Origin of the sequence: Streptomyces ureilyticus (genome assembly GCF_011045025.1) — a bacterium.
Lineage (GTDB): Bacteria > Actinomycetota > Actinomycetes > Streptomycetales > Streptomycetaceae > Streptomyces > Streptomyces ureilyticus.
The window spans coordinates 1-56,570 of sequence record NZ_JAAKZX010000039.1 but is presented as its reverse complement, the minus strand read 5'-3'; the positions used below and the strand labels follow the sequence as shown (position 1 = coordinate 56,570).

General features: G+C 69.3%; 52 protein-coding genes and 1 pseudogene (1 of these 53 running past the window's edge). 24 read left to right on the top strand and 29 right to left on the bottom strand.

The genetic code is table 11. From position 1 onward, the window contains the following. Positions 1–1,205: the 3' portion of a PP2C family protein-serine/threonine phosphatase gene (locus G6048_RS15270; protein ID WP_165340073.1), read on the top strand. The gene continues 58 nt to the left of window position 1, outside the view; 1,205 of the gene's 1,263 nt are visible here — the last part of the coding sequence; the start codon falls outside the window, past its left edge; its stop codon occupies positions 1,203–1,205. 42 nt (positions 1,206–1,247) lie between these two features. Here the strand turns inward: G6048_RS15270 and G6048_RS15265 are convergent, their stop codons facing one another. From G6048_RS15265 to ku, 7 genes and pseudogenes are all read right to left on the bottom strand, one after another. Then, positions 1,248–1,880 (bottom strand): potassium-transporting ATPase subunit C, encoded by a 633-nt coding sequence (locus G6048_RS15265; RefSeq protein WP_165340072.1) that lies wholly within the window; start codon positions 1,878–1,880, stop codon positions 1,248–1,250. A gap of 24 nt (positions 1,881–1,904) precedes the next feature. After that, positions 1,905–4,067 carry a potassium-transporting ATPase subunit KdpB gene (kdpB, locus tag G6048_RS15260; protein WP_206341614.1) on the bottom strand — a complete coding sequence of 721 codons (2,163 nt, stop codon included), beginning with the start codon at positions 4,065–4,067 and terminating at the stop codon, positions 1,905–1,907. Further along, the gene (gene kdpA / locus G6048_RS15255) at positions 4,064–5,764 is read right to left on the bottom strand and encodes a potassium-transporting ATPase subunit KdpA (protein ID WP_165340071.1); all 1,701 of its coding nucleotides are present in this window, start codon (positions 5,762–5,764) and stop codon (positions 4,064–4,066) included. Before kdpA ends, kdpB begins: the two co-directional genes overlap by 4 nt. Positions 5,765–5,772: 8 nt before the next feature. Further along, positions 5,773–5,862 (bottom strand): K(+)-transporting ATPase subunit F, encoded by a 90-nt coding sequence (gene kdpF / locus G6048_RS15250; protein WP_165340070.1) that lies wholly within the window; start codon positions 5,860–5,862, stop codon positions 5,773–5,775. 272 nt (positions 5,863–6,134) lie between these two features. Beyond that, entirely contained in the window at positions 6,135–7,415 is a 1,281-nt protein-coding gene (locus G6048_RS15245; RefSeq protein ID WP_165340069.1) for a cytochrome P450 family protein, read from the bottom strand. Positions 7,416–7,647: 232 nt separating this feature from the next. After that, positions 7,648–8,595: pseudogene (locus G6048_RS15240) on the bottom strand (extracellular catalytic domain type 1 short-chain-length polyhydroxyalkanoate depolymerase); the annotation flags it as partial. A gap of 242 nt (positions 8,596–8,837) precedes the next feature. Then, entirely contained in the window at positions 8,838–9,854 is a 1,017-nt protein-coding gene (gene ku, locus G6048_RS15235; RefSeq protein ID WP_408056138.1) for a non-homologous end joining protein Ku, read from the bottom strand. 60 nt (positions 9,855–9,914) lie between these two features. Here ku and ligD point away from each other — a divergent pair, with 60 nt between their 5' ends. Then, complete coding sequence (gene ligD / locus G6048_RS15230; protein WP_165340067.1) at positions 9,915–10,796, top strand: non-homologous end-joining DNA ligase; 882 nt, start codon at positions 9,915–9,917, stop codon at positions 10,794–10,796. Here the strand turns inward: ligD and G6048_RS15225 are convergent. Beyond that, positions 10,793–11,533, bottom strand: coding sequence for a TioE family transcriptional regulator (locus G6048_RS15225; RefSeq protein WP_328826024.1), 741 nt, complete (start codon positions 11,531–11,533; stop codon positions 10,793–10,795). The two genes, ligD and G6048_RS15225, sit on opposite strands and share 4 nt — an antisense overlap. Positions 11,534–11,594: 61 nt before the next feature. Between G6048_RS15225 and G6048_RS15220 the strand changes: the two genes are divergently transcribed. Beyond that, positions 11,595–12,806: an erythromycin esterase family protein gene (locus G6048_RS15220; RefSeq protein ID WP_165340065.1), complete on the top strand. Its 1,212-nt coding sequence runs from the start codon at positions 11,595–11,597 to the stop codon at positions 12,804–12,806. A 22-nt stretch (positions 12,807–12,828) separates the two neighbouring features. Here G6048_RS15220 and G6048_RS15215 read toward each other — a convergent pair whose 3' ends face one another. Beyond that, the gene (locus G6048_RS15215; protein WP_165340064.1) at positions 12,829–13,632 is read right to left on the bottom strand and encodes a nuclease-related domain-containing protein; all 804 of its coding nucleotides are present in this window, start codon (positions 13,630–13,632) and stop codon (positions 12,829–12,831) included. A gap of 89 nt (positions 13,633–13,721) precedes the next feature. On the opposite strand from G6048_RS15215, the gene G6048_RS15210 reads away from it, so the two are divergent. Then, the gene (locus tag G6048_RS15210; RefSeq protein WP_206341613.1) at positions 13,722–14,228 is read left to right on the top strand and encodes a protein-tyrosine phosphatase family protein; all 507 of its coding nucleotides are present in this window, start codon (positions 13,722–13,724) and stop codon (positions 14,226–14,228) included. 118 nt (positions 14,229–14,346) lie between these two features. Here the strand turns inward: G6048_RS15210 and G6048_RS15205 are convergent, their stop codons facing one another. The 3 genes from G6048_RS15205 to G6048_RS15195 form a co-directional block, all read right to left on the bottom strand. After that, positions 14,347–16,308 carry a sensor histidine kinase gene (locus G6048_RS15205; RefSeq protein WP_165340063.1) on the bottom strand — a complete coding sequence of 654 codons (1,962 nt, stop codon included), beginning with the start codon at positions 16,306–16,308 and terminating at the stop codon, positions 14,347–14,349. A 168-nt stretch (positions 16,309–16,476) separates the two neighbouring features. Further along, positions 16,477–17,076 carry a Uma2 family endonuclease gene (locus G6048_RS15200; RefSeq protein ID WP_165340062.1) on the bottom strand — a complete coding sequence of 200 codons (600 nt, stop codon included), beginning with the start codon at positions 17,074–17,076 and terminating at the stop codon, positions 16,477–16,479. A 108-nt stretch (positions 17,077–17,184) separates the two neighbouring features. Then, a complete protein-coding gene (locus G6048_RS15195) occupies positions 17,185–18,291 on the bottom strand; it encodes a ferritin-like domain-containing protein (protein WP_165340061.1) in 1,107 nt (368 codons plus the stop codon). A 143-nt stretch (positions 18,292–18,434) separates the two neighbouring features. Between G6048_RS15195 and G6048_RS15190 the strand changes: the two genes are divergently transcribed. The 4 genes from G6048_RS15190 (at position 18,435) to G6048_RS15175 (ending at position 21,830) form a co-directional block, all read left to right on the top strand. Further along, positions 18,435–19,373, top strand: a complete 939-nt coding sequence (locus tag G6048_RS15190; protein WP_165340060.1) for an AurF N-oxygenase family protein — start codon at positions 18,435–18,437, stop codon at positions 19,371–19,373. 158 nt (positions 19,374–19,531) lie between these two features. Further along, positions 19,532–20,257: a TetR/AcrR family transcriptional regulator gene (locus G6048_RS15185; RefSeq protein ID WP_165340059.1), complete on the top strand. Its 726-nt coding sequence runs from the start codon at positions 19,532–19,534 to the stop codon at positions 20,255–20,257. Further along, positions 20,254–20,568: a hypothetical protein gene (locus G6048_RS15180; protein WP_165340058.1), complete on the top strand. Its 315-nt coding sequence runs from the start codon at positions 20,254–20,256 to the stop codon at positions 20,566–20,568. The genes G6048_RS15185 and G6048_RS15180 overlap by 4 nt, the downstream gene beginning before the upstream one ends. 101 nt (positions 20,569–20,669) lie before the next feature. After that, complete coding sequence (locus tag G6048_RS15175) at positions 20,670–21,830, top strand: C40 family peptidase (protein ID WP_165340057.1); 1,161 nt, start codon at positions 20,670–20,672, stop codon at positions 21,828–21,830. On the opposite strand, the gene G6048_RS15170 is transcribed toward G6048_RS15175, so the two are convergent. From G6048_RS15170 to G6048_RS15150, 5 genes are read right to left on the bottom strand one after another with little or no spacing between them, the layout of a single operon-like run. Beyond that, entirely contained in the window at positions 21,785–23,056 is a 1,272-nt protein-coding gene (locus tag G6048_RS15170) for a styrene monooxygenase/indole monooxygenase family protein (protein ID WP_165340056.1), read from the bottom strand. The genes G6048_RS15175 and G6048_RS15170 overlap by 46 nt on opposite strands. Positions 23,057–23,103: 47 nt before the next feature. Beyond that, positions 23,104–23,742, bottom strand: coding sequence for a GTP-binding protein (locus tag G6048_RS15165; RefSeq protein ID WP_165340055.1), 639 nt, complete (start codon positions 23,740–23,742; stop codon positions 23,104–23,106). Further along, the gene (locus G6048_RS15160; RefSeq protein WP_165340054.1) at positions 23,723–24,136 is read right to left on the bottom strand and encodes a DUF742 domain-containing protein; all 414 of its coding nucleotides are present in this window, start codon (positions 24,134–24,136) and stop codon (positions 23,723–23,725) included. The genes G6048_RS15165 and G6048_RS15160 overlap by 20 nt, the downstream gene beginning before the upstream one ends. Beyond that, entirely contained in the window at positions 24,133–24,639 is a 507-nt protein-coding gene (locus G6048_RS15155) for a roadblock/LC7 domain-containing protein (protein WP_165340053.1), read from the bottom strand. The genes G6048_RS15160 and G6048_RS15155 overlap by 4 nt, the downstream gene beginning before the upstream one ends. Next, positions 24,636–28,052, bottom strand: coding sequence for a nitrate- and nitrite sensing domain-containing protein (locus G6048_RS15150; protein WP_235989862.1), 3,417 nt, complete (start codon positions 28,050–28,052; stop codon positions 24,636–24,638). Before G6048_RS15150 ends, G6048_RS15155 begins: the two co-directional genes overlap by 4 nt. Positions 28,053–28,408: 356 nt before the next feature. On the opposite strand from G6048_RS15150, the gene G6048_RS15145 reads away from it, so the two are divergent. Further along, complete coding sequence (locus G6048_RS15145; protein ID WP_165340051.1) at positions 28,409–29,194, top strand: protein phosphatase 2C domain-containing protein; 786 nt, start codon at positions 28,409–28,411, stop codon at positions 29,192–29,194. A gap of 44 nt (positions 29,195–29,238) precedes the next feature. Here G6048_RS15145 and G6048_RS15140 read toward each other — a convergent pair whose 3' ends face one another. Together G6048_RS15140 and lon are read right to left on the bottom strand one after the other, a co-directional pair. Further along, positions 29,239–29,775, bottom strand: coding sequence for a MarR family winged helix-turn-helix transcriptional regulator (locus tag G6048_RS15140; RefSeq protein WP_165340050.1), 537 nt, complete (start codon positions 29,773–29,775; stop codon positions 29,239–29,241). Between the two features lie 90 nt (positions 29,776–29,865). Beyond that, positions 29,866–32,286 carry an endopeptidase La gene (gene lon, locus G6048_RS15135; protein ID WP_165340049.1) on the bottom strand — a complete coding sequence of 807 codons (2,421 nt, stop codon included), beginning with the start codon at positions 32,284–32,286 and terminating at the stop codon, positions 29,866–29,868. A 159-nt stretch (positions 32,287–32,445) separates the two neighbouring features. Between lon and G6048_RS15130 the strand changes: the two genes are divergently transcribed. Both G6048_RS15130 and G6048_RS15125 read left to right on the top strand, forming a co-directional pair. Then, positions 32,446–33,045: a DinB family protein gene (locus G6048_RS15130; RefSeq protein WP_165340048.1), complete on the top strand. Its 600-nt coding sequence runs from the start codon at positions 32,446–32,448 to the stop codon at positions 33,043–33,045. 58 nt (positions 33,046–33,103) lie between these two features. Then, a complete protein-coding gene (locus tag G6048_RS15125; RefSeq protein ID WP_165340047.1) occupies positions 33,104–33,763 on the top strand; it encodes a M15 family metallopeptidase in 660 nt (219 codons plus the stop codon). Positions 33,764–33,777: 14 nt separating this feature from the next. Here the strand turns inward: G6048_RS15125 and G6048_RS15120 are convergent, their stop codons facing one another. After that, the gene (locus G6048_RS15120) at positions 33,778–34,284 is read right to left on the bottom strand and encodes an HAD domain-containing protein (RefSeq protein WP_165340046.1); all 507 of its coding nucleotides are present in this window, start codon (positions 34,282–34,284) and stop codon (positions 33,778–33,780) included. 29 nt (positions 34,285–34,313) lie between these two features. Between G6048_RS15120 and G6048_RS15115 the strand changes: the two genes are divergently transcribed. The 8 genes from G6048_RS15115 (at position 34,314) to G6048_RS15080 (ending at position 44,338) form a co-directional block, all read left to right on the top strand. Next, on the top strand, positions 34,314–34,769 hold the full coding sequence (locus tag G6048_RS15115; RefSeq protein ID WP_165340045.1) for an ASCH domain-containing protein: 456 nt from the start codon (positions 34,314–34,316) through the stop codon (positions 34,767–34,769). Between the two features lie 208 nt (positions 34,770–34,977). Next, positions 34,978–35,655, top strand: coding sequence for a spermidine synthase family protein (locus G6048_RS15110; RefSeq protein WP_165340044.1), 678 nt, complete (start codon positions 34,978–34,980; stop codon positions 35,653–35,655). Between the two features lie 113 nt (positions 35,656–35,768). Beyond that, entirely contained in the window at positions 35,769–36,506 is a 738-nt protein-coding gene (locus G6048_RS15105; protein WP_165340043.1) for a response regulator transcription factor, read from the top strand. Between the two features lie 36 nt (positions 36,507–36,542). Beyond that, a complete protein-coding gene (locus G6048_RS15100; protein ID WP_235989860.1) occupies positions 36,543–37,787 on the top strand; it encodes a HAMP domain-containing sensor histidine kinase in 1,245 nt (414 codons plus the stop codon). Positions 37,788–37,893: 106 nt separating this feature from the next. Then, positions 37,894–41,745 carry a multifunctional oxoglutarate decarboxylase/oxoglutarate dehydrogenase thiamine pyrophosphate-binding subunit/dihydrolipoyllysine-residue succinyltransferase subunit gene (locus tag G6048_RS15095; RefSeq protein WP_165340042.1) on the top strand — a complete coding sequence of 1,284 codons (3,852 nt, stop codon included), beginning with the start codon at positions 37,894–37,896 and terminating at the stop codon, positions 41,743–41,745. Between the two features lie 155 nt (positions 41,746–41,900). Next, on the top strand, positions 41,901–42,083 hold the full coding sequence (locus G6048_RS51370; RefSeq protein WP_033320086.1) for a DUF6104 family protein: 183 nt from the start codon (positions 41,901–41,903) through the stop codon (positions 42,081–42,083). 268 nt (positions 42,084–42,351) lie between these two features. Beyond that, complete coding sequence (locus tag G6048_RS15085) at positions 42,352–43,275, top strand: DUF4097 family beta strand repeat-containing protein (RefSeq protein WP_165340041.1); 924 nt, start codon at positions 42,352–42,354, stop codon at positions 43,273–43,275. Position 43,276: 1 nt separating this feature from the next. Then, positions 43,277–44,338: a helix-turn-helix transcriptional regulator gene (locus G6048_RS15080; RefSeq protein WP_165340040.1), complete on the top strand. Its 1,062-nt coding sequence runs from the start codon at positions 43,277–43,279 to the stop codon at positions 44,336–44,338. A gap of 67 nt (positions 44,339–44,405) precedes the next feature. On the opposite strand, the gene G6048_RS15075 is transcribed toward G6048_RS15080, so the two are convergent. From G6048_RS15075 to G6048_RS15060, 4 genes are all read right to left on the bottom strand, one after another. Next, positions 44,406–44,993: a Clp protease N-terminal domain-containing protein gene (locus G6048_RS15075; RefSeq protein ID WP_165340039.1), complete on the bottom strand. Its 588-nt coding sequence runs from the start codon at positions 44,991–44,993 to the stop codon at positions 44,406–44,408. Next, positions 44,993–45,202 carry a helix-turn-helix domain-containing protein gene (locus G6048_RS15070; RefSeq protein WP_010984411.1) on the bottom strand — a complete coding sequence of 70 codons (210 nt, stop codon included), beginning with the start codon at positions 45,200–45,202 and terminating at the stop codon, positions 44,993–44,995. The genes G6048_RS15075 and G6048_RS15070 overlap by 1 nt, the downstream gene beginning before the upstream one ends. Before the next feature lie 90 nt (positions 45,203–45,292). After that, positions 45,293–46,258 carry a zinc-binding dehydrogenase gene (locus tag G6048_RS15065; RefSeq protein ID WP_165340038.1) on the bottom strand — a complete coding sequence of 322 codons (966 nt, stop codon included), beginning with the start codon at positions 46,256–46,258 and terminating at the stop codon, positions 45,293–45,295. 224 nt (positions 46,259–46,482) lie between these two features. Then, positions 46,483–47,706, bottom strand: a complete 1,224-nt coding sequence (locus tag G6048_RS15060) for an NAD(P)-dependent malic enzyme (protein ID WP_165340037.1) — start codon at positions 47,704–47,706, stop codon at positions 46,483–46,485. A gap of 551 nt (positions 47,707–48,257) precedes the next feature. On the opposite strand from G6048_RS15060, the gene G6048_RS15055 reads away from it, so the two are divergent. The 3 genes from G6048_RS15055 to G6048_RS15045 are packed head-to-tail and all read left to right on the top strand — an operon-like array spanning position 48,258 to position 50,957. Then, the gene (locus G6048_RS15055) at positions 48,258–49,217 is read left to right on the top strand and encodes an ABC transporter substrate-binding protein (RefSeq protein WP_165340036.1); all 960 of its coding nucleotides are present in this window, start codon (positions 48,258–48,260) and stop codon (positions 49,215–49,217) included. A 34-nt stretch (positions 49,218–49,251) separates the two neighbouring features. Then, positions 49,252–50,199, top strand: a complete 948-nt coding sequence (locus G6048_RS15050) for an amino acid ABC transporter permease (RefSeq protein ID WP_165340035.1) — start codon at positions 49,252–49,254, stop codon at positions 50,197–50,199. Continuing rightward, a complete protein-coding gene (locus G6048_RS15045; RefSeq protein ID WP_165340034.1) occupies positions 50,196–50,957 on the top strand; it encodes an amino acid ABC transporter ATP-binding protein in 762 nt (253 codons plus the stop codon). The genes G6048_RS15050 and G6048_RS15045 overlap by 4 nt, the downstream gene beginning before the upstream one ends. A gap of 75 nt (positions 50,958–51,032) precedes the next feature. Here G6048_RS15045 and G6048_RS15040 read toward each other — a convergent pair whose 3' ends face one another. Beyond that, entirely contained in the window at positions 51,033–51,791 is a 759-nt protein-coding gene (locus tag G6048_RS15040; RefSeq protein ID WP_165340033.1) for a class I SAM-dependent methyltransferase, read from the bottom strand. 95 nt (positions 51,792–51,886) lie between these two features. On the opposite strand from G6048_RS15040, the gene G6048_RS15035 reads away from it, so the two are divergent. Then, entirely contained in the window at positions 51,887–52,516 is a 630-nt protein-coding gene (locus G6048_RS15035) for a CGNR zinc finger domain-containing protein (protein WP_165340032.1), read from the top strand. Here the strand turns inward: G6048_RS15035 and sodX are convergent. Continuing rightward, positions 52,420–52,854 carry a nickel-type superoxide dismutase maturation protease gene (gene sodX, locus G6048_RS15030; protein WP_165340076.1) on the bottom strand — a complete coding sequence of 145 codons (435 nt, stop codon included), beginning with the start codon at positions 52,852–52,854 and terminating at the stop codon, positions 52,420–52,422. The genes G6048_RS15035 and sodX overlap by 97 nt on opposite strands. Positions 52,855–52,999: 145 nt before the next feature. On the opposite strand from sodX, the gene sodN reads away from it, so the two are divergent. Further along, positions 53,000–53,395, top strand: a complete 396-nt coding sequence (gene sodN / locus G6048_RS15025) for a superoxide dismutase, Ni (RefSeq protein ID WP_165340031.1) — start codon at positions 53,000–53,002, stop codon at positions 53,393–53,395. A gap of 137 nt (positions 53,396–53,532) precedes the next feature. Here the strand turns inward: sodN and G6048_RS15020 are convergent, their stop codons facing one another. The 3 genes from G6048_RS15020 to G6048_RS15010 all read right to left on the bottom strand — a co-directional run. Then, entirely contained in the window at positions 53,533–54,336 is an 804-nt protein-coding gene (locus G6048_RS15020) for a phosphatidate cytidylyltransferase (protein ID WP_328826007.1), read from the bottom strand. Then, the gene (locus G6048_RS15015; RefSeq protein WP_165340030.1) at positions 54,333–56,111 is read right to left on the bottom strand and encodes a histidinol-phosphate aminotransferase family protein; all 1,779 of its coding nucleotides are present in this window, start codon (positions 56,109–56,111) and stop codon (positions 54,333–54,335) included. Before G6048_RS15015 ends, G6048_RS15020 begins: the two co-directional genes overlap by 4 nt. A 165-nt stretch (positions 56,112–56,276) precedes the next feature. Continuing rightward, a partial coding sequence (locus G6048_RS15010) for a gas vesicle protein K (RefSeq protein WP_165340029.1) occupies positions 56,277–56,570 on the bottom strand: 294 nt, incomplete at its 5' end.

The window sequence follows — 56,570 nt, the reverse complement described above, 5'->3', positions numbered from 1 at the left end:
GAGTGGGCAGTCCTGGGGCCCGGCTGCGTACCGCCGCGCACGTAGCCGCGAGTACGGCCGTACTGCCCGTACTCGCCGTCTCCGCCATCGTGCTCGTCGACCTCCTCGGCGGGTCGGGAATGATCTGGCTGCCGCTGCTGGCCGTCGGGCCCGCGCTGGCCGCCACGACCAGCGGACCGCTCGGGGTCCTGAGTGTCGGGCTCCTCGCCGTGGGGCTGGGCACCGCACTCGGCATCCGTGACGGTGTGCCGAGCCATGAGCTGGTGGTCGTGCTGTCCGCACTGGCGGCCGTCACCCTGGCCAGCGGCCTGGCCAGCGCGCTGCGCGGGCGCCGGGAGAAGGTGCTCGCCGCCGTCCGTTCCGTGGCGGAGGCCGCGCAGCATGCACTGCTCAAGCCCGTACCGGCGACGGTCGGCCCGTTCCAGACGGCCGTCCGCTACAGCGCCGCGGCGGCGGAGGCCCGTATCGGCGGGGACCTCTACGCGCTGGTGCCGACGCCGTACGGGGTGCGGCTGATCGTCGGCGATGTGCGGGGCAAGGGCCTGCCGGCCGTGGGCACCGCCGCCCTCGTGGTCGGCATCTTCCGCGAGGCCGCCTATGACGAACCCGATCTCCTCGCCGTCGTCGACAGGATCGAGCGGAGCCTGGCCCGTAACCTCGGCAGCGACGACTTCGTCACCGCTGTCGTCGCCGGTTACCCCCGCGAAGGCCGCCTGGAGGTGGTCAACTGCGGCCACGCTCCTCCCCTGCTGGTACGCGACGGCAAGGTCGTCCCGGCCGAGCCCACGCACCCGACGCCGCCCCTGGGCCTGCGCGCCCTCACCGGCGAGGCCCCCACCCTCCAGGTCCTGCCCCTCGCGGACAGCGACCAACTGCTCCTCTACACCGACGGCGTCACGGAGGCCCGGGACCACAACCGCGACTTCTACCCCGTGGCCAAAGGCCTGGAACGGCACCTGACCGACAACCCGGCCCGCACCCTCACCGCCCTTCACGAGGAACTGCTGACCCACGTGGGCGGCCGCCTGCACGACGACGCGGCCCTGCTCCTGCTCCGCAAGCCGACGGCTGCCGAGAAGCCGGCCGAGACGGCGACCGTCCCCGAAACGGCATCGCACACCGCGAGCGTCTCCCGCACCGTCCCGCCGCACGCCCGCTCCTCCACCGAGGGCACGGGTCGCAGCTCCGACCCCGCTACGGCATGACCACCGCCGAAACGTCCGCCTCAGCTCAGCCCGCACCGGGACTCAGCCCTTCGCCACAAGTTCCTCGAGCGCCACGTTGAGTTCGAGGACGTTGAGGCGGGGCTCGCCCATGAAGCCGAGGACGCGGCCTTCGGTGTGCTCGTCGACGAGCTTCTGGACCTGGGCGACGGACAACCTGTTCCGCTCGGCGACGCGGTGGACCTGGAGGTCCGCGTACGACGGGGAGATGTCCGGGTCGAGGCCCGAGCCGGATGAGGTGACCGCGTCGGCGGGCACCTGGGAGGGCCGCACGTTGTAGTCCGCCGTCGAGTTGTCCTTGACGACCTTGGCCTTGGTCTCCCGGACCCACTTGATGAGTTCGGGGTTGTCACCGGCACGGTTGGTCGCGCCGGACAGGATCAGCTTGTACTGGGTGTTGACGCTGTTGGTGCCCAGCCCGTTGGCGGGCCGGGGCTGGAAGTAGTCGAGGCTGTAGCCCTGCTGGCCGATGAGCGAGGAGCCGACGACCTTGCCGTCCACCTTGATCTCCGAGCCGTTCGCCTTGTTGTGGAACAGCGCCTGGGCCACACCGGTGACGGCCAGCGGGTAGAGCACACCGCACACCAGCGTCAGTACGAGCAGCGCCCGCAGCCCCGCCCCCAGCAACCGGGCCGTGTTCGTAACCGAGTTGTTCATTGCCGATCAGCACGCCTTCAGTAGTTACAGCCCGGGGATGAGGGAGATGAGCAGATCGATGATCTTGATGCCGATGAACGGGGCGATCAGCCCGCCGAGGCCGTAGATCCCGAGGTTGCGGCGGAGCATCTTGTCGGCGCTCATCGGCCGGTACCGCACCCCGCGCAGGGCGAGCGGTACGAGCGCGATGATGATCAGCGCGTTGAAGACGACCGCGGAGAGGATCGCGGAGTCCGGCGAGGACAGGCCCATGATGTTGAGCTTGTTCAGGCCCGGGTAGACCGCCGCGAACAGCGCGGGGATGATCGCGAAGTACTTCGCGACGTCGTTGGCGATCGAGAAGGTCGTCAACGCGCCCCGGGTGATGAGGAGTTGCTTGCCGATCTCGACGATCTCGATGAGCTTGGTCGGGTTGGAGTCGAGGTCGACCATGTTGCCGGCCTCCTTGGCTGCCGACGTGCCCGTGTTCATCGCGACACCGACGTCCGCCTGAGCCAGCGCGGGCGCGTCGTTCGTACCGTCACCCGTCATCGCGACCAGCTTGCCGCCGGCCTGCTCGCGCTTGATCAGCGCCATCTTGTCCTCGGGAGTGGCCTCCGCGAGAAAGTCGTCGACGCCCGCCTCGTCCGCGATCGCCTTGGCCGTCAACGGGTTGTCACCCGTGATCATGACGGTCTTGATGCCCATACGGCGCAGCTCCTCGAACCGCTCCCGCATGCCCACCTTGACGACGTCCTTGAGGTGGATCACGCCCAGCACCCGTGCACCATCCGCGTCCTGGACGGCCACGAGCAGCGGCGTACCCCCCGCTTCGGAGATACGGTCCGCGAGCGCGCCGGCGTCATCCGCGACAGTCCCGCCCTGCTCCCGCACCCAGGCGACGACCGACCCCACCGCGCCCTTGCGGACCTTCCTGCCGTCCACGTCCACACCCGACATCCGGGTCTGCGCGGTGAACTCGATCCACTCGGCGCCGACCAGTTCGCCCTGGTGCCGCTCCCGCAGTCCGTACTTCTCCTTCGCCAGTACGACGATGGAGCGGCCCTCGGGCGTCTCGTCGGCCAGCGAGGAGAGCTGGGCGGCATCGGCGACCTCGGCTTCCGGGGTGCCGCTGACCGGCAGGAACTCGGCGGCCTGCCGGTTGCCGAGCGTGATGGTGCCGGTCTTGTCGAGAAGAAGGGTCGACACATCGCCCGCCGCCTCAACTGCCCTTCCCGACATGGCGAGTACGTTCCGCTGCACCAGCCGGTCCATGCCCGCGATGCCGATCGCCGAGAGCAGGGCGCCGATCGTGGTCGGGATCAGGCAGACCAGCAGAGCCACCAGCACAACCATGGTCAGGTGGGTGCCCGCGTAGTCCGCGAGCGGCGGCAGCGTGGCCACCGCGAGCAGGAAGGTGATCGTCAGCGAGGCGAGCAGGATGTTCAGCGCGATCTCGTTGGGCGTCTTCTGCCGGGCCGCGCCCTCGACCAGGTTGATCATGCGGTCGATGAAGGTCTCGCCGGGCTTCGTCGTGATCTTGATGACGATACGGTCGGACAGGACCTTCGTACCGCCCGTGACGGCCGACCGGTCCCCGCCGGACTCGCGGATGACCGGCGCCGACTCCCCCGTGATCGCCGACTCGTCCACGCTCGCGACACCCTCGACGACATCACCGTCACCGGGGATGACGTCGCCCGCCTCGCACACCACCAGATCGCCGATACGCAGCTCGGTGCCGGGCACCTGCTCCTCACGGTCGCCCACGAGCCGCCGGGCGACGGTGTCGGTCTTGGCCTTGCGCAGGGTGTCGGCCTGCGCCTTGCCCCGGCCCTCGGCCACCGCCTCCGCCAGATTGGCGAAGAGCACGGTCAGCCAGAGCCAGGCGCTGATCGTCCAGCCGAACCAGTCGCCGGGGTCCTTGAACGAGAACACGGTCGTCAGCACGGACCCGACCAACACCACGAACATCACGGGTGACTTGACCATCACCCGCGGATCGAGCTTGCGAAAGGCGTCCGGCAGCGACCTGACCAGCTGCTTGGGGTCGAACAGACCCGTGCCGACGCGCCCTTCTGGGGAACCCTTGTGCCCGGTAGGCACATCGCTGTGCGGCGCGCGGGCCGAAGTGGTGGCTGCGGACATCGAGTCCTCTTCTTGCTTGTCTTGCCTCTTGATGTCTTGCTTCTTGATGTCGGTGGTCATGTCGCCAGCCCCTCGGCGAGGGGGCCCAGCGCGAGTGCCGGGAAGTAGGTCAGACCGGTGATGATCAGGATCGCGCCCACCAACAGCCCGGTGAACAGCGGCTTTTCGGTCCGCAGGGTGCCCGCGGTGGCCGGCACCGGCGTCTGCTCGGCGAGCGAGCCCGCCAGCGCCAGCACGAACACCATCGGCAGGAACCGGCCGAGCAGCATCGCGAGCCCGATCGTGGTGTTGAACCACGGCGTGTCCGCGTTCAGACCGGCGAAGGCCGAGCCGTTGTTGTTGGCGCCGGACGTGTAGGCGTAGAGGATCTCGGAGAATCCGTGCGCGCCGGTGTTGGTCATCGAGTTGGCCGGGGTGGGCAGCGCCATCGCGAAGGCGGTGAAGACGAGCACCAGGGCCGGGGTGATCAGGATGTAGCAGGCCGCCAGCTTGATCTCGCGGGTGCCGATCTTCTTGCCGAGGTATTCGGGAGTACGGCCCACCATGAGGCCCGCGATGAACACCGCGATGATCGCCATGATCAGCATGCCGTAGAGACCGGAGCCGACACCGCCGGGCGCGATCTCGCCGAGCTGCATGCCCAGCAGGTTGAGGCCGCCACCGAGGCCGGTGTTGGACGAGTGGAAGGAGTCCACCGCGCCCGTGGAGGTCAGCGTCGTAGAAATCGAGAAGATCGACGAGGCCCCGATGCCGAAGCGCTGTTCCTTGCCCTCCATCGCACCGCCGGCGATCTCGAACGCCGGTCCGTGGTGGGCGAATTCGGTCCACCACATCAGGCAGATGAAGCCGAGCCAGATGGTCGCCATCGTGGCCAGGATCGCGTACCCCTGCTTCAGCGAGCCGACCATCCGGCCGAAGGTCCGCGTCAGCGAGAACGGGATCAGCAGGATCAGGAAGATCTCGAAGAGGTTGGAGAAGGGGTTGGGGTTCTCAAAGGGGTGGGCGGAGTTGGCGTTGAAGTAGCCACCGCCGTTGGTGCCGATCTCCTTGATGGCTTCCTGGGAGGCGACGGCGCCGCCGTTCCACTGCTGCGAGCCGCCCGCGAACTGTCCGGCTTCATGAATCCCGGAGAAGTTCTGGATGGCACCGCATGCGACGAGCACGATGGCGGCGATCACGGAGAGCGGCAGCAGGATGCGTACGACACCGCGCACCATATCGGCCCAGAAGTTGCCGAGTTCACCGGTACGGATGGGGGTCCCCCCGCTCGAGCGAAGCCGAGAGTGGGGGAGTGCGAAGCCTCGTACGAGACCGACCGCCACCGCGATGCCGACGGCCGAGGAGACGAAGTTCTGCACGGCCAGGCCGCCGGTCTGTACGACGTGGCCCATGGCCTGCTCGCCGTAGTACGACTGCCAGTTGGTGTTCGACACGAAGGACGCGGCGGTGTTGAACGCCTGGTCCGGGTCGATCGAGGCGAAGCCCAGCGAGCCGGGCAGGCTGCCCTGGACGCGCTGCAGGACGTACAGGAAGAGCACGCTCACCGCGGAGAAGGCCAGCACGCCGCGCAGGTACGCGGGCCAGCGCATCTCGGTGTTCGGGTTGGCGCCGATGCCCCGGTAGATCCACTTCTCGACACGCAGATGCTTGTCCGAGGAGTAGACCCGGGCCATGTAGTCGCCGAGGGGTCGGTAGGCCAGCGCCAGCGCCGCGATGAGCGCGAGCAGCTGGAGCACACCGGCAAGTTCGGGGCTCATGTCGGCCGTCAGAACCTCTCCGGGAAGATCAGCGCGACGACGAGATAGCCCAGCAGGGCGACGGCCACGACGAGGCCGACGATGGTCTCGGCGGTCACAGCTTCGCCACCCCCTTGGCGATGAGCGCCACCAGCGCGAACACCGCGATCGTGGTGACGACGAAAGCCACGTCGGCCATCGGAGCTCCTGGATGAGGTACGGAATGCGGGATCGAACCTGACGGTTCGAGGAAACCCGCACTCCGACCGAAAGCGACCGCCGTTGACGGCTCCCTTACGCCGACAGATCCACCCTTGACGCCTTTCTTACGACTGCGGGCCCACGACGGGTGGCTGGGCACGGCTGAAGGCCTGGTGGCGCGGGGGAGTGATCAGGCTCCGGCGTCGCGGCGTACGGGGCCGAGACGTGCGGGGAGGGAGTGGTGCCCGTTGGAGATGAAGGACTCCACCGGGCTCAACTCCTCGTCAGCGACGTGGAGTTGAAGGTCCGGGAACCGGTCGAAGAGCGCCGGGAGCGCGATCCGGGCCTCCATCCGGCCCAGCGGAGCGCCCAGGCAGTGGTGCACGCCGTAGCCGAAGGCGAGGTGCTCCTTGTCGACCCGGGTGACGTCGAAACGGTCGGCGTCCTTCCCGTACTTCGCGGGATCGCGCCCGGCGGCCGCGTACGAGGCGAGGATCGCGTCACCCTTGCCGATCACCATGCCCTCGGGGCCGCCGAGTTCACCGAGGGCCAGGTCCTCCGCGGCGTACCGCAGCGGCAGGCTGGCGACCGGTGCCTGGACCCGCAACGTCTCCTCGATGACGTCGTCCCACGAGGCGGTGCCGGCGCGGACGAGGGCGAGCTGCTCGGGGTGGGTGAGCAGTGCGTGGATGGCGTTGTCGATGAGGTTGACCGTGGTCTCGTGACCGGCGCTGATCATCAGGACCAGGGTGTCGAGCAGTTCCTGTTCGCTGAGCCGGGTGTCGCCCTCGTCGTCGCGGGCGGCGATCAGCCCGGACGTCAGGTCGTCGCCGGGGTGCTCCCGCTTGCCGGCGACGAGTTCGCTCATGACGGCGTACAGCCGGGCATAGGTGTCGGTCACCTCCTCCGGGGTGGCGGCGGTGTGGAAAATGCTGTCCACGATGGACCTCAGCTCGGCGCCCTTCTCCTCGGGCAGCCCGAACAGTTCGCTGATCACGCGAATCGGCAGCGGATAGCAGAACCCCTCGCGCAGATCGACTGGTTCACCCCCGCGCCCCGCCTCGTCCATACGGTCGAGCAGCTCCGTGGTGATCTCCTCGATACGAGGCTGCAGCGCGGCGGTGCGGCGTGCGGTGAACGCCTTGGCGACGAGGGTGCGCAGCCGTTTGTGCTCGCCGCCGTACGCCGTGAACATGTTCTGCACCGCGACCCAGGTGAACAGCGGCCACTCGGGGGAGATCTCCCCGTTGATCCACGAGGGCCAGTGCTGCCGCGGATCCTTGGACACCCGGGAATCGGTGAGCAGCCGCTTCAGCAACTCGGTATCGCTGACCGCCCAGGCCTGAACGCCGTCGGGCAGTCCGACGCGCGTCACCGGCCCGCGCTTCCGTATCCGTGCCGCCTCGCCGTGAATGTCACGGCCGGTCGGGTCGATGACGATGGAGTCCTGCGATAAGTCCTGCTGCCCCATGGGAGCCTCCCACTGATCGAACGCCGATACGGCGAGTGACGCTACGGGGCAGTAGCCTGCCCGGACGAGCCTGTCTGACGCGCGCTGCGCGCCCACAAGTTCCGTACGCGTATCGGCGAGTTGAGGGGTGCTCCGCGCTCGGGAGTCGTGCCGCCTTCAGCTCCCGCCCCGGGCCGGTCCTGAGCCCGGCCCGAGGTGGCCACTTTCACTGAAGCTGTGCCGGGCCCAGCTAGCCGTCCAGGCCGAAGAACGTGATCACGCGGGTTCCCATGCCCCAGGTGTACAGGTTGTGGCCGACGCCCTGGAGGCTGATGGCCTCTACGGGGGCCTGGTCACCGGTGGAGCCGTAGCGGGTACGGGTCCAGCCGGACTGTGGGGAGTCGGTGCGGGACGGCGTCTGGCTGAGGCCGTGCACGTTCGTCCACTGCTTGACCTCCTCCCCGAAGTTGGGGTACCGCAGCACGTCGTCCTCGGTGCCGTGCCAGAGCTGCATACGCGGACGGGGTCCGTTGTAGCCCGGGTAGGCGCCGCGGACCAGGTCGCCCCACGCCTGCGGGGTGCGGATGAGGTTGCCGCCCGAGCAGTCGCTGTTCCACTCGGACCCGTTGGTGGTGGCGAAGCAGGCGAACGGCACGCCCGCGAAGGCGGCGCCCGCCGCGAACACGTCCGGGTAGTCGCCCAGCAGGACGTTCGTCATCATCGCGCCGGAGGAGATGCCGGTGGCGAAGATCCGGTCGGTGTCCGCGTCGTAGGTGCGGGTGACCCAGTCGACCATGGACTTGATGCCCACCGGGTCACTGCCGCCGTCCCGGCGCAGCGCCTGCGGCGAGGAGACGTCGAAGCACTTGCTGGCGCGGGTGACGGACGGGTAGATCACGACGAACCCGTGCCGGTCGGCCAGTTGGGCGTACTCGGTGCCGGAGTGCATCGCCGGACCGGAGCCCGTGCAGTAGTGCACGGCTACCAGGACCGCCGGGTTGGGGGCGACGTTGTCCGGGACGTACAGGTACATCTGGAGGTTGCTGGGGTTGGTGCCGAAGTCGGTGATCTCGGTGAGGGCGGCGGTGGGGGCGGCTTCGGGGGGAGCCTCCGTACGGGCGGAGGCCGCGGGCGCGGTGAGGAACGCGGCCGCGAGTAAGGGCACAAGCGCGCCGAGGAGCGCGACAAGTGCCGAACGCAGGGGTCTCCTCGGGGTGTTGCGGGCAGGGGTGAGCACGTCGTTGTCCCTTCCTCACGAACGAGCCCCCAAGGCATCGTGACATGAACACGTCTCTAGTGGAAGCGCTCCCACAGAGGTGTTCGGGGTTCGCCGCGCAGGCGTACAGGCATCGGCCCTGAACCTTGCTTCTGACCTCTCTCAGGCCTGGGGTTCCTTGACGGGGGACCCGGTCAGCGCCGGCTGAAGCGAGCGCCGTACTCCGATCAAGCCGAGGCTCGCTTGCGAGGCGAGGTCTTCTTCGCCGTCTGCTTCTTGGTCGTGGACTCGGACTTGCTCTTCTCGGCGGTGGACTTCTTGGCCGCGGTTTTCTTCCCCGCCGTCTTCTTGGCCGTGGACGTCGACTTCTTGCCGCTGGTCTCCTTGGGAGCCGTACGGGACGTCTTGCCGGCAGCCCTCTTGCGGGCGGGAAGCCGCTCGACCTCGCCCTCCCCTTCCTCCTCCTCGCCCCGAGAGGCGCGGGCCTCGCGGACGCTGGACTCCAGGGCGGACATGAGGTCGATGACCTTGCCGCCGCGGTCGGCGGCGGGAGGGGCGGGGACCTTCTCGCCGGTGGCCTTCGCGGCGATGAGTTCCTCGACGGCCTCGCGGTAGTCGTCGTGGAGCTCCTCGAAGTCGACCTCGCCGAGCGTGTCCATCAGCGCGTCCGCGAGGTCGAGTTCCTTGTCGCGGACGGTGACGCTCGCGTCCGGGGTCGCGGACTCCGGGGCGCGGACCTCATCCGGCCACAGCAGTCCGTGCATGGCGATGACGTCCTCGACGACCCGCAGCATCCCGAGCCGCTCCCTCCCCCGCAGCGCGAACTTGGCGATGGCGACCCGCCCGCTCCGCTTCAGCGCCTCACGCAGCAGGGTGTAGGGCTTGGCGGCGGGAACTCCGTTCGCCATCAGGTAGTACGCGGCGTCCATCTGGAGCGGATCGATGCGCTCGGCCGGGATGAATCCCACGATGTCGATCGTCTTGGCGGTCGGCAGGGGCAGCGCGGCCAGATCGTCGTCGGTGATCGGGATGATCGTGCCGTCCGGCTCCTCGTATCCCTTGCCGATCTCTTCGGACGCGACCTCCCGTTCCTCCAGCTCGCACACCTTGCGGTAGCGGATACGGCCGCCGTCCTCGGTGTGGATCTGGCGGAAGGAGACCGAGTGGTGCTCCGTGGCGTTCACCAGCTTGATCGGGATGCTGACCAGGCCGAAGGAGATGGCGCCGTTCCAGATAGATCTCACGTTCGACACCTTTCAGGTCGTTTCAGGTCATTTCGTCCCGATACGTGGGATTCTCATCGTATGACGCCGATCACGGAGGTGGAGGGGCGAAAGCTCGCGCTGAGCAACCTGGGGAAGGTGCTCTATCCGGCGACCGGTTTCACCAAGGGCGAGGTGCTGCACTACTACGCGACGGTGGCGGACCCGCTGCTCGCCCACCTCCGCGACCGCCCCCTGTCCTTCCTGCGCTACCCCGACGGGCCCGACGGCCAGGTCTTCTTCGCCAAGAACGTTCCGCCGGGTACGCCCGAGTGGGTCGGCACGACGGAGGTTCCGCGGTCGGAGGGGGCGGCCCGGATGGTGCTGATCCAGAACCTCGCCTCGCTGATGTGGGCGGCGAACCTGGTCACGGAGTTCCACACTCCCCAGTGGCGTGCGGACACCCCTCACCTCGCGGACCGCCTGGTCTTCGACCTCGACCCGGGCGCGCCCGCCACGATCGTCGAGTGCTGCCGGGTGGCACTGTGGCTCCGGGACCGCCTGGCCGCGGACGGCCTGCGGGCCTACGCGAAAACCTCCGGCTCCAAGGGCCTGCATCTCCTCGCCGCGCTGGAGCCGACGCCGTCCTCCGAGGTCACGTCATACGCCAAGTCCCTGGCGATGGAGGCCGAGGCGGAGCTTGCCCCTCTGGTCACGCATCGCATGACGCGGAGCCTGCGCCCCAGGAAGGTCTTCGTCGACTTCAGCCAGAACGCCGCTCGCAAGACCACGGCGACCCCGTACACCCTCCGGGCCCGCCAGGCGCCCACGGTTTCCACGCCGGTGACCTGGCCGGAAGTCACGAGCTGCGCCCACCCCACCGACCTGACGTTCCACGCCCCGGACCTCGCCGCCCGTCTGCGCGAGCACGGCGACCTGTTGTCCCCGCTGTTCGACCCGGCCCAGGCCCACCAGCTTCCTTAGAGGTCCTTGAGGCTTAAGGAGTCCGTGAGGTAGGCGTCCAGTGCGGCGGCGCCGGTGAGCATGGCGCGGCTTCGGGCCGAGAGGCGGGCGTGCCAGTCGTGCAGCGTCGACTCGAGCGGCACGATACCTCCGGCGGAACGGACCTGGGCGATCAGCGGGGCGACCTGTTCGAGCAGGTAGCCGCCTCGTCGGAGCTGGTGGACCAGGAGGGCGTCACGTACGTCGGCCGCGCTGTAGACCCGGTAGCCCGTCTGCGGGTCGCGGCGCGGCCGGACCAGGCCGGCGCGTTCCCATTTACGCAGGGTGGCCGGGCGGATGCCGAGCCTTCTCGCCAGGGGGCCGACGAACATCTCGCCGCGTTCCTGCGGTACGGGCTCGAGGTCGCGCAGCGCGGCTTCGACCGACTGGAGGGTGCGGCGGTCGTCGAGCAGCTGGGCGTGGCTCTCGTCGATGAGCCGCAGCGCGTCCTCGGCGGCGTCCCGGTTGACCGCCTGCATGATCGCCGTGGCCGTCTGATGGCCGTGTCCGGGCACGAGAGCGAGGAACGCGCGCAGGGCTTGCGCGTGCCGCGGGGTGTAGGTGCGGTAGCCGTACGAGGTGCGTTCCGCGGCCGGAAGGATCCCGGCCGCCTCGTAGTTGCGGACCGCCTGCGTGGACAGTCCGTGCGCTCGCGCCAGGTCGACCGGCCTGAGTCGACCACCACTTTGAAGGTGACCATCACTTTGAAGGTTTCGCACCACTACCCTGCCCAGATCGACGAAAAGTTTCCACTGATAGTTCAACGATACCGTTGAGGGCATGCCTGCTGATGTCACAGACACCGCCCATGTCGTCGACCCTGCAACCGTCATGGGGTTGCTCCCCGCCAAGCCACGGCTGCTCGCCCTGGGCGAGCCCACCCACGGCGAGGACTCTCTGCTCGACCTGCGCAACGAGCTCTTCCGGCAACTCGTCGAGCAGGAGGGCTACCGGACGATCGCGATCGAGAGCGACTGCATGACGGGCCTCGTCGTGGACGACTACGTCACCTCGGGCACGGGCACCCTCGACGAGGCCATGGAGCACGGCTTCAGCCACGAGTGGTTCAACGCGTCCGCGGCCAACCGCGAGCTGGTGCGCTGGATGCGCGCGTACAACGACGGCCGGCCCGCGTCCGAGCGGCTCCGCTTCGCCGGTTTCGACGGCCCTCTGGAGATGACCCACGCCTCGAGCCCCCGGCAAGCCCTCACCGCACTCCACGCCTACCTCGCCGCCCGGGTGGACGCCGACCTGCTTCCCTGCACCGCGGAAACACTCGACCGCCTGCTCGGCGCCGACGACCGGTGGACCAGTCCCGCCGCGATGATGGACCCGGCCCAGTCCGTGGGGCAGTCGGCCGAGGCCAGGGAGTTGCGGCTGCTCGCCGACGATCTGGTGGCACTGCTCGACGCGCAGACGCCGCACCTGATCACGGCGACGTCGCAGGACGACTGGGACCGGGTACGCCTGTACGGGCGCACGGCGACCGGCCTACTGCGCTACCACTACTGGATGGCCGACACCTCGCCGGCCCGCATGACGCGGCTGTGCGCGCTGAGGGATTCGATGATGGCCCACAACCTCCTTGCCGTCGCCACTCGGGGCCCGGCACTCGTCCACGCCCACAACTCCCATCTCCAGCGCGAGAAGAGCACGATGCAGATGTGGCAAGGGCCGGTGGAGTGGTGGAGCGCCGGCGCGCTGGTGAGTGCCCAACTCGGCGAGGCGTACGCCTTCCTGGCCACGGCCCTCGGCACGATCCGCCACCAGGGGGTGGACACCCCTCCCCCGGACACCGTCGAGGGGCTGCTGTACGCGCTCCCGCAGCAACGCTGCCTGGTCGACGCCCGCGCGCTGGCCGCCACGCTCGCCGACGCGACGCCCGCTCCCCGCGAGTCCCCCTGGTACGGCTACGCCCCCCTGAACCCGGCACACCTGACCGGCACCGACGGGATCGTGTTCGTGAAGGACGCCCGGCGAAGCCAGTCCTAGTACTCCAACAGGAAGGGCTGCCCTAGACCCGCCCCCAGGTCCCCCGGTCCCGTGCCATCGCATGGAGCGCCTCGACATCCGCCGGCTTCAGCACGCCTCCCGTACGGGCCAGGGACGAGACGTCCGCGTCCTGGAGGACGACAACCTCACGCGGCGGCGTCGCGACCGAAACGTTCGACGGCGCGAACAGCGCCAGCACCGGATGCACCTCCGCCGTCAGCGCATACGACGCCCGGTCCGCGACGGACCGGACCCCGCGCAGCAACGGCGACGGCTCCCGGCGCCCCACCGTCACCATGGGATCAGCGACCAGCACCCGCTGCTTACGGGCGTACAGCGTATGGACGGCGAACAGCCCACCCGGTCCGATCACCAGGTGGTGAAGGCGGTCGCCACCAGGCAGCGGAACGGAATGCAGCGCATGCCCCCCAGCCCCCTCCAGCTCGTCCAGCGCCTCCCCCACGGCCAGCTCCGCGGCAAGCGCCCGCCGCCGGGGATCGGGCCGCAGCCGGTGCGGGGCGGACGGATCGCGGTCCAGAGCGATCTGGAGGGCCTCACCGGGCCGGTTGGGGGCGAGGTCGTCGTCCGGGTGCAGAGTGAGCCGGGCGAGCTCCGCGGGGGTCGGGACCGGCGGCGGCCCCACGGTCACAGGGCCGGTCAGAAACGGGCCGAGCGCGTCGAGGACGTCCTCGCGCCGGTCGTCGCTGAACAGGTTGACCCGGCCCGCGTCCCTGTCGTACCAGGCGACGTTCCTGCCGTCGGCGTGACAGACGTACAGCCGTTCCTGACCGTGCCGCCAGGTCGGTACAACGCGCAGTCGGCTCATGCACCATCACCCCAGACCATGGGAACAGGCGGGGTACTCCAGGGGCAAGAACCCAGTTACCTTTGTCACGACTTGAGCGGGAGGTGCCGTTGCGGCCCAGTAGCAAGCAACCCGATGTGCCGGCCCCGGACAGCCCCTGGAGCGAGATCGTGCCCGGCCTGTGGATGGGCGGACACGAGTACGCGAGCCGGTCCGGCGGGTTGGAGTTCGCCGTCGTACGCGATGAATTCGACCTGGTCCTGACCTTGCTCCGACTACCCGGACACGGCCCCGACAACCATGTGGAACACCATGTGTGGCCGATCCCGGACGGCCCTCTGGACGGTACGCAGCTCGCCGGCGTCCTGCGGCTCGCACGGACCGCGGGCGAGGGGCTGACGCAGGGCCGCCGGGTCCTGGTCCGCTGCTACCACGGCTACAACCGCTCGGGCCTGGTCGTCGCCCACGCCCTGATCCGCGCGGGCCACACCGCCGACGAGGCGATCCGCCTGATCCGCAGCCGCCGTTCCCGGTGGGCCCTGCACAACGATCTCTTCGTGGCGTACCTGAAAACCGGTCTCGACACGGTCCGGCTCCTCGAAGAGCTGGCCGAATGATCAGCGGAGACCGGAGCTCACCCCGATGGCGCAGCAGGTGAGGCGACCCCCCAAAGGCCGACGCATAGCGTGGCGCTCAGTCACCAACAGTTACCCCGGCTGGACGGCGGTGCTCGGCTCAGCCGCTCACCACGGCCGTTGACGAAGGCTCCCGTACGAGCGCGGCAGGCAGGGCCACGTACGCCGTGATACCCGAACCGGCGGTGGGACGCAGCTCCACATGAGCGCCGAGGCGGGAGGCGAGCGCACCCACCACATGGTGGCCGAGGAAGCGCGTGGGTGCTGTGAGGAAGGAACCGCTGCCGGACAGCAGGGCGTTGGCCTCGGCCATGCGTTCCCGGGTCATGCCGATGCCGCGGTCGACGATCGCCAGGCAGTACTCGGCGCCGTCCCGCCAGCCGTAGACCTCGACCTGCTGGTGGGGCGGGCTGAACATCAGGGCGTTCTCGACGAGTTCGGCCAGCAGATGGGACAGCTCGGCGACGGCATGGCCGCGGATGCGGCAGGCCCCGACGTCGACGGCCGCCACCCGGCGGTACTGCTCGACCTCCGAGACGGCCGACTGCACGACCTCGGCGACGGTGACCATGCCCGGCAAGGACCGGGCGGGAGCCTCCTCGCCGGCGAGGACGAGCAGGGACTCGGCGTTGCGGCGCATGCGCGTGGCCAGGTGGTCGAGCTCGAAGAGTTCGGCGAGGGCGTCCGGGTCGAGTTCCTGGCTCTCCAGGGTGGTGATCAGGCCGAGCTGGCGCCTGAGCAGCGTCTGGTTGCGGCGGCCGAGGCTGGCCAGGGACTCGGTGCTGTTGCGGCGCAGGACGGCCTGTTCGGCGGCGAGGCTCACAGCGGTGTGCTCGACATTGCGCAGGGCGGCGGCCAGTCGGGTGATCTCCCGTGCGGTGCCCGGGAGTTGGGACGGCCGTGATGTGTTCGGGTCGCCGGGGCGGGGCGTGTCCAGGTCAGCCTCCTGGATGCGTTTGACGGCGGTCGGCAGCCGGGTGCCCGCGACCGCGTCGGCCTCGTCGGCGAGGGCGCCGAGGGGACGGGTGATGGAGCGCGCGGAGATGACGGCGAGCGCGGTGGCCACGGCGACGATCAACGCGCCCAGGCCGAGGAAGCCGCCGAGTTCGAGGGTGGCGGCGGCGCCGCTGTCGTCGGCGTCGGCACGTACGTCGTCGCCGACCGTGCGCTGCACCTGGTGCAGATCGTCGACGAGGGTCGTCATGTCCCGCCACCAGCGGGCCGGGGCGACGTCCAGCCGTGAACCGTCGGCGCCTTGCTCGGCCTGCGTCTCGTAGCCGCCGACGCGCCGGGCGGCGGCCGTCTTGAAGGCCGCGTCGAGGCCGGACTGCTGGGCAGGCGTGGCGAGTTGGCGGAACTGGCCGAGCGCGGCGAGGCGGGTGGCGCGGATCTCGGTGAAGTCGAGGTACTCGCCGCCGCGGAAGCGCCCGGCCGCGAACACCCCGTTGAGGGAGCCGCGTTCGAGGGCCACGGCCTCGGTGGCGCGGGCCAGGGCCTGCAAGGCCTGGACGCCCTCGGTGATACGGCGCTCGCCGTGGGCCGCGCCCGCGGACTCGGCGTCGATGAGGGCGGTGACGGCCTTGGTGTAGTAGGTCAGGGTGCCGGCCCGGTCGGCGGTACCGCCGTCGACCTCGGCACGGGTCGCGGCGAGATCGACGAGGGGTACCTGGGCATCGTCGAGGGCGGAGGCGGCGGCGCCCGGCAGATCACCGCTCTCCTCCGAGAGCACCGCTCGCAGTGCGGCGGAGGCGTCGTCGGTACGGTCCCGCTGGTTCCGTACGTCGTCCCGGTACTCCTCGGCACCGCCCAACAGCCCGTTGGTGAGCCCGCGTTCGCGTTGCAGTTCCCGTACCAGATCCTGCACCCGCAGCAGCACGCCCACCTGCGCCTCGGTCCCTTGAGCGGCGGACCAGTCGGCGGCGCGGTCGGCGACGCCCAGCCCCGTCAGCACGAGCAGCAGGCAGGTCGGCACGGCCAGCACGATGGCCATGCGCCCACGGATGGAGTTCCAGCCGGGAAGGGCAGGAAGGGTGGGAAGTTTGGTCAGCACGTTCCCCGTCATGCCCCGCGAGGCTACGGACGGGCCGGTGAGGCGGCGGTTTCCCACCCGTAAGACATCGGTGCACAGGAACTCACCCTGCGCCAGCGGCAGTTGTGAGAAGCGGAGGTAAGGGGACGGGACGCGCGGCCCTCGGCGGCACGGCCTCCCCGAGGGGCTGGGCTGCTCGGTCTAGCGACGGCGGTTGATCGCGGTGAGGTCGATGGTGGTGGGGAACGGCTCGCCCACTGTCAGCCTGTTGTGAAAGATGCCCGTGGGCACGTATGAGCTCGTGGCGGGATCGAGCTCATAGACGTAAGCCACAGGGAGGCCATCGTTCTCCTCCACACGCCAGTAGTGGACGATCCCCGCGTCCGCGTACTTGCGGGGCTTGACCTTACGGTCGCGTTCCTCAGAGTCCTCCGAGACGATCTCGACAGCGAGGATGACGTCGTCCGGGTGAAGCCGCGTCCGCTTGGGTCCCAGGTCCGCGCCGGCTCGGACCACGAGCACATCAGGCTCCGGGCGGTTGCGCTTGTCAAGCTTGACCGTGAACTCACGGAAGACGTCGAACTCGTCCGGCACCTGCTCGAGCAGGCTGTTCTCCAGCAGACGCAGGGTACGCATGTGAAACTCGGTCTGCGGACTCACGAGGACAAGACTCCCGTCGATCAGCTCCGTGTGCGGAGGCAGGTTCGGGAGCTGGTCAAGGTCGTCTGCTGTCCAGCCGCCAACCGGCGGACGAGGCCAGTCGTAGCCTTCGTCCACCTCGTACTCGTGTGCGGCGCTCATGATCGCTCCCATGGGACGGAGTCTGCCTGACGCAGTCAGCGTATCCAGGACGAACAGCGATTCGCCGCCCCACCGAGTGATCATCGGACGCGCCGTTGACGTCTCACGTCAGCCCTCCGCCCCCGCCTCGATCGCCCCCTCCACCTCCGCCACCCGCTCCCTCTCCTCCACCGCGAAGCGCTCCGCGTCCAGCTTCTCCGCGATCTCCTCGTCCTGGGCCATCAGCTGGTCCAGGTTGGAGTTGCCCATCTCGAAGACGCCCATGTCGACGTACGCCTGCTGGAGTCGCTTGCCCCACAGGCCGATGTCCTTGACGCAGGGGACGATGCGACTGAAGAGCAACTGGCGGAACAGGGCGAGGAATTCGGACTGCTCGCTGTACTCCTCGGCCTCCGCCTTGGGGATGCCGAAGTGCTCCAGGACCTCGACACCGCGCAGCCGGTCGCGCATCAGGTAGCAGCCCTCGATGACGAACTCCTCGCGTTCGCGCAGTTCGGCGTCGGAGAGCTGCTTGTAGTAGTCGCGCAGCGCCATACGGCCGAAGGCCACGTGACGGGCCTCGTCCTGCATGACGTACGCGAGGATCTGCCGCGGCAGCGGCTTGTCGGTCGTGTCCCTGATCATGCCGAAGGCGGCCAGAGCGAGGCCCTCGATCAGAACCTGCATTCCGAGGTACGGCATGTCCCAGCGCGAGTCGCGCAGGGTGTCGCCGAGCAGGGACTGGAGGTTGTCGTTGACCGGGTAGACGAGCCCGATCTTCTCGTGCAGGAAGCGTCCGTAGATCTCCGCGTGCCGGGCCTCGTCCATCGTCTGGGTCGCGGAGTAGAACTTGGCGTCCAGGTCGGGCACGGACTCGACGATCCGGGCCGCACAGACCATCGCGCCCTGCTCGCCGTGCAGAAACTGGCTGAACTGCCAGGAGGCGTAATGCTTGCGCAGCTCGCCCTTGTCCCGTTCCGTCATCTTCGCCCAGTGCCGGGTGCCGTAGAGGGTGAGTGACTCGTCGGGGATACCGAGCGGGTCGTACGGGTCAACCTCCAGGTCCCACTCGATACGCCGCTGTCCGTCCCACTGCTTGTCCTTGCCCTTCTGGTACAGGGCGAGCAGCCGGTCCCGTCCGTCGTCGTACTCCCAGCTGAACCGTGCCGCACCGCTCGCGGGCACCTGCCAGAGGGGGTCTCCCGGGTCCTGGGCATAGAGGTCATACGTCGGCATGGTGCGCAGGCTCCCGCGTGCTAGACGAAGTGTCAACAAGTCTCACGCAAGGGATTGACGCGCTTGCTGACAGGCGGTCTCATAAGCGTTGACCACCGGTAACTCTCTTGACCTGTCCGGATCTTCGAAGAGGTGGCTCGGCCATGACGACCCTGACGGAAGCCGACGCGCTCGAAGGTGTGCGCGATGCGCTCGGCATGCTCAAGGACCGGGAACAGGTGGCCGCGCGGCTGCTCGACGCGTCCGCGAAACACTCCTTCGACCCTGACAAGGAGCTGGACTGGGACGCGCCCTTCGAGGACGGCAAGTGGTTCTGGCCGCCGGAACTGGTGTCGCTGTACGGCACGCCGATGTGGCAGCGGATGTCCCAGGAGCAGCGGATACTCCTCTCCCGGCACGAGGCCGCGGCGCTGGCCTCGCTGGGGATCTGGTTCGAGATCATCCTGATGCAGCTGCTCGTACGGCACATCTACGACAAGGCGGCGACGAGTGCGCACGTGCGCTACGCGCTGACCGAGATCGAGGACGAGTGCCGTCACTCGAAGATGTTCGCCCGTCTCATCAGCCGGGGCGACACCCCGTACTACCCGGTGAGCCGCCTCCACCAGAACCTCGGGCGCCTCTTCAAGACGATCTCCACCACCCCGGGTTCCTTCACGGCGACGCTGCTCGGCGAGGAGGTCCTCGACTGGATGCAGCGCCTGACGTTCCCCGACGAACGCGTCCAGCCCCTGATCCGCGGCGTCACCCGGATCCACGTCGTCGAGGAGTCCCGCCACGTCCGCTACGCCCGCGAAGAACTCCGTCGCCAGATGGTGACCGCGCCGCGCTGGTCCCAGGAGTTCACCCGCATCTCCTCCGGGGAGTTCGCCCGCGTCTTCTCCGTCGCGTTCATCAACCCCGACGTCTACACCAACGCCGGGCTCGACCGCCACGAGGCGCTGGCCCAGGTCCGGGCCAGCGCACACCGCCGCGAGGTCATGCAGACCGGAGCCAAGCGGTTGACGGACTTCCTCGACGACATCGGGGTGTTGCGGGGGGCGGGGCGGCGCTTGTGGAGGTCGTCGGGCTTGCTGGCGTGACGCGGCGCGGTGAACGGCGCGACAAGCCACGACGGCGCCGCACCCGCCCAACCGCCGGAGGCACCCCGCGGGGATGCGCGACCAGCCACAACGAACCCGCGCCCGACAACGAACCCACCCTGCTCAACCGCCGGAGGCAACCGGCTACCCTGACCGATATGACCACCGCCCGCACATACCGGCGGCTCACCGTCGAACAGCGGCGCGGCCAGCTGCTGAACGCGGCGTTGGAGCTCTTTGCCCGGCAGGTCCCTGAGGACGTTTCCCTCGATGATGTGGCGGAGGCCGCGGGGGTGTCGCGGCCGCTCGTGTACCGGTACTTCCCCGGCGGGAAGCCGCAGTTGTACGAGGCGGCCCTGCGATCCGCCGCCGAAGAGCTGGAGCACTGCTTCGCCGAGCCCCCGGAGGGGGCGCTGACGAAGAGACTGGCGAGCGCGCTCGACCGCTACCTCGCCTTCGTGGACGAGCACGACGCGGGATTCAGCGCCCTCCTCCAGGGCGGGAGCGTCATCGAGACGTCCCGGACGACCGCCATCGTGGACGGAGTCCGCCGCGCCGCCGCCGAGCACATCCTGAGTCACCTGGACGTGAAGGAACCGGGGCCACGGCTCCGGATGACCGTGCGGATGTGGATCACCGCCGTCGAGGCCGCCTCCCTCATCTGGTTGGACGAGGAGAAGGAACCGCCGCTGGACGAGTTGCGCGACTGGCTGGTCGAGCAGTTCGTGGCCTGTCTCGTGGCGACCGCCGGACGCGACCCGCAGACCGCCGGCGTCGTACGGGCCGCACTCGCGATGGAGAGCGCCGAGGGACCGCTCGGCGAGCTGGTCCACCGGGTGCTTCCCGTGATCGGCGACGCCCCGTTTGTGAGACTGGACCCGTGAAGAGCGAAAACACTCCCTTCGTGGGCGGCCCGCTCGACGGCCGCGTACTTCCGGTACTGCTCGGCATGACCGGGCACCCGCCGAAGGTGTACCGGGTTCCGGTCCCGGACTCGGCGGGCGGTCCGCCGACCGTTCTCGTCTACCGGCGCGTTCCGGCGGCGCAGGGCCGAAAGCTCGCCCTCCACCCGGGGTGGAAGTACGAGTTCGATCCCGAGGGCGACAAGGGCGGCAAGCTCAAATGGCCGTGGTCCAAGCCGGAGACCAAGCCAGGCGCCACGCCGGGCGCGAAGCCCGACGACGCCCACGAGTGACCGCCTTGAGCCGAACCGACCACTGCCCGCGCGAGCGCGACGCAGCCGTCTGATGCTCGCGGTACGAGGTGGAGGGGCCACCCCGTACCGGAGGTGATGACGTGTCAGGAAGGCTTCTGCGTCTGGTCTGTACGGCGGCGATCGCGGCCGGCACAGCTCTCTCGCCCGCACCCACAGGAGCCGCCGCGGAGCCCGGCGAACGGCCCGTAGCCGAACTGCTGACAGACCTTCAGCGCCTCTACCGGCAAGCCGAGCAGGCCACCGAGACCTACAACGCCACCGAGGAGAAGCTGAACAAGCAACGCGCCGAGGTCGGGAAGCTGAACCGGCGGCTCGCCAGGGCCCGGCTCACCCTGCACGACAGCCGCAGCGCCGCCGCACGGCTCGCCCGGCAGCAGTACCAGAGCAGCACCGAGATCTCCCCGTACGTACGCCTGCTCCTCGCCCGCGACCCGCAGCACGCCCTCGACCAGGCGCATGTGATCCGGCAGGTCTCCAAGCGCCGGGCCGTGACGGTGAACCGGCTGACCGGCAGCGAGAAGAGGACGGACAAACTCGCCCGAACCGCCCGCAAGGCCCTCGACGGCCAACTCGCCCTCGCCGAACGGCAGAAGAAGAACCGTGACACCGTACGGACGCGCCTCGAGGACGTCGAGGAACTGCTCGCCTCCCTCAGCGCGGACCAGCTCGCCGAACTCGCCGAGCTGGAGAAAGCCTCGGAGGCGGAGGCGCAGGAGGAACTCGTGACTTCCGGTGCGCTCGGCAGCAGCGCGCGCCCGCCCTCGCGGCAGGGCGAAGCGGCGCTGCGGTACGCCGTGGAGCAGATCGGCAAGCCGTACGAGTCGGGCGCCGAGGGGCCGGACACGTACGACGGCTCGGGGCTGACGTCCGAGGCCTGGGAGTACGCGGGGCAGCCCATCCCGCGTACCAGCCAGGAGCAGTGGGAACGGCTCGACAGGGTGCCGCTGAGCGAACTGCGACCCGGGGACCTCGTCGTCTACTTCCCCGAGGCCACCCACGTCGCCCTCTATCTCGGCAACGGCATGGTCATCCACGCCCGGCCCGGCGCGAAGGTCAAGGTCTCACCGCTCGCGGCCAACCCCGCCCTCGGCGCGGTCCGCCCGGACCCGGCCGGGGAGCCCGTACGGCAGTACACGCCACCGAAGCTCCCTCCGGGCGCGAGGGACGGATCGGACGAGGGATACGAGGGCGAGAGCTACGAGGCCGAAGCCTCCGCCTCGCCCGCCACCGACGCCAGATAAGCCTCGGTCTTCTCCGGCTCGTAGAAGAAGTGCTCGAAGTCCGCCGGGTCGTTGAAGCCGTTGGCGAAGCGGTCGGCGACCGGTGGGAGCTGGCCTGCCGCGCCGATCAGGTTCAGGACGTGCTCCGGCGGGGCGCCGAGCATCGCGTTGGTCCACTTGGTGACGTACTGGGCGGTGTCCCAGTAGCGCTCGAAGGTCTGGCGCATCCAGGCCTCGTCGAAGGGCTGATCACCGTGCGAGAGGATCGAGTCCAGGTACGAAGCGGCGCATTTCGAGGCGGAGTTGGAGCCCTGGCCGGTGATCGGGTCGTTCGCCACGACGACGTCCGCGACGCCCAGGACCAGTCCGCCGCCGGGGAGGCGGCCGACGGGGTTGCGGACGGTGGGGGCGTAGCGGCCGGACAGCGTGCCGTTCGCGTCGGTCAGTTCGACCTTGGTGGCCCGCGCGTACTCCCACGGCACGAACTTCTCCATGAGTTCCAGGGTCAGGGAGAGGTGTTCGGCCGGGTCCTTGACGCCCTGGAAGACGTCGAGCGGGCCGCCGGGTATGCCCTCGAAGAAGAGGATGTCGGCGCGGCCGGAGTTGGTGACGCAGGGCATGACGAAGAGTTCGCCGACGCCGGGGACCAGGTTGCAGCGGACCGCTTCGTAGTCGGGGTGTTCGGGGCGCGGGCCGAGGCCGTGTACGTACGAGACGGCCAGGGCGCGCTGCGGCTCGCTGTACGGGGAGCGGGCCGCGTCCCGGCCGAACATGGAGACCAGCTCGCCCTTGCCGGCCGACACCAGGACCAGGTCGTACGTACGGGAGAAGTAGTCGAGGTCGGAGACCGCCGCGCCGTGGACGACCAGCTGGCCGCCGCGCTGCGCGAACGTCTCCATCCAGCCGGCCATCTTCACGCGCTGGTCGACCGACTGCGCGTATCCGTCGAGGCTGCCCACCCAGTCGATCGCCCGCTGGGTGGGGCCCGGGTCGTGCGAGCCGGGGGCGGCGACCGAGACACCGAGTCCTTCGATCTTCGGGGCCTTGGACTCCCAGAAGTTCAGCTCGAGATCGCGCTCGTGCTGCAGGGCCGTGTGGAACATGCACTGCGTGGACATGACGCGGCCGGTACGGATCTCGTCCGCCGTCCGGTTGGACATCAGGGTGACCTCGTACCCGTGCGACTGGAGTCCGAGGGCGAGCTGGAGTCCGGACTGGCCGGCTCCGACGACGAGTATCTTCCGCATGCGGGTCCTGTCTCCTACTGGAACTACTGACCTGGAACTACTGGCGATTACTCGGGGCTGACGGCGAGCGCGTGGCCGACGAGGGCCAGCAGGGTCTCGATCACCGAGATCCGGCGGCGCGCGTCCATGATCATGACGGGTATGTGGGCGGGCACGGTGAGGGCCTCGCGTACGTCTTCGGGTTCGTACCGCTCGGTGCCGTCGAAGTGGTTGACGGCGACGACGTACGGCAGTCCGCAGCTCTCGAAGTAGTCGAGGGCGGGGAAGCAGTCCTTCAGGCGGCGAGTGTCGGCGAGGACGACCGCGCCGATCGCCCCGCGGACAAGGTCGTCCCACATGAACCAGAACCGCTGCTGGCCCGGTGTGCCGAAGAGGTAGAGCACCAGGTCGTCGTCGAGCGTGATGCGGCCGAAGTCCATGGCCACGGTCGTCGTCAGCTTCTCGGGCGTCGCGGTGAGATCGTCGGTGTCCTCGCTCGCCTCGGTCATCAGCGCCTCGGTCTCGAGGGGCGTGATCTCCGAGACGGCGCCGACGAGCGTGGTCTTGCCGACGCCGAAGCCGCCCGCCACCACGATCTTCGTGGCGATCGGGGCGCGCGTCGGGTCCGTCTGCCAGGCCTGAAGGCTCTCGTCCGCGTCCGGGACGGCTATGGGTTCGGCGGCGGCCTCAGAGACGGCGGAGTCCATTCAGCACCCTTTCGAGCAGTGCGCGGTCCGGCTGTCCCGGGCCGTGACCGGTTCCGTACACGCGGATCTTTCCCTGATCCGCCAGATCGCTGATGAGTACGCGGACCACGCCGAGCGGCATCTTCAGCAGCGCGGCGATCTCGGCCACGGTCCGCATGCGGCGGCAGAGTTCGACGATGGCCCGCATCTCGGGCATGACACGGGTGTTGAGGGAGCCGTTCGTCAACTCCCGCCGTTCCTCGGGGGCTTCGAGCGCTGCGGTGCTCGCCACGAAGGTCTCGACGAGCAGTACGTGGCCGAAGCGCGTACGGCCGCCGGTGAGCGAGTACGGGCGTACGCGGGCCGGTTTTCTGTCGCCGCCGCGTATCGGAAGCTTGGGCGCCTGGCTGCTCACTGGGTGCTCCCTATCGACGCGTCCTCTATCGACTGGCGCAGCTCGCTGCGGAGTTCGGGGGTCAGGACGTGCCCGGCGCGGCCCACGAAGAGCGCCATGTGGTACGCGACGACGCTCATGTCGCAGTCCGGGGCGCCGTGCACGCCGAGCAGCGAGCCGTCGCTGATCGACATGACGAAGAGGCTGCCCTCCTCCATCGCGACCATCGTCTGCTTGACGCCGCCGGAGTCCATCAGCCGTGCGGCACCGATGGTGAGGCTGCCGATGCCGGAGACGACGGTGGCCAGGTCGGCGGAGGAGCCCCTGGGGCCGGTGGGCCCGCCGGTGCCCGCCACCGCGACGGCCTCCGCGTTCCTCCCGGGGTCGGAGGAGAGCAGCAGCAGACCGTCGGAGGAGACCACCGCGACCGACAGGATGCCCGGCACCTCCTCGACGAGGTTCGTCAGCAGCCAGTGCAGATTGCGGGCCTCATTGCTCAGTCCGAAGGTACTCGGCGCCTTCAACTGCTTGCCTCCTCGACAGTGTCCCCCTGGACGTTGTCCCCCTCGGTTTCCACGACTTCCGCTGCGCGTTCCCGTACGGGTTCTGATGCGCGCTCGCGCTCCGCCGTGCGCGCCGTCTGCTGCTCGGCGAGCTCCGCCTCGACGTCGCGGCGGCCCTCGATCGCCCCGCGGTGGAACCCGCCCAGCCTGCGGCGCAGCGCCTCGGCGTCCACGGACGCCGCGCGCGGCCTGGCCGCCGGGGCGGGCGCGTTGACCTTGGGCGTCCGCTTGGGCAGGCCCTTGTCGGTGACCCGCTCGGGTTCGTCCGCGACCGGTGCGGCTGCGACCTGTTGGCCTGCGACCCGCTCATCGGCGAAACGATCGTGTGCGAAACGGTCGTCGTGGGCCCGCTCGTGCGAGTCGGGGCCGATGGCGTACGGGTCGGGGTTGCCGGCCTGCGCGGGGATGGCGATGAGCGCCATGGTGGTCTCGGGGGCGGAGGGCTCGGGGGGCCCGGATTGCTCGGGAGGCTCGGCAGACTCCGAGGGCTCAGCGGGCACAAGAGGTTCGGCAGATTCCCAGGCCTGAGCGGGCGCAGAGGGCTCAGCGGTTTCCGGCCGCTCTGGATCCTCGGCGGGCCGAGCGGACTCTGCCTGCTGAGCCGATTCAGCCGGCGCGGCCTCGGCTTCCGGTGCGAAGGGCGCCGCGTCGTCGCGTACGGCTTCCCCGGCGCCGGTGCCGGAATCGGCGGGCGCGAAGGACGCGGCATCGTCCCGTACGAACCCCTCGGCGCCAGTCTCGGAATCGGCGAGCGCGAAGGGCGCGGCGCCGTCGCGTACGACGTCCCCGGCGCCGGTGCCGGAATCGGCGGGCGCCAAGGACGCGGCATCGTCCCGTACGAACCCCTCGGCGCCGGTGCCGGAATCGGCGAGCGCGGAGGACGCCGCTTCCTCCCGTACGAACCCCTCGGCGCCGGTCTCGGAATCGGCGGGCGCCGCCTCGTCGTCCCGGGTGCCCGTGCCGGAATCGGCGCCGGCGTCGGAATCGGCACCGGTGTCGTCCCGTGCCGCCTCTTCCGCCGCCGCGATCAGCGGATCCCCGCTCGAATGGCCCGATTGGCCCGAACGGCCGTGCAGCACATTGGAGTTGGCCTCGGAGTCGGCGCCGGGGAACGACAGCGACCGGGCGCCGCCGAGTGCCGGGTGGGTCGACGAGGGGACCGCCACGGCGGGAGCGGCGGCGAGCAGCGACTTGGGCAGAACCACGACCGCCGCGATACCGCCCTGCTTCTGCTCGCGCAGCCGTACCCGTACGCCGTGCCGGTGTGCGAGCCGCGCCACCACGTACAGGCCGAGCCCGAGACCCTCGCCGCTCTCCTGGTCGTAGGTGTCGTACGCGTCTTCGGGGTCGAAGTCCGAGAGGCGGGCGTTGAGCTGGTCGAGCCGGTCGGTGGTCATGCCGATGCCCTCGTCCTGGACGGAGAGCATGATCTCGCCGCTTTCCAGGAGCCAGCCCGAGACCTCGACGGGAATGTCGGGCGGCGAGAACGACGTGGCGTTCTCCATGAGTTCGGCCATCAGGTGGCTGATGTCGTCCGCCGCGAACCCGGCGAGGTGCGCGTGCGGCGGCAGCGCGGCGATCCGTACCCGTTCGTAGCGCTCGATCTCGCTGACAGCGGCGCGTGCGACATCGACGAGCGGGACCGGCTCGGGGTGCTGGTGGCCGTGTTCGGCACCGGCGAGGACCAGCAGGTTCTCGCTGTGGCGGCGCATGACGGTGGCGAGGTGGTCGAGGCGGAAGAGCGTGGCGAGCCGATCGGGGTCCTGCTCGCGTTCCTCGAGCTGCTCGATGACGGAGAGCTGCCGCTCGACGAGGCCGAGGGTGCGCAGCGAGAGGTTGACGAAGGTGCCGTGGATGCTCTGCCGTACCTGCGCCAAATGGGAGGCGGCCTCGGCGAGTTCGCGGCGCAGCTTGTCGCGCTCGTCGGCCATGTGCTGCCGTTGGCCGATGAGGTGTTTGCGGTCGCCCTCCAGGCTCGTCAGCCGCTCCTGGAGCGCGACGGCGTGCGCGTGCAGCGCGTTGACGGAGCGTACGACCTGGGCGAACTCGTCGTCGCGGCCGGTGAACTTCACCGGCTCCTGGGAGGCCGGGTCGGCGGCGAGCCGGGCCGAGCCGAGGCGGAGCACGGCCAGCGGGCGGGTCAGCGTACGGGCCATGGCCGTGGAGACGCCGACGGCGATCAGCATCAGGAAGCCGAGGAGCGCGATGCGGATCTCCAGCGCGGTGACGTCGTCGTCGCGCAACTGGGCGAGATCCTTGGCCCGTTGGCTGTTGAGGGAGGCCTCGATGCCGCGCATCTGCTCGACGCGGGCGGAGAGCGCGGCGTCCAGTTTCCGGGGGTCGGTGCCGAGTTCGGACTCGGAGAGGGTCGCCCGGTCGACGAGGGTGGCGAGGTACTTCTCGGCGGAGGTGACGTCGGGGCCGGTCACCGTGGAGTAGTACGAGGCGCTGTCGGTGCTGGGCGCCGCGTCGTGGAAGTCGGCGAGCGCGGCCTGCTCGCGGACGTTCGCCTGCTGGGCGGCGGCGCTGAGGGCGTTACGCGTCCGAGTGTCGGCCGTGGACGACGTGATCTCCCTGCTGGTCTCGCCGGTGGCCGGGTCGGTGACGGTCTCGGTCTTGGTGGGCACGTTCAGTGCGGCGAGGAGCAGTCCGCGGGTGGCGGCGGCCTGCTGGACGGCTGTGTCGAGGTCGGCGAGCGCGTGCGCCCCGGAGCCCGCGCGGGGCGGCAGCCGCTCGGCCAGGTCCTCGGCGAGGCCGTGGAGTTCGGCGATGGCGGCGGAGTACGCCTGATGCGCTTCGAGAGCGGTGCTCTCGCCGGTGAGCGCCGCTCTGCGTACGGAGGAGATCTCGCCGAGGTCCTTGCGCAGCTCGGCTGGCGCCTCCTCGGTGCTCAGCTCGTCGACCTGCCGGTCGACGCGGGCACTGTGCCGCTCGGAGGGGCCCTCGCCGTCGGGGCGGCCGGCCGCGATGTAGGAGGTGACCTCGTCGCGTTCGTCGGCGAGCGCGTGGGCGAGGGTCAGCGCGTCCTTGGTCTGGTCGGCGAGCGTGACCAGGTTCTGGGAGTCGTTCAGATCGCTCGAGGCGGTGACGATGGAGGGGGCACCGGCCGCGGCGATCGCGGCGGCGACCACGGCGACGGCGACGATGAGCCGGGTGCGTACGTGGGCGGGGCGGCCCCTTCCGGCGTTTCCAGCAGCTCCGGCGGGGTCGGGGTAACTCGGCTTTCCTGCCGGGGAGTTCCGGGTGCGGCCCGGCGCCGCCGACGACGCGGGCTCCGGAGAGTCCGGGGAGCCCGGCGTGCGCCCGGAGGCCTCTCCCGAGGCCGACTGACTGCCTTTGCGCCGAGGCCGCATCTTCTGCACCGATGCTCGCATTCTTGACTCGTGTACCCGTGGGCCTGGTGACGGTCCGTCAACGAACGTGTCGCCACCGTTACGGCTCCCGACCCTCCCAGTGCCGGTGGGCAGTGGCCCCGCAACGCCTGACCCGCCACCCAAAGGAGTGAACATCGGTGGGGCAGGGGTGGGCAAGTTCTTCTGGCCTGTGCAGCGACCTTGCGCGGCGGGCCGGGTGGACTCCCGCGGCAGCCGGTGGCAAGATGCGCCGCCGTGCTCCGGCGGAGCCGATTATTCCGCCTCATTTCAGGCGGGTGACCTGCTACTCCGCGCCAATTCGGCGACGATTGCCAGCCTTTGACGAAGCTTGTGAAGGGCTCGTGCAGACTGGCCGAATGCGCACGGAACTGATCTCGGTCCCCGGTGATCCTGCCCGCCCGAACGAGGACTACGCAGCGGCCGGACTCCCCGCCTCCGGTCAGGGCGGTTCACTTGTCGTGCTTGACGGAGTGACTCCACCGGCGACCGAAGTGGGATGCCGGCACTCGGTCCCGTGGTTCACGGCACGGCTCGGCGGAGCGCTGAGCGAACTGTCCGCTTCACGGCGAGATCTCACCCTCGCCGAGGTGCTGGCCCAGGCCATCTCACGCACCGCAGACGCCCATCGCGCCACCTGTGACCTTTCTCACCCACGAACCCCTCAGGCAACTGTGGTCCTCGCCCGCTGGTCCGCGCACGAGATCGAGTACCTGGTCCTCTCCGACTCCGCCCTCCTCGCCGAGTCCCCTTCCGGCACGGTCACCCCCCTCCTCGACGACCGCCTCGCTCGCGTCCCCCGCGCCTCCCTGGCCACACACGCGATCACCGACGCGACGATCCGCAACAAGGAGGGCGGCTTCTTCACCGCCGCCGCGGACCGGTCGGTGGCGGCCCGCGCGGTGACCGGCACGCTCCCGCGCACCGAAGTCCGCACGCTCACCGCGCTGACGGACGGCGCCACGCGCTGGGTCGAGAAGTTCCGGCAGGGCGACTGGGCGGACCTCGTCACGCTGGTGCGGAAGGAGGGGGCGCAGGCGCTTGTGGACCGGGTGCGGGCACTCGAACGGGCCGATACGGAGCGGGAGTTCCTGGGGCGGGCCAAGGCGCATGATGACGCGACGGTGGTGTACGTGGAGTTTTGATCCACCTGCTCGCCACCTGCACTCCGCCTGCACTCCCCCGGAGTTCAGCCCTCACTTCTCCGGTTCAACTGGTGAAGCAGCCGGGCCAGTTCAGCGACTTCCTTACGGTCCCAGTTCGCGAGCTGCCGCACGTAGCGCGCCCGCCGCGCATCCCGCACCGTACGGAACCGGGCCCGGCCCTCATCCGTCAGGTGGACGAGCCAGGCGCGGCCGTCGGCGGGGTCGGGCTCGCGGGCGATGAGGCCCAGCTCTTCGAGAGCCCTCAGCTGCCGGGACATGGTGGCCTTGCCGACGCCGATGAAGGCGGCGAGCTCGGTGGCACGCTGACCGCTGCGCTCATCCAGGCGTGCGAGCAGTCCGTACGCGGCGGACTCCAGATCGGGGTGAACCTCCCGGGCCATCTCCCCGGAAGAGGCCCGCGCGCGCCGCAGCAGAACGGTCAACTCCCGCTCCAGGGCCAGGAATTCCTGATCCACACCCTGCCCCGCCCGCAACGGCTGCCCCTCACCGTTTCCACCCTCACCCACATCGGCCCCTGACTCTGCTCGCCCGATCCTGAAAGTTGGCCGAAGCTTAGTCATTCCCGCAGCTCCGGGGGTATTTCCCGGACGTACGCGAAGACCCGGGCCCCGCAAGGGAACCCGGGCCTTCTCACCTCCCGGTGGCGTCCGTCACGCCGCCACCGGAACCTCCTCCGCCGCCGCCCCGCTCGCGGCAGGCGACAACGCCAGCTCCAGCACCTGCCGAACATCCGTGACGGCGTGCACGTCGAGCTTCGACAGAACCTCGGCGGGCACATCGTCCAGATCGGCCTCGTTCCGCTTGGGAATGATGACGGTGTTGACACCGGCCCGATGCGCGGCCAGCAGCTTCTGCTTGACGCCACCGATGGGCAGCACCCGCCCGGTCAACGAGACCTCACCGGTCATCGCCACATCCGTACGGACGAGCCGTCCGCTCAGCAGCGAGGCGAGAGCCGTCGTCATCGTGACGCCCGCGCTCGGTCCGTCCTTGGGGACGGCGCCCGCCGGGAAGTGGATGTGTACGCCCCGGTCCTTCAAGTCGCCCACGGGCAGCTCGAGTTCGGCGCCGTGCGAGCGGAGGAAGGAGAGCGCGATCTGCGCGGACTCCTTCATCACGTCGCCGAGCTGACCAGTGAGGGTCAGACCGGAGGCACCCGTCTCGGGATCGGCCAGCGACGCCTCCACGTACAGCACATCACCACCCGCGCCGGTGACCGCGAGTCCGGTGGCGACACCGGGAACGGCCGTACGGCGCTCGGCCGGGTCCTGGGCGGACTCGGGCACATGGTGCGGCCGGCCTATCAGCCCGCGCAGATCGCCCTCGCCGACGGTGAACGGCAGCTTCCGCTCGCCGAGTTCGTGCTGCGCGGCGACCTTGCGGAGCAGCCGTGCGATGGCCCGCTCCAGGTTCCGTACACCCGCTTCCCGCGTGTACTCACCGGCGAGCTTGCGCAACGCGCTCTCGTCGAGGGCGACTTCGGCCTCTTCCAGCCCGGCCCGCTCCAACTGCCGCGGCAGCAGATGGTCCCTGGCGATGACGACCTTCTCGTCCTCGGTGTAGCCGTCGAGCCGTACGAGCTCCATCCGGTCGAGCAGTGCCTCCGGAATGGCTTCCAGGACGTTGGCCGTGGCCAGGAACACCACGTCGCTCAGGTCGAGTTCGACCTCCAGGTAGTGGTCGCGGAAGGTGTGGTTCTGGGCGGGGTCGAGGACTTCGAGCAGGGCGGCGGCGGGGTCGCCCCGGAAGTCGGAGCCGACCTTGTCGATCTCGTCCAGGAGCACGACCGGGTTCATGGACCCGGCCTCCTTGATGGCGCGGACGATACGACCGGGCAGCGCGCCCACGTACGTACGCCGGTGACCGCGGATCTCGGCCTCGTCGCGTACGCCGCCGAGGGCGACCCGTACGAACTTGCGCCCCATCGCGTGCGCGACGGACTCGCCGAGGCTGGTCTTGCCGACACCGGGAGGCCCGACGAGCGCGAGCACGGCCCCGCCGCGGCGCCCGCCGACCACACCCAGCCCGCGGTCGTTGCGCCGCTTGCGTACCGCCAGGTACTCGGTGATCCGCTCCTTCACGTCCTCAAGTCCGGCGTGCTCGGCATCCAGCACCGCCTGGGCGCCCTGAATGTCGTACTCGTCCTGCGTGCGCTCGTTCCAGGGCAGCTCGAGGACGGTGTCGAGCCAGGTCCGGATCCACGACCCCTCGGGCGACTGGTCGCTCGACCGCTCCAGCTTGTCGACCTCCTTGAGGGCGGCCTCGCGGACCTTCTCGGGCAGATCGGCGGCCTCGACGCGGGCCCGGTAGTCGTCGGACTCCTCGCCGTCCTGCTCACCGTTCAGCTCGCGCAACTCCTTGCGTACGGCCTCGAGTTGCCGTCGCAGCAGGAACTCGCGCTGCTGCTTGTCGACGCCTTCCTGTACGTCCTTGGCGATGGACTCGGCGACATCCTGCTCGGCGAGGTGCTCGCGGAGCTGCTCGGTGGCGATCTTCAGCCGGGCGGCGGGGTCGGCGGTTTCGAGGAGCTCGACCTTCTGTGCGGTGGTCAGGAAGGGCGAGTACCCGGAGTTGTCGGCCAGGGCGGACACGTCGTCGATCGCCTGCACCCGGTCGACCACCTGCCAGGCACCGCGCTTGCGCAGCCAGCTGGTGGCGAGGGCCTTGTACTCCTTGACGAGGTCGGCCAATTGACCGGGCAGCGGATCGGGCACGCTCTCGTCGAGCCTGGTCCCCTCGACCCACAGCGCGGCGCCGGGCCCGGTGGTCCCGGCCCCGATCTTCACCCGCCCACGCCCGCGGATCAGCGCACCCGGGTCACCGTCGGCCAGCCTGCCGACCTGCTCGACGGTCCCGAGCACACCCGTGCTCACGTACGTCCCGTCGATCCGTGGAACAAGCAGCACCTTCGGCTTGCTGCTTCCACTGGACCGTGCGGCGGCCTGCGCGGCCTCCACCGCGGCTCGTACATCGGCATCGTTCAGGTCCAGGGGCACCACCATCCCGGGCAGCACGACCTCGTCGTCGAGCGGCAGCACGGGCAGGGTGAGCGGTGTGGACGTCGAAGTCATGGTCTCCCCTATGGCAGTCAAGTTGAGTTATGCAGACTCAATGCACAGGGATTGTGGAATGTTCCCGTCGCCGAGGGCCGTTCGCTGTCAGCGATCACAGACGACTCAGCGGTGAACAAAACCGGTGACCATTGATCACCCGAGCGGCAGACTGACCCCATGACCGCACCGGATCCGGATCCCAAGGCCGACCTGCACTTCTACTTGCAGTCCGCCCGCGATGCCCTGCTGTGGAAGCTCGAAGGACTCTCGGAGTACGACGCCCGCCGCCCCCTGACGCCGACCGGTACCAACATCCTGGGCCTGGTCAAACACGTGGCCACCATGGAGCTGGGCTACCTCGGCGCCACCTTCGGACGTCCCTGCAGCGAGCCGCTGCCCTGGATCGAGGACGGCGCTGAGACCAACGCGGACATGTGGGCCACCGCCGACGAGTCACGCGAGTACATCGTTGGGTTCTACCGGCGGGCGTGGGCACACGCGGACGCGACGCTCGATGCCCTGGCGCTGGACACGATCGGAAGGGTCCCGTGGTGGCCCGACGGCAGGGACGAGGTGACGTTGCATCATGCCGTCGTACGCGTGATCGCTGAGACGCACCGGCACGCGGGGCACGCCGATATCGTCCGGGAACTCATAGACGGCATCGCGGGGATGAACAAGGGCAACGACAGCCTGCCGCCGGGCGAAGCGGCATGGTGGGCGGACTATCGAAGCCGCCTGGAACGTACGGCTCGGGAAGCCGACCGGGACGCGTGACGTCGGACCAGGCAGAGGATTGGGCTGACGCCGGGAGTCGTTACGCCATGATCGGTCCATGCCCGAGATCGTTTTGATGTCAGACCCGAAGATCGCAGCCATACCCGTGGTGGACTGCGGCGAACCGCTCCTCGATGTCCGGCTCCACGAGGCTTTCCCCATCGACATCGACGCTCGCAGAAATGATGCCTCTGGGGCCTTCGCTCACCTGCGGGAAGGGGTCCTGACCCGGCTCCTCGACGCACAAAAGCTGTTGCCGGACGGCGTCCGTCTGCTGTTCGTCGAGGGTTACCGGCCACCCGCCCTGCAGCGTTCGTACTTCGAGGGGTACGCCGACGAACTTCGGAGCAACAACCCCGACTGGACTCCGGAACAACTCCGTGCTGCCGCAAGCCGATACGTGTCTCCACCGGAGATCGCCCCGCACAGCGCAGGCGCCGCCGTCGACCTCACCCTCGTCACCGCCGACGGCCAGGAGCTCGACATGGGAACACGGGTGAACGCCAACCCGGAGGAGAGCGAGGGCGCCTGCTACACCGCCGCGCCCAACATCGGCCCGGAAGCGCGAGCCAACCGTCAGCTCCTCACCGAGACCCTGACCGCGGTGGGCCTCGTCAACTACCCGACCGAGTGGTGGCATTGGTCCTACGGCGACCGATACTGGGCACTTGCCACGGGCGCCGACCACGCCGTCTACGGGCCACGAGAGCTGGCCTGAGGCGCCCGGGGCTGTCACTGACGCCCGCTCAGCCACTCGTCGAGTACCGCGAAGTCCGTAGCAACGAGGCCGATCGTGGAATCGACGCGATGGAGAAGTGCTGGCCCTGGGTGGTGCGTTGACACCCAGGCGCGATCGAGATCGGTCATCTCGTCGTCGACCCAGATGAACGGGCGTCCCGCCGCAGCCTGGACGAGGGCTCGGGTCTTCCAGTGCAGCACTCCTGCCTCGTCCTCCTCCGGCGCGTCCGGCAGGTCCGCCACCGGCAGCTCGGGCAGCCCGAGCAGCGGCGCTATCACCTCGTTGGCATCGTCCATCCAGGCCGTGGCCCACACCAAGGTGCAGGACAGCGCCAGCAACCGCGGACCGTGCGTGAGGTCGATCTTCGCCAGCTGAGGATTCGATACGTCCTGCCAGCCGTCCCAGTCCTCGAGGGCCGAGGGAAGACGCGCTCCCCCATAGGGCAGGAGGGTTCCATCGACGTCCAGGAAGAGCAGCGGGCGCTCCGCATGTTCGGCCATGACTGCACGCTACGGACTACCGTCACCCCATGACGACCGACTCGGCCTCACCCGAAGACCTCGCATCGTTACCCAAAGCCGAGTTCGCCTTCCCCGGCCCGCTGCGCGACCGGCTTGTCGCGGCGATCCTCGACGGCTCCAAGACGTCCACGGCGGAACTTCTCGTGGAGTACGAGCAGGAAGGGGAGCCCCTCCCGGAGGTCGGGAGCCGTTCCGTGGTCGTCGACTCCGACGACCGGCCGGTCGGTGTCATCGAGGTGACCGGCGTCCGCGTCGTCCCGCTGGCGCAGGTGGATCTCGCCCACGCGGTGGACGAAGGTGAGGGCTACACCAGCGTGGCCGAGTGGCGGGCCGGCCACGAGCGGTTCTGGCGCAGCGAGGAGATGCGCGCGGTGCTGGAGGACCCCGGCTTCACCGTGGACGACACGACGCCCGCCGTCCTGGAACGCTTCCGGCTCGTCTCCGATCTCCGCCCCACCGGCTGACCTGGCGCGCGGCACCTGGCTCACCTGCCGCGCCCGGACGGCACCGCCCTCACCCTCGCCCTCCGCGAAAGCGACGCCCCCACCGCCGTACCCCACACGCACCGCCCTCAACTCGCCACCCTCCTGCAACACATGACGCCGCACGCGCCCGCCGCGCACCCCTGAGCACCGGCTGCACTCCCCCGGAGCGACTTGCCAAGATGGGCACATGACCACCGCGTACGACAGCCCCGTAGTCATAGACCGCCGCAACGGCCCGTACGGCGAAGTCGTGCTGCGGCGCCACGGCGAGCTGCTGCAGATCATCGCCAACGGGTGCTTCCTGATGGACACATCGGACGGGAGGTCCGAGCGGCTGCTCGTCGACGCCGCTCGCGATGCCCTGGACGGGCGCCGCGAGCCGAGTGTGCTGATCGGCGGGCTCGGCGTCGGGTTCTCGCTCGCGCATGCGGCCGCCGATCCACGATGGGGGCGTATCGCGGTGGTCGAGCGGGAGCGGGCCGTCATCGACTGGCATCTGGACGGGCCGTTGTCGGACATCTCGGCCGCGGCGCTCGCGGATCCGCGTACCAAGATTCTCGAAGACGATTTCGTCGGTTATGTCGATGAGACATCCGCCACGTACGACGCTCTGTGCCTGGACATCGACAACGGGCCCGGATGGACCGTGACGGAGGGCAACGAAAGCCTCTATTCGGCGGCCGGACTCGCCGCATGCGCAAGGGTGTTGAGGCCAGGAGGGGTACTGGCCGTGTGGTCGGCCCAGCCCTCGTCTGATTTCGAGGGAAGGTTGAGGAATGCCGGGTTCCGGCAGGTGCGTACCGAAGAGATCCCGGTTGCCCGGGGCGTTCCGGACGTCGTACATCTCGCTGTCGGGCCTGGATAGCCGAGCGGTGGTCACTGCCCGTACTCTGCTGACCTGACGCAGATCATTCAAGCGTCAAGCGCAGTCATGGAATCACCCCCACGATTCCGGAAAGCACACTTCAGGGGCGGGCGATGGAGCAGACACACACCTCGCAGAACGGCTCGGCAGCGACGCCGGGCGCACAGCGCCGGGTGCTGGTGGTCGAGGACGATCCGACGATCGTGGACGCCATCGCCGCCCGCTTGCGTGCCGAGGGATTTCTCGTACAAACCGCCGGTGACGGACCGGCCGCCGTCGACACGGCCGAGGCCTGGCAGCCCGATCTGCTGATCCTCGACATCATGCTGCCGGGCTTCGACGGCCTGGAGGTCTGCCGCCGCGTGCAGGCGCAGCGCCCGGTGCCGGTGATGATGCTGACGGCACGCGACGACGAGACGGACATGCTCGTGGGGCTCGGCGTGGGCGCCGACGACTACATGACGAAGCCTTTCTCCATGCGCGAGCTGGCCGCACGCGTCCATGTGCTGCTGCGCCGCGTGGAGCGCGCCGTGGTCGCCGCGTCGACGCCTCGCTCCGGCATCCTGCGCCTGGGCGAGCTGGAGATCGACCACGCGCAGCGGCGGGTGCGGGTGCGCAGCGAGGACGTCCATCTGACGCCCACCGAGTTCGATCTGCTGGTCTGCCTGGCCAATACGCCGCGTGCGGTGCTCTCCCGCGAGCAGCTGCTCGCCGAGGTGTGGGACTGGGCGGACGCCTCCGGCACCCGTACCGTGGACAGCCACATCAAGGCCCTGCGCCGGAAGATCGGCGCCGAGCGGATCCGTACGGTGCACGGCGTCGGCTACGCGCTGGAGACCCCCACTCCTTGAGTCTGACGAGCCTGACCCTCTGAGGAGGCTGTTGCCATGAGCGAGGCCGACGAGACGCGCAAGAAGGCGGCGAGCGGCTGGAGCGCGAGCCTCTGGGTGGGCGTACGCCCCTTCTCGATCAAGACGAAGCTCGGCGCTCTGGTCGTCGTCTCGGTCTTCATCACCACCGTGCTGATGATGATCGCGGTGCGCACGGAGACCGAGCTGCGCTTCATCACCGTCTTCTCGATGATCGCGACCTTGCTGATCACGCAGTTCGTGGCGCACTCGCTGACGTCTCCCCTGGACGAGATGAACACCGTCGCCCGGAACATCTCGCACGGCGACTACACGAGCCGGGTCAAGGGCGCCGACCGCCGCGACGAACTGGGCGACCTGGCCCAGACGATCAACCGCATGGCCGACGACCTCGAAGCCCAGGACCGCCAGCGCAAGGAGCTGGTCGCGAACGTCTCGCACGAGCTGCGTACGCCGATCGCCGGACTGCGCGCGGTCCTGGAGAACGTCGTGGACGGGGTGTCGGCCGCCGATCCCGAAACGATGCGTACGGCGCTGAAGCAGACCGAGCGCCTCGGTCGCCTGGTGGACACGCTGCTCGACCTGTCCCGGCTGGACAACGGCGTCGTACCGCTGCGCAAGCGCCGCTTCGAGGTGTGGCCGTACCTGTCGGGCGTACTGAAGGAGGCCAACATGGTGGTCTCCGCGCGCGGGGGCATCTCCTCGGGGTCGGGCACTCACACGCGTACGGATGTGCATCTGCACCTGGACGTGTCGCCGCCCGAGCTGACCGCGCACGCCGACCCGGAGCGGATCCACCAGGTCGTCGCCAACCTCATCGACAACGCGGTCAAGCACAGCCCGCCGCACGGCCGCGTGACCGTGAAGGCACGGCGCGGGGAGTATCCGGAGTCGCTCGATCTGGAGGTGCTGGACGAGGGTCCCGGGATTCCGCAGTCGGAGTGGCACCGGGTCTTCGAGCGTTTCAACCGCGGCGGAGTCGCCGCACCGCACGGTCCGGGCAGCGACGGCGGTACGGGTCTGGGGCTGGCGATCGCGCGTTGGGCGGTCGATCTGCACGGCGGCCGGATCGGGGTGGCCGAATCCCAGCGTGGCTGCCGGATCAAGGTCACTCTTCCGGGGCTGCCTCCGCTCAAGGCTGACGTGGCGTTCGAGTCCGAGCCGGAAGATCAGGGCGAGATGCACGGATTCCGCGGGGCATCCACAGGGCAACCGCGCTTGTTTCCCGCCATTTCCAGCACCGAAACACGCGTTTCGATGTGACTTACATGACGATCAACCCGCCCGGCCTGCATGCACCGGCCATGGAGGCGTAGCCTTAATTCCCGCTGTCCATCACCTTGTGAAGCGGAAGAGGGCGGTTGCCGCCGTGTCGCCACAGTCCCCCAGTAACTCGAGCATCTCCACAGACGACCAAGCAGGGAAGGCCGGGAAGAACCCGGCCGCCGCCTTCGGTCCGAACGAGTGGCTCGTCGACGAGATCTATCAGCAGTACCTCCAGGACCCGAATTCGGTAGACCGCGCCTGGTGGGACTTCTTCGCCGACTACAAGCCGGGTGGCGTCGCCGCCTCGGCCACGTCGCGTACTGCGGCCGCGGGGGCCGCAGGGACCACCTCCACGACCGCTCAGTCCGCGCCCGCCGCGGCTCCTGCCGCCCCGGCCTCCGCCGACGGCCAGGCTCCGGCCCAGGCCGCTCCGGCTCCTGCCGCCCCCGCGGCGCCGAAGCCCGCGGCCGCCGCCCCCGCTCAGGCCCCGGCTCCGGCTCCGGCTCCGGCCAAGCCCGCGGCCGCCGCCAAGCCGGCCGCCGCGAAGGCCGCGCCCGCCAAGGCCGCGCCCGCGGCCGAGGCAGCGGGCGGCCCCGAGTTCGTACCGCTGCGCGGCCCCGCCGCGGCCGTGGCGAAGAACATGAACGCCTCCCTGGAGCTGCCCACGGCCACGTCCGTGCGCGCGGTCCCGGTGAAGCTGCTCTTCGACAACCGCATCGTCATCAACAACCACCTCAAGCGCGCCCGGGGCGGGAAGATCTCCTTCACCCACCTCATCGGCTACGCGATGGTGCAGGCCCTCAAGGCCATGCCGTCGATGAACTACCACTACGCCGAGAAGGACGGCAAGCCGACCCTGGTCAAGCCGGAGCACGTCAACTTCGGCCTCGCGATCGACCTGGTGAAGCCGAACGGCGACCGTCAGCTCGTCGTCGCCGGCATCAAGAAGGCCGAGACGCTGAACTTCTTCGAGTTCTGGCAGGCCTACGAGGACATCGTCCGCCGCGCCCGCGACGGCAAGCTGACGATGGACGACTTCTCCGGCGTCACGGTCTCCCTGACCAACCCCGGCGGCCTCGGCACCGTCCACTCCGTGCCCCGTCTGATGCCCGGCCAGTCGGTCATCATGGGCGTCGGCTCGATGGACTACCCGGCGGAGTTCCAGGGCACGTCCCAGGACACGCTCAACAAGCTGGGCATCTCCAAGGTCATGACCCTGACGTCGACGTACGACCACCGGGTCATCCAGGGCGCCGCCTCCGGCGAGTTCCTCCGCATCGTCGCGAACCTCCTCCTCGGTGAGAACGGCTTCTACGACGAGATCTTCGAGGCCCTGCGGATCCCGTACGAGCCGGTCCGCTGGCTCAAGGACATCGACGCCTCGCACGACGACGACGTCACGAAGGCCGCCCGCGTCTTCGAGCTGATCCACTCCTACCGGGTCCGCGGCCATGTCATGGCCGACACCGACCCGCTGGAGTACAAGCAGCGCAAGCACCCCGACCTGGACATCACCGAGCACGGGCTCACCCTGTGGGACCTGGAGCGCGAGTTCGCGGTCGGCGGCTTCGCCGGCAAGTCGATGATGAAGCTGCGCAGCATCCTCGGCGTCCTGCGCGACTCGTACTGCCGCACCACCGGCGTCGAGTTCATGCACATCCAGGACCCGAAGCAGCGCAAGTGGATCCAGGACCGCGTCGAGCGCGGCCACACCAAGCCGGAGCGCGAGGAGCAGCTGCGCATCCTGCGCCGGCTGAACGCGGCGGAGGCGTTCGAGACCTTCCTGCAGACGAAGTACGTCGGCCAGAAGCGGTTCTCGCTCGAGGGCGGCGAGTCCGTCATCCCGCTCCTCGACGCGGTCATCGACAGCGCCGCCGAGTCCCGCCTGGACGAGGTCGTCATCGGCATGGCCCACCGCGGCCGGCTGAACGTCCTCGCCAACATCGTCGGGAAGTCGTACGCGCAGATCTTCCGCGAGTTCGAGGGCAACCTCGACCCGAAGTCGATGCACGGCTCCGGTGACGTGAAGTACCACCTGGGCGCCGAGGGCACGTTCACGGGCCTGGACGGCGAGCAGATCAAGGTCTCGCTGGCCGCCAACCCCTCGCACCTGGAGGCGGTCGACCCGATCCTGGAGGGCATCGCCCGCGCCAAGCAGGACATCATCGGCAAGGGCGGCACGGACTTCACGGTCCTGCCGATCGCCCTGCACGGCGACGCGGCCTTCGCGGGCCAGGGCGTCGTGGCCGAGACCCTGAACATGTCGCAGCTGCGCGGCTACCGCACCGGCGGCTCGGTCCACATCATCATCAACAACCAGGTCGGCTTCACGGCTCCGCCGGAGTCCGCGCGCTCGTCGATGTACTCCACCGACGTGGCCCGGATGATCGAGGCACCGATCTTCCACGTGAACGGTGACGACCCCGAGGCCGTCGTCCGCGTCGCGCGCCTGGCCTTCGAGTTCCGGCAGGCGTTCAACAAGGACGTCGTCATCGACCTCATCTGCTACCGCCGCCGCGGTCACAACGAGACCGACAACCCGTCGTTCACGAACCCGCAGATGTACAGCCTGATCGACAAGAAGCGCTCGGTGCGCAAGCTCTACACCGAGTCCCTCATCGGTCGCGGCGACATCACGCTGGAAGAGGCCGAGCAGGCGCTGCAGGACTTCCAGGGCCAGCTGGAGAAGGTCTTCACGGAGGTCCGCGAGGCCGCCCAGGCTCCCGCCGAGGTGCACGTCCCGCAGCCGGAGGCGGAGTTCCCGGTCCATGTGGACACCGCGGTCTCCCAGGAGGTCGTGAAGCGGGTCGCGGAGTCGCAGGTCAACATCCCCGACCACATCACCGTCCACCCGCGTCTGATGCCGCAGATGCAGCGCCGCGCGGCGATGATCGAGGACGGCACGATCGACTGGGGCATGGGCGAGACCCTGGCCTTCGGCTCACTGCTGATGGAGGGCACCCCGGTCCGTCTGTCGGGCCAGGACTCCCGCCGCGGCACGTTCGGCCAGCGCCACGCGGTCCTGGTGGACCAGAACACGGGCGAGGACTACACCCCGCTCCAGTACCTCTCGAGCGACCAGGCGCGCTACAACGTCTACGACTCGCTGCTCTCCGAGTACGCGGTCATGGGCTTCGAGTACGGCTACTCCCTGGCCCGTCCCGAGGCGCTGGTCCTGTGGGAGGCGCAGTTCGGCGACTTCGTCAACGGCGCCCAGACGGTCGTGGACGAGTTCATCTCGTCGGCGGAGCAGAAGTGGGCCCAGACGTCCGGCGTCACGCTGCTCCTCCCCCACGGCTACGAGGGCCAGGGCCCGGACCACTCCTCGGCCCGCCCGGAGCGCTTCCTCCAGCTCTGCGCCCAGAACAACATGACGGTCGCCATGCCGACCCTCCCGTCGAACTACTTCCACCTGCTGCGCTGGCAGGTCCACAACCCGCACCACAAGCCGCTGGTCGTCTTCACCCCGAAGTGGATGCTGCGCCTCAAGGCCGCGGCCTCCAAGGCGGAGGAGTTCACGACGGGCGGCTTCCGCCCGGTCATCGGCGACACGTCGGCCGACCCGGCCACGGTCCGCAGGGTCGTCTTCTGCGCAGGCAAGCTCTACTACGAGCTGGAGGCCGAGCGGCAGAAGCGCGGTGCGACGGACACGGCGATCATCCGCATCGAGCGCCTGTACCCGCTGCCGGGTGCCGAGCTCCAGGCGGAGATCTCCAAGTACCCGAACGCCGAGAAGTACCTGTGGGCCCAGGAGGAGCCGGCGAACCAGGGCGCCTGGCCGTTCATCGCCCTCAACCTGATCGACCACCTGGACCTGGCGGTCGGCGCGGACATCCCGCACGGCGAGCGCCTGCGCCGTATCTCCCGCCCGCACGGCTCGTCCCCGGCGGTCGGCTCGAAGAAGCGCCACGAGCAGGAGCAGGAGCAGCTGGTTCGGGAGGTGTTCGAGGCGTAAATCTCGGGCGTACGTCGCTGAAAGGCGCCGTCCGGAGGGCCCGGCACCGAGTTCGTCTCGGTGCCGGGCCCTCCGGCGTATCCGGGCGCGTACGGCCGAGGGTCCGGGTCCGCATAACCTGGAGACGTCAGACCTACGCCCCCAGGAGAGCACCCGTGTACTTCACCGACCGTGGCATCGAGGAACTTGAGAAGCGGCGCGGCGAGGAAGAGGTCACCTTCGAGTGGCTCGCCGAGCAGTTCCGCACGTTCGTCGATCTCAACCCGGACTTCGAGGTGCCGGTGGAGCGGCTGGCGACCTGGCTGGCGCGGCTGGACGACGACGAGGACGACGAGTAGGACTCGCGACGCCCGTCGAACCCATCGAGACCCATCGAGACTCGTCGAGACCCGTCGGGACCCGTCGGGACCCGTCGGGACCCGTCGAACCTGCGCATTCACCTCTTGCGAGATCACCGGAACGGGTGTCTTGACTTTCCGTGACCGCGATATATCGTGAATAACGGAAGACGCGATATGGCGCGATCGGTCTGGGCTGGTGTTGGCCGTGCCCCCTGTCGCGATGTTCCGCAACGTCACGTTCGTTCGCGTCGAGGAGGTCAGCACCATGTCCGAGTGGTCCGTCGCCGAGCCCAAGAAGCTCATCTTCGATGACCCCGTGACGGAGCTCCATGTGCGCCTCGTCAACGGAACGGTGAACGTCGTGGGGGTGGACGAGGGTTCCACCCGCCTAGAGGTGACCGAGATAGAGGGACCACCTCTCCTGGTGACCCACAAGGACGGCACGCTCACGGTGGCCTACGAGGACCTGCCGTGGAAGGGCTTCCTCAAGTGGCTCGACCGCAAGGGCTGGCGCCGAGAGGCGGTGGTCTCCCTGGCGATTCCGGCACCTGCGCGCGTGGAGGTCGGCGTGGTCGGCGCCGCCGCCGTGGTCTCCGGGGTCGACGGCCCGACGGTGGTGAAGGGAGTCACGGGAGACACGACCCTCGTCGGCCTCTCCGGCCCCGTACGCGCCGACACGGTCTCCGGAAATCTGGAGGCCCAGGCCGTCACCGGCGACCTGCGCTTCAACTCCGTCTCCGGTGACCTCACCGTCGTAGAGGGCTCGGGCTCCAGCGTGCGGGCGGACTCGGTGAGCGGCTCGATGATCGTCGACCTCGACACGGACAGCCCCACCGACGTCAGGCTGAACAGCGTCTCGGGGGAGATCGCCGTCCGGCTGCCGCACCCCGCGGACGCGGAGGTCGAGGTCGACACCGCGAGCGGCACCGTCTCCAACGCCTTCGACGACCTCCGGGTCAGCGGCCAGTGGGGCGCCCATAAGATCACCGGCCGCCTGGGCTCGGGCGCCGGAAAGCTGAAGGCGACGACGGTCTCGGGCTCGATCGCGTTGCTACGGAGGCCTCCGTCGGAGGACGAGCCATGGGACGCCGAACCGAAGGACACCAGTACCGGCACCGGCACAGTCCCATCCGACAAGAGCCCCGCTGACTCCCCCTCCGACAGCCCGAACGACAAGAAGGGGCTCTGACATGCCTCCCGTCTTTGCCCACGGACGACTGCGGCTCTACCTCCTGAAGCTGCTGGACGAGGCGCCACGCCACGGGTACGAGGTGATCCGGCTCCTCGAGGAGCGCTTCCAAGGCCTGTACGCCCCCTCGGCCGGCACCGTGTACCCCCGCCTGGCCAAGTTGGAGGCCGAGGGCCTGGTCACCCACACCACCGAGGGCGGCCGCAAGGTGTACGCGATCACGGACGCCGGACGTGCCGAACTGGCCGACCGCAGCGGTGAACTGGCCGACCTGGAGCTGGAGATCCGCGAGTCGGTCGCGGAGCTGGCCGCCGAGATCCGGGCCGATGTACGGGGCGCGGCAGGGGACCTCCGCCGCGAGATGCGGGCTGCGGCGAGCGAGGCACGCCGGGGGCCCACCACGGGCGGCGCCAAGGGATGGCGGGGGGAACACGAGGCCGCCTACGGGGACTCCACGGAGTACACGGAGAAGGAGGCGTGGCGTACCGCGAAGGAGGAGATGCGCCGCGTCAAGCAGGAGTGGAAGGAACAGGCCAGGCGCGCGAAGGACGAGAGCCGACGGGCTCGCGAGGAGGCCCAGCGGGCGCGCCGCCAGGCCAAGGAGGCGCAGGAGAGGGCACTGGCCCAGGCCCAGGAGCTCCAGCGCGTCGCCAAGCGCGTCCAGGACCAGGTACAGGACCACTTCGCACGGGGCGACTGGCCGACGGGCGTACGGGAGGGCCTTTCCGAACTGGCCAAGGAATTCGGCGAGTTCGGAAAGGACTTCGGCAAGGGCTTCGGGAAGGACGCCGGCGCCGGCCGGCCGGAGAGGGAGCGGACGCCGGAGCCCGACTACACGGCTACCCCCGAGGACTTCCCCGCCGACTACGAACCCGCCTGGGCACACGACGACTCGACCGGCGACCCCGCCCGCGACCTCGACCGCCTCCTGGACCGCTTCCGCGACGACATCCGCGACGCGGCCCGCGACAACGGCGTGACGGAGGACCAACTGCGGGAGTGCCGCCGCCACTTGTCGACGGCGGCGGCACACATAGGGGTGGCACTGCGCCCCAAGGGCTGAGCGGGGGCCCTCGGGGGTGCGGCGCCCGCGGAAGCGCCGGGCGCCGCACCCCAGTTGGTCCTTCGCCTCAGCCCGCCTTCGCCTCGCCGCCGCCGTAGAGCACGCGCCGCAGCGACGCGTACGTCACGCCGTGGTCGGCCAGCACCTCCGCGGGGACGCCGGGGCGGGAGGTGAGGGCGATCAGGAGGTGCTCGTCACCGATGTGCCGGTCCTTGTGAGCGGTAGCGATGCGCAGGGACTCCGTAAGAAGACCCTTGGCCCCACGAGCGAAAGGACGATGCCCGCCGATGAACCCGGACCACCACCCCTTACCGCGCCCCTTGTCCTTCCCGTCGGCGCCCAACGCACCCACGCCATGGGCCTCTTCGACCCTGGAGAGGATCTCCGAGAGGTCAACACCGAGACCGGACAGGGCGTCCACCTCGGCGCGCGACAGCCCACCCCGTCGCCGCGCCTCGGCCAAGGCCTCCCTTACCGACTCCTTCTGACGGTCGAGCCCCAGAGAGGCGAGAGCGAACGACCCACGACTGCCCTCGCGGTCGAGCAGAGCCAGCAGCATGTGCTGCTCCTCGACCGTCTCCGCACCCATCCGCTCGGCGTGCTCGACCGCGCCCAGCACCACCGCGCGGGCGTCCTTGGTGAACCGTTCGAACATCACTGCCTCCCGTACTTCTTGTGGACGGCCTGCCTGCTGACACCCAGTTCCGCGGCGATCTCCTGCCACGACCAACCCTGATTGCGCGCACTGCGCACCTGCACCGCTTCGAGCTGCTCCAGCAGCCGCCGCAAGGCGGAGACGGCCCGCAGCCCGATCCGCGGATCACGGTCACCCGCGCGCTCGGCGAGATCTGTTGCTTCGGTCATGACGTCAACATACGTTGACACGCCCCTTGATGTCAACCGAGATTGACATCAAGGGGCGTGCAAGAGACGGGTGAGTGTGAGGCCGACGCCTCAGGAGGCAGTGAGGACGATCTTCCCGAACTGCTCGCCCGACTCCATCCGCTCGAACCCCTCACGGGCACGATCCAGCGGGAGGACTTCATCGATGACAGGACGCACGCCGGTGGCGGCGCAGAAGGACAGCAGGCCCTCCAGTTCGTCCTTCGTTCCCATCGTGGAGCCGACGACCTTGAGTTCGAGGAAGAAGATGCGGGTCAGTTCGGCGTGCGAGGGACGGTCGCCGCTGGTGGCACCCGAGATGACGAGGGTGCCGCCGGGCTTGAGCGACTTCACGGAGTGGGACCAGGTGGCGGCCCCGACGGTCTCGATGACCGCGTCCACGCGCTGTGGCAGCCGGGCGCCGGACTCCACGGCCTCCACGGCGCCCAGGTCCACGGCCCGCTTGCGCTTCGCCTCGTCACGGCTGGTGGCGAAGACCCGTAGCCCCGCCGCCTTCCCCAGCACGATCGCGGCGGTGGCCACACCACCTCCGGCGCCCTGTACGAGAACCGAGTCGCCTGGCCGTACGCCGGCGTTGGTGAAGAGCATGCGGTACGCCGTCAGCCAGGCGGTGGGCAAACAGGCGGCCTCCTCGAAGGAGAGCTCCTTGGGCTTCGGCAGTACGTTCCAGACGGGTACGGAGACCTGTTCCGCGAACGTCCCCTGGTACCGCTCGGTGAGGATGGAACGCGGCTCCTTCGGTCCGACCCCATGCCCCGTCTGCCCGATCACGGAGTGCAGCACGACCTCGTTGCCGTCCTCGTCGACCCCGGCGGCGTCGCACCCCAGAATCATCGGCAACCGGTCTTCCGGGAGGCCCACGCCCCGCAGCGACCACAGGTCGTGGTGGTTCAGGGAGGCGGCCCTGACGTCCACGGTCGTCCAGCCGTCCCGAGCCTCGGGAGCGGGCCGCTCCCCCAACTCCAGCCCGTCCAACGGCTGGTCCCGATCAATACGTGCAGCGTATGCAGCAAACATGATCTGACCCTAGCCCTCGGCGGTCGAGCGGGGCGCCCATGGGGGCGGTGGGTTCGGTTTCGCGGGCGACTGCGGGCCCGTCGTGGCTGGTCGCTCCCCCACTCTCGAATTCGCTCGAGTGGGGGGACCCCCATCGCGGCGGAGCCGCAAATCGACACAGCCCCGCACCCCTTGAGAGCACCCACGACGGACCGTCAGCCGACAACGAACCCACCCGCCGAAGGTCAGCGCCGAGCCACACCCTCGGCCCGGGCCGCCGCAGCGACCGCCGCAGTGACCGCGGGAGCAACCCGCTCGTCGAACGGCGACGGGATGACGTAATCGGCGGCAAGGTCGTCGCCCACGACAGCGGCCAGCGCCTCCGCGGCGGCGATCTTCATCCCCTCGGTGATCCGAGACGCCCGCACCTGAAGCGCCCCCGCGAAGATCCCGGGAAACGCCAGCACATTGTTGATCTGGTTGGGGTAGTCGGACCGCCCGGTCGCCACCACCGCCGCGTACTTGTGCGCGACGTCGGGGTGCACCTCGGGGTTCGGGTTGGCCATCGCGAACACGAACGCACCCTCGGCCATGGAAGCGACGGCCGGCTCCGGAACCGTACCGCCGGACACCCCGATGAAGACATCGGCACCGGCGAGCGCGGCCTCCAACGACCCCGACAACCCTGCCTTGTTGGTCAGCGAGGCAAGCTCCCGCTTGACCGGCGTCAGATCGTCCCGGTCCTCGGACACGACACCCTTGCGGTCCGCGACCGCGACATCCCCGAGCCCCGCCTCGAGCAGGAACTTGGCGATGGCGACGCCCGCCGCCCCCGCACCGGAGATCACCGCACGCAGCTCACCCAGCGACCGCCCCGTCAGCCGAGCCGCGTTCCTGAGGGCGGCCAGCGTGACGACAGCGGTCCCGTGCTGGTCGTCGTGGAAGACCGGAATGTCCAGCCGCTCCTGCAGCCGCCGCTCGATCTCGAAGCATCGGGGCGCCGAGATGTCCTCCAGGTTGACCCCGCCGAAGGACGGCGCGAGCCGCACCACGGTCTCGATGATCTCGTCGGTGTCCGTCGTGCCCAGAGCGATCGGCACCGCGTCGACCCCACCGAACTGCTTGAACAGAATCGCCTTGCCCTCCATCACGGGGAGGGAGGCCTCGGGGCCGATGTCGCCGAGCCCGAGCACGGCCGTACCGTCCGTCACCACGGCCACCACGGACGACTTCCATGTGTAGTCGTGGACGAGATCCGGCTGTTCGGCGATGGCACTGCACACCTTCGCGACACCGGGCGTGTACGCGAGGGACAGGTCGTCCTTGTCCCGGACGGGAACGGTGGCCCGCACGGCCATCTTCCCGCCCCGGTGGAGGGCGAACGCCGGGTCGATGGAATCGAGAGGCTCGGCGCCGCCGTCCTGATCCGTACTGCCGTCGCTGCGAGGATTGACGATCTCCGCTGCCACTTTGTTTACCCCTTAAGTCTTGAACGGTTGAGGGTTCCACTCCGGGTGAGGGGTGGGCGGGCACCGCGTATGTCCCTGATGTGACGGCTACGTACGGGTACGTACGGGCACATACGCGACGGGCGCGCCGCACACGCGCCCTGAGCCCCGGATGAGGGGTGTAAGGAACCTTCTTACCGGACGGACGCCGTCCCCGACGAGTCCATAACACGAAGGTCACATGACGCTGACATGACTTGTGCCCATATGCGCAGACACATTCCGACAAGTCAGCAGAGCGCCGCAAGCGCGCAGAGGCGGCCGCTCACATCGCGCGAAGCACCGAAGATCTTCCGGCCGGAAGGCAAAGAATCCGCACAAGATCCGGTCGAGATCGACCGGTCCAGCGCGGTTCGGGGGTCACCCGTTATCCGATTTTGACATGGAGGGCACCCTGGGGGGATCCGTCCGAATGGCAAGATTGCCGTCATCACGCGAGGTCGCGACACCCACAAAGGTGTGTGTTTCTCGTCGACCCATCGGCACTCCACCCTTCCGCCGGAGGAATCACCATGACCGCAAGCTCCACCCGTCGTACGACCGCCTCGCGCTCCCGGATAGCCGCGGTCGGTGCGATCGCGGTCGCCGGCGCCCTGCTGCTCACGGGCTGCGGTGACCAGACCAAGAGCGACGACTCGGACACCGCGGAGACGAGCGCGGCTCCGCTGGCCGACAAGCTCCCCAAGGCGATCCGCGACAAGGGCGTCATCAAGGTCGGTTCGGACATCAACTACGCACCGGTCGAGTTCAGGGACGACTCCGGTAAGACGGTCGGGATCGACCCGGACGTAGCCGCCGCGCTGGGCAAGCAGCTCGGCGTGAAGTTCGAGTTCCAGAACGGCACGTTCGACGCGCTCATCGGCGGTCTCGCTGCCAAGCGCTACGACGTCGCCATGTCGGCCATGACCGACACCAAGGACCGCCAGGAGGGCGTCGACTCCGAGACCGGCAAGAAGGTCGGCGCCGGCGTCGACTTCGTCGACTACTTCACCGCGGGCGTCTCGCTGTACACCAACAAGGGCGACGACCAGGGAATCAAGACCTGGGACGACCTGTGCGGCAAGACGATGGCCGTACAGCGCAACACCTTCTCGCACGACCTGGCCAAGGACCAGGCGAAGAAGTGCACGGATGACGGCAAGAAGGCCCTCAAGATCGAGGACTTCGCCACCAACCCCGAGGCCGAGACCCGGATGCGCTCCAAGGGCGCCGACGTCGTCTCCGCCGACTTCCCGATCGCCGCGTACTCGACGAAGAACGCGGGCGGCGGCAAGCACTTCGAGATCGTCGGCGACCAGGTCGAGGCGGGCCCCTACGGCATCGCCGTGGCCAAGGACAACACCGAGCTGCGCGACGCGCTGCAGGCCGCGGTGAACGCGATCATCAAGAACGGCGAGTACGAGAAGATCGTCAAGAAGTGGGGCGTCGAGGACGGCGCGGTCACCGAGTCCAAGATCAACGGCGGTTCCTGACCCCGGCTCGACTCGGCACTGAAAGGCTCTACCCGTGACTGTTGACGTCAACAAGACGGACGGTCCCGCCGATCCGACGCCGCCTGCCGGGCCGGAGGCCATCAAGGCCATCCCGGTCCGGCACCCCTGGCGCTACGTGTCGGCGGTCATCGCACTCGCGCTGCTCGGCGCGGTCGTCTATGCCTTCGCGCAAGGCGAGATCAACTGGGGTGCGATCCCCGACTACTTCTTCGACGACCGCATCATCGACGGCGTTCTGAAAACCCTCCTGCTCACTGTGCTCTCCATGGTGATCGGGATCGCGGGCGGCGTCCTGCTCGCCGTGATGCGCCTGTCGAAGAACCCGGTGACCTCGTCGATCGCGTGGTTCTACATCTGGTTCTTCCGCGGCACTCCGGTCCTGGTCCAGCTCTTTGTCTGGTTCAACCTCGGCCTGGTCTTCGAGTACATCAACCTCGGCCCGATCTACAAGGACTACTGGTCGTCGTTCATGACGCCGCTGCTGACGGCGCTACTCGGCCTCGGCCTCAACGAGGCGGCGTACATGGCCGAGATCTGCCGCGCCGGTCTGCTCTCCGTCGACGAGGGCCAGACCGAGGCCTCGCACGCACTCGGCATGAGCCACACCAAGACGCTCCGCCGGATCGTGATCCCCCAGGCGATGCGCGTGATCGTGCCGCCCACGGGCAACGAGGTCATCAACATGCTGAAGACGACCTCGCTCGTCTCGGCGGTGCAGTTCTTCGACCTGTTCAAAGAGGCCCAGGACATCGGCCAGAACGCGGGCTCCACGGTGGAGATGTACTTCCTCGCCGCCGCCTGGTACCTGATCATGACATCGGTCCTGAGCGTCGGGCAGTACTACATCGAGCGGTACTACGCGCGCGGGTCCAGCCGTACGCTCCCGGACACCCCGTTCCAGAAGATCAAGGCGAACATGCTGTCCCTTACGAACCGTCCGGCGGCGGGAGGTGGCGCATGACCGCCATGGTGAAGGCCGAAGGCGTCCACAAGTCTTTCGGTCCCGTCGAGGTCCTCAAGGGCATCGACCTCGAGGTGAACACGGGCGAGGTCTTCTGCCTCATCGGCCCGTCCGGCTCCGGCAAGTCGACCTTCCTGAGGTGTATCAACCACCTCGAGAAGATCAACGCCGGCCGTCTGTATGTCGACGGCGAGCTGGTCGGCTACCGCCAGAAGGGCGACAAGCTGTACGAGATGAAGGACAGCGAGGTCGCGGTGAAACGCCGGGACATCGGCATGGTCTTCCAGCGCTTCAACCTGTTCCCGCACATGACGGCCCTCGAGAACATCATCGAGGCCCCGGTCCAGGTCAAGGGCGTCAGCAAGGCCCAGGCACGGGAGCGCGCCGGTCAGTTGCTGGAGCGGGTGGGCCTGGCCGACAAGGCCGGGACGTACCCCTCACAGCTCTCCGGCGGCCAGCAGCAGCGCGTGGCGATCGCCCGGGCCCTCGCGATGGACCCGAAACTGATGCTGTTCGACGAGCCCACCTCCGCTCTCGACCCGGAGCTGGTCGGCGACGTCCTCGACGTCATGCGTGACCTCGCCGAGTCCGGCATGACCATGATCGTCGTCACCCACGAGATGGGCTTCGCCCGCGAGGTCGGCGACAGCCTGGTCTTCATGGATGGCGGCGTGGTCGTCGAGTCGGGCCACCCGCGCGACGTACTGACGGATCCGCAGCACGAGCGGACGAAGTCGTTCCTGTCCAAGGTTCTCTGACGGTACGTAGGAGAAGGGGCGGTACGGGATATCCGTACCGCCCCTTGCTCATGCCCTCATACCCTTACGCCCTCGTCACTTGAGCGCGAGGACCAGCGCGTCCGAAGGCGAACGCCACACCGCGCGCGCCTCGGCGAAGCCCTTTTCGCGCAGCACGCGCGCGTGCCACTCGGCGGACGGGGTCTCGCCGTCGGCGTGCTCTCCGTAGATCTCGAAGCGGCGGGCCGTCGGCTCGGCGAGCACCGGGTCCTGGGCGGCGAGCTGCCACCACTCGGTCCAGCCGAGTACGCCGGCCGCCTTGTCCCGGTTCATACGCTCCTGCCGGTGTGCGCTCTCCGCGGCGTTGATCCTCGGCGTCGACTCGTCGATCATGTGGTCCGCGTTCATGAACACACCACCGTCGCGGACGAGTTCCGCGACCTGACCGTAGAGGGCCGCGAGGGGGTCGAGGTGCAGCCAGTGGAGGGCGGTGGCGGTGAGGACGGCGTCGTACGAGTCGTACGGCAGCTTTGCCGTCCAGTCGGGGTCCTTCAGGTCGGCTGTCACGAACGTGACGCGGTCGTCGTCGGCGAAGGTGCCCTCGGCGATGGCCAGAAGCGCGGGGTCGAGGTCGACCCCGGTACTGACGGCCTCCGGGAACCTTTTGAGGAGCCGGGCCGTGATACTTCCCGTACCGCATGCCAGGTCGAGTACGCGCGGTGCGGGGCCCACCAGGGCCTCGACCATGTCGAGCATGACCCGGAAGCGCTCTTCACGATCCGGGAGGTACCACTCCTGCTGCGCATCCCAGCTCTGCTGCCAGGCAGGCCAGTCGGCTCCGGTCACGGTGGTCATGCAAGCCCCTCCCCTCCAGGAGTAATACCCTGGAATCAAAGTCAGCCATTACTCGCTCGCACCATGACCATAGAGCGCCCTCGTAAGGACTACAAGTGGAACTGGCCTATTACTCGGACTACGCCGTACGTCTCGTCAACAGCGAGGAACCGGCCCGGGGCAAGGACTCGCTCACCTCGGTCGAGGCCGTCCGCGACCTCTTCGGGGGCAAGGAGTCGGCGGCCCGGCGCGCCACGGACGCCGACGTCACCCGCTTCAGGGGCGTACGGGCCCGGCTGCGCGCGGTCTTCGAGGCGGCCGACACGGGCGACGAGACGCTCGCCGTGGACCTGCTGAACTCACTGCTCCTGGAGTTCCCTGTGAGCCCGCAGATCTCCGGGCACGACTTCCGGGACGACGACGGCCGCCCCCTGTGGCACATGCACCTGGCGGACCACCCCTCGAACGCGACCGCCGGCTATGCCGCGATCGCCGCGATGGGACTGGCCTTCCACCTCACCGAGTACGGCGTGGACCGCCTGGGCCTGTGCGAGGCGGCGCCGTGCCGCAACGCCTACCTCGACACCTCGACGAACCGTTCCCGGCGCTACTGCTCGGACCGCTGCGCGACCCGCGCCAACGTCGCCGCCTACCGCGCCCGCAAGCGCCTGGAGGCCGACCGGTCGGGGAACACCGGCCGCGCGGCCGAGAGCGCCCAGCGCGCGACCGCGAGCGGCGAACGCTGACCCTCCTTCAGGGGCCGGTACCGGAACCATGCCTTTCCGAGGACGAATTCCTCGGGCACGGTCCCGTAGTCCGTGCTGTCCCCGCCCGCGTACGCGTTGTCCCCGAGCACCCACCAGCCGCCCTCGCGCCGCTCCACAGCGCGCTTGACGACCAACAGGTCCTGCTGGAACGGATGACGCAGAACGACCACGTGTCCGGGCCTGATGCGCGCTCCGTACTGCACCACGAGCAGATCCCCGTGATACAGCGTGGGCACCATGGACGGCCCGGTCACTTCGGCCACCCCGAAAGGCAAGACAGCCCTCCCGCGCTCGGTCTCCTGCGACAGCTCCGGCATCACCGGCACCTCCCCGGTCCGATCCTCCACCAGTCCCAGTTTGACCCCGGACTTTTGTCCTAAGCCCATGGGGGCACTCGCGAAATCCCGTCCAGCACGGAGTAATGTCCCACCTGAGAAGACGATCACGAGGAAGGACAGCTCAATGCTCTCCCGCCTGTTTGCCCCCAAGGTCAAGGTCAGCGCACACTGCGACCTGCCCTGCGGTGTGTACGACCCGGCCCAGGCCCGCATCGAGGCGGAGTCGGTGAAGGCCATCCAGGAAAAGATGGCCGGCAACGACGACCCTCACTTCCAGGCCCGGGCGACGACCATCAAGGAGCAGCGCGCCGAGCTCGCCAAGCACCACGTCTCGGTGTTGTGGAGCGACTACTTCAAGCCGCCGCACTTCGAGAAGTACCCGGAGCTCCACCAGCTGGTCAACGACACCCTCAAGTCCCTCTCGACCGCAAAGGGTTCCACGGACCCGGCGACCGGCCAGAAGGCACTCGACTACATCGCCCAGGTCGACAAGATCTTCTGGGAGACCAAGAAGGCCTGATCCTTGATCAGGCTCTCTGACCTGCGATTACGTTGGTTGCAGCGTCTCCCTGTGTCTCACTGCCCGCACCCGGTCCGCGGGGCGCCTGGAACGGCGGCCTTGACGGATCGGGTGCGGTCTTTTTGTCCGGGGCCAGGTCAGCGCAGGACAAGCAGGACGGCCAGCGCGATGAGCAGCGAGTCGATCCGGTCCAGCAGGCCGCCGGAGCCGGGTAGCCAACGGCCGGCGTCCTTTGCCTGGGCGCCTCTTTTGACCATGGATTCGAGGAGGTCGCCGGCCGGGCCGCCGACCGCCACCGCGACCGCCATCGGCCAGGTCAGCGCGGACAGCACGGCGAGCACGCCGACGCCGGCCGCCGCCCCGGCCAGGGTCCCGCTCCACCGCTTGGCCGGTGACAGGGGCGACAGCCGCGGTCCGCCCAGCCGTTGACCGGCGAAGTACGCCGCGATGTCGGCGATCGAGACCGCCACGAACAGCGCGAGCGCGCTCGCCCCGAGCGGCACCAGCGCGGCCAGCACACTCAGCCAGGCCAGCCCGAGCAGACCGGCGCACAGCCGGTGCAGGCCATGGTCGGCGTCGCCGGACAGGAGCGGCACCGCGGCGATCGCGAGCGCCCCGATCGCGACCGCCCGGAGCTCCTGTCCGGGCGTCAGCCAGGCGGCCAGCACCACGCCTGCCACCGCTGCGGCCAGTACGACCCGGTCTGCCGAGCCCAGCTGCATCAGCCCGCCGAACTCCATCGCCGCGATCACCCCTACGGCGATGGCGATGGCCGCGGCGCCGGGACCGCCCCACCAGAACGCACCGGTGACCAGTGGCACTCCGACCGCCCAGGCGCACCACCGGATCAGCAGCTCGCGGCGCCGGGACGCCGCCACCGCGAGGCCGCCCAGCGCCAGCGCCCCACCGAGGTAGGGCGCCAGGGAGGCCACGGTGATCACCGGGCGGATCCGGCGGCGGGAACACCCGCGGGCATCGAAACGAGCGAGGCCGAGCCAGGTCGCAGTACGTCCAGGGCTGCCTGAATGCTGTCCGCAATGCGCGCGTTCTCGGCGCTGTCCTTGACCGCGATGCGCACCGTGCGCCCCTGGTACGCCGACGACAGCGGCGACAGGTCGCGCAGGTAGACGTCGCGGCGGCGGCACTCGTTCACCACCTGTGCGGCGCTCGGCCCGCCGGACGGCAGGGTCACGGTGAGGAAGTTCGCCACACCCTCCTCGACCGCCACGGTCTCATCCAGCCCGGCCAGGTCGGCGGCCAGCTGTCGGCGCAGCGCGTGGGTGCGAAGCCAGCACTCGCTGTAGTACGCCGGGTCGCGCAGGGCCGCCACGGCGGCCAGCTGCGCCGGGAGGCTGACCGGCCAGGGCGGTGTCCGCAGGCGTAGCCGCGCCGCGGTGGTCGGCTCGGCCACCAGGTACGCCGCCCGAAGACCGGACAGCCCGTACATCTTGGACAGTGAACTGCAGACCACCACCCGCGGATCTGTCGCGGCGAGGCCGACGAGTGACTCGGTCAGGTCGACATAGCCCAGGTACGCCTCGTCGATCCACCAGCGGGTCCGGGCCGGCGCGGCAGCGATCACCGAGCGCAGCTCCGCGGCCGGTGCGTGGCGTCCGGTCGGGTTGTTCGGGTTGACCACCACCACGAGGTCGTAGCGGCCCGAGGCGACGGCAGCGGACAACCGGGCCGAGTCGATCCGCCAGCCGTCTTCGCGGCGCAACCGGAACCGGTCCACCCGGCATCCGATCACCCGCTCCGTGACGTGGGCGTACTCGCCGTAGCCCGGGTCCATCAGGAGCACCCTGCTCTGCGGGGTCAGCCACTGGCCGAACGCCCGGAAGATCAAGTCCGATGAACCCGCGCCGACCGCGAGCGTCTGAACCGGCAGCCCGCGGGCCGTGGCGATGTCCGCCAGCAGGCCCTCGGCGCCGGTCGGCGGCGAGGTCCGGGCGGCCCAGGCCGGATCTTCCGCGAGCGCCGCCCGCACGCCGGGGGCCGGCGGGAACCAGGCGTCCAGTACGTCCGCCGCGACGACCTGATGGCGCCGGTGCAGGCTGCGGAAGTCCGTGCCGATGGCGGTGAACGAGGCGCCGCCGTGTTCGCAGCCGTCCGGCCGGGGTGCGAACGGCATGTCCAGCCGCCAGTCCACTTCGGACCGCAGACGTTCCAGCAGGGTGCCGTAACGGTCCATCGTGACCTTCGTCAGCTCGGTCACGCCGCCGGTCAGCACCTCGAACGTCAACGCACCGCTGTGGACGGTCCGGCCGACCGGGCGCAGGCCGGCGGCCAGGTACATGTCGAGCAGTTCGGTGCGCCCCATCGCCACCACCCGGCGGCCGCCCCGGGCGGCGATCCAGCGCAGCGCCGCGTACATCAACAGTGGTGCCGCCGCGGTGGTCCGCCAGCGCGGCTCAACAGTGAGGATGCGTACCTCGAAGAGATCGTCCTCGGTCAGCAGTGGCAGCTCGTCGCGGTTCAGGTACTTGTCGAGCGCATACCGGCCCAACCAGGGCGGAGTCAGGCTGACAAAGCCGATTCGGGCCTCTCCCCGCGCCGCGACCAGGTAGACGTTGTCGCCGTCCAGCCCGTCGCGCAGCCGGCCGGACGGATCCGGCGCATGCTGGCCCAGCTCCTGTGCGTACACCCGGTGGCGCAGTTCGTGGATCCACTCCAGATCCTCCGGAGTGGCAGCGCGCAGCTGCAGGTCACGTCCCATGAGTACCTCTTTCGACGCGGGTGGGCCCGCCCCATCGTGGGGAACGCGGACCGGCCGCGACAGCGCCGAGCGACACAGTGCGCCTGAGTACGTGTACTCAGGCGCAGTCGCCCGCCGCATGCTCCGTCCAACGGAGGTCAGTGGCGGGCGAGTTGGTGGGGACCCTCAGTCGGCCGGTGGCAGCAGCGTCCCCAAGGGCCCCAGGTCCAGGTTGAGGTCTTCCAGGCGGAGGTCGTAGCGGGCACAGAGGTCCTGCATGCGGTCGTGGAGGAGCATCAGGGTCAGGCCTACGCGTTCTTCCTGGTCCTCCGTGAGGTCGTCGTTGTCGACTCGGTGGAGGGCCTGGCGTTCCATGAGCTGGCGGAGGAGTTCGACGACGGTCAGGACGAGTTTGACCAGGTCGCGTTCGACGGTGTCCGGGTCGGTGGACAGGCGGTGGGCGGCGGTGCGGGCTTCCGG

Excerpts from the sequence above, each read along its gene's own strand:
- G6048_RS15265 (WP_165340072.1), bottom strand. The coding sequence starts at position 1,880 with ATGAACAACTCGGTTACGAACACGGCCCGGTTGCTGGGGGCGGGGCTG.
- kdpB (WP_206341614.1), bottom strand. The coding sequence starts at position 4,067 with ATGACCACCGACATCAAGAAGCAAGACATCAAGAGGCAAGACAAGCAA.
- kdpA (WP_165340071.1), bottom strand. The coding sequence starts at position 5,764 with ATGAGCCCCGAACTTGCCGGTGTGCTCCAGCTGCTCGCGCTCATCGCG.
- G6048_RS15245 (WP_165340069.1), bottom strand. The coding sequence starts at position 7,415 with ATGGGGCAGCAGGACTTATCGCAGGACTCCATCGTCATCGACCCGACC.
- ligD (WP_165340067.1), top strand. The coding sequence starts at position 9,915 with ATGACGCCGATCACGGAGGTGGAGGGGCGAAAGCTCGCGCTGAGCAAC.
- G6048_RS15220 (WP_165340065.1), top strand. The coding sequence starts at position 11,595 with ATGCCTGCTGATGTCACAGACACCGCCCATGTCGTCGACCCTGCAACC.
- G6048_RS15215 (WP_165340064.1), bottom strand. The coding sequence starts at position 13,632 with ATGAGCCGACTGCGCGTTGTACCGACCTGGCGGCACGGTCAGGAACGG.
- G6048_RS15205 (WP_165340063.1), bottom strand. The coding sequence starts at position 16,308 with ATGACGGGGAACGTGCTGACCAAACTTCCCACCCTTCCTGCCCTTCCC.
- G6048_RS15200 (WP_165340062.1), bottom strand. The coding sequence starts at position 17,076 with ATGAGCGCCGCACACGAGTACGAGGTGGACGAAGGCTACGACTGGCCT.
- G6048_RS15195 (WP_165340061.1), bottom strand. The coding sequence starts at position 18,291 with ATGCCGACGTATGACCTCTATGCCCAGGACCCGGGAGACCCCCTCTGG.
- G6048_RS15190 (WP_165340060.1), top strand. The coding sequence starts at position 18,435 with ATGACGACCCTGACGGAAGCCGACGCGCTCGAAGGTGTGCGCGATGCG.
- G6048_RS15185 (WP_165340059.1), top strand. The coding sequence starts at position 19,532 with ATGACCACCGCCCGCACATACCGGCGGCTCACCGTCGAACAGCGGCGC.
- G6048_RS15170 (WP_165340056.1), bottom strand. The coding sequence starts at position 23,056 with ATGCGGAAGATACTCGTCGTCGGAGCCGGCCAGTCCGGACTCCAGCTC.
- G6048_RS15165 (WP_165340055.1), bottom strand. The coding sequence starts at position 23,742 with ATGGACTCCGCCGTCTCTGAGGCCGCCGCCGAACCCATAGCCGTCCCG.
- G6048_RS15150 (WP_235989862.1), bottom strand. The coding sequence starts at position 28,052 with ATGCGAGCATCGGTGCAGAAGATGCGGCCTCGGCGCAAAGGCAGTCAG.
- G6048_RS15145 (WP_165340051.1), top strand. The coding sequence starts at position 28,409 with ATGCGCACGGAACTGATCTCGGTCCCCGGTGATCCTGCCCGCCCGAAC.
- G6048_RS15140 (WP_165340050.1), bottom strand. The coding sequence starts at position 29,775 with ATGACTAAGCTTCGGCCAACTTTCAGGATCGGGCGAGCAGAGTCAGGG.
- lon (WP_165340049.1), bottom strand. The coding sequence starts at position 32,286 with ATGACTTCGACGTCCACACCGCTCACCCTGCCCGTGCTGCCGCTCGAC.
- G6048_RS15130 (WP_165340048.1), top strand. The coding sequence starts at position 32,446 with ATGACCGCACCGGATCCGGATCCCAAGGCCGACCTGCACTTCTACTTG.
- G6048_RS15125 (WP_165340047.1), top strand. The coding sequence starts at position 33,104 with ATGCCCGAGATCGTTTTGATGTCAGACCCGAAGATCGCAGCCATACCC.
- G6048_RS15120 (WP_165340046.1), bottom strand. The coding sequence starts at position 34,284 with ATGGCCGAACATGCGGAGCGCCCGCTGCTCTTCCTGGACGTCGATGGA.
- G6048_RS15115 (WP_165340045.1), top strand. The coding sequence starts at position 34,314 with ATGACGACCGACTCGGCCTCACCCGAAGACCTCGCATCGTTACCCAAA.
- G6048_RS15110 (WP_165340044.1), top strand. The coding sequence starts at position 34,978 with ATGACCACCGCGTACGACAGCCCCGTAGTCATAGACCGCCGCAACGGC.
- G6048_RS15105 (WP_165340043.1), top strand. The coding sequence starts at position 35,769 with ATGGAGCAGACACACACCTCGCAGAACGGCTCGGCAGCGACGCCGGGC.
- G6048_RS15100 (WP_235989860.1), top strand. The coding sequence starts at position 36,543 with ATGAGCGAGGCCGACGAGACGCGCAAGAAGGCGGCGAGCGGCTGGAGC.
- G6048_RS15085 (WP_165340041.1), top strand. The coding sequence starts at position 42,352 with ATGTCCGAGTGGTCCGTCGCCGAGCCCAAGAAGCTCATCTTCGATGAC.
- G6048_RS15080 (WP_165340040.1), top strand. The coding sequence starts at position 43,277 with ATGCCTCCCGTCTTTGCCCACGGACGACTGCGGCTCTACCTCCTGAAG.
- G6048_RS15075 (WP_165340039.1), bottom strand. The coding sequence starts at position 44,993 with ATGTTCGAACGGTTCACCAAGGACGCCCGCGCGGTGGTGCTGGGCGCG.
- G6048_RS15070 (WP_010984411.1), bottom strand. The coding sequence starts at position 45,202 with ATGACCGAAGCAACAGATCTCGCCGAGCGCGCGGGTGACCGTGATCCG.
- G6048_RS15065 (WP_165340038.1), bottom strand. The coding sequence starts at position 46,258 with ATGTTTGCTGCATACGCTGCACGTATTGATCGGGACCAGCCGTTGGAC.
- G6048_RS15055 (WP_165340036.1), top strand. The coding sequence starts at position 48,258 with ATGACCGCAAGCTCCACCCGTCGTACGACCGCCTCGCGCTCCCGGATA.
- G6048_RS15045 (WP_165340034.1), top strand. The coding sequence starts at position 50,196 with ATGACCGCCATGGTGAAGGCCGAAGGCGTCCACAAGTCTTTCGGTCCC.
- G6048_RS15040 (WP_165340033.1), bottom strand. The coding sequence starts at position 51,791 with ATGACCACCGTGACCGGAGCCGACTGGCCTGCCTGGCAGCAGAGCTGG.
- sodX (WP_165340076.1), bottom strand. The coding sequence starts at position 52,854 with ATGCCGGAGCTGTCGCAGGAGACCGAGCGCGGGAGGGCTGTCTTGCCT.
- sodN (WP_165340031.1), top strand. The coding sequence starts at position 53,000 with ATGCTCTCCCGCCTGTTTGCCCCCAAGGTCAAGGTCAGCGCACACTGC.
- G6048_RS15015 (WP_165340030.1), bottom strand. The coding sequence starts at position 56,111 with ATGGGACGTGACCTGCAGCTGCGCGCTGCCACTCCGGAGGATCTGGAG.